This window comes from Roseateles sp. YR242 (assembly GCF_900109745.1).
Taxonomy (GTDB): domain Bacteria; phylum Pseudomonadota; class Gammaproteobacteria; order Burkholderiales; family Burkholderiaceae_C; genus Roseateles.
This window is the reverse complement of sequence record NZ_FOAV01000007.1, coordinates 1-57671: the sequence shown is the minus strand read 5'-3', so window position 1 is coordinate 57671 and position 57671 is coordinate 1. Positions and strand designations below refer to the sequence as shown.

Annotated in this window: 50 protein-coding genes, 1 pseudogene and 1 riboswitch (1 of these 52 running past the window's edge); of the genes and pseudogenes, 17 read left to right on the top strand and 34 right to left on the bottom strand. The window is 64.8% G+C overall.

Features of this window, described 5'->3' with window-relative positions:
• The 3 genes in view from mreD to BMY53_RS14600 are tightly spaced (at most 60 nt apart) and all read right to left on the bottom strand, a layout consistent with a single transcriptional unit that may run on beyond the window.
• Positions 1-125: the 5' end (the start) of a rod shape-determining protein MreD gene (gene mreD, locus BMY53_RS14610; RefSeq protein ID WP_092947220.1), read on the bottom strand. 397 nt of this gene lie to the left of the window's left edge; only the first 125 of its 522 coding nucleotides appear in the window; its start codon is at positions 123-125; its stop codon lies off the left edge, out of view.
• Positions 122-1135: a rod shape-determining protein MreC gene (gene mreC, locus BMY53_RS14605; protein ID WP_092947413.1), complete on the bottom strand. Its 1014-nt coding sequence runs from the start codon at positions 1133-1135 to the stop codon at positions 122-124. Before mreC ends, mreD begins: the two co-directional genes overlap by 4 nt.
• A 60-nt stretch (positions 1136-1195) precedes the next feature.
• Complete coding sequence (locus BMY53_RS14600) at positions 1196-2239, bottom strand: rod shape-determining protein (protein ID WP_092947219.1); 1044 nt, start codon at positions 2237-2239, stop codon at positions 1196-1198.
• 436 nt (positions 2240-2675) lie between these two features.
• On the opposite strand from BMY53_RS14600, the gene gatC reads away from it, so the two are divergent.
• From gatC to gatB, 3 genes are read left to right on the top strand one after another with little or no spacing between them, the layout of a single operon-like run.
• Complete coding sequence (gatC, locus tag BMY53_RS14595) at positions 2676-2975, top strand: Asp-tRNA(Asn)/Glu-tRNA(Gln) amidotransferase subunit GatC (protein ID WP_092947218.1); 300 nt, start codon at positions 2676-2678, stop codon at positions 2973-2975.
• A complete protein-coding gene (gene gatA, locus BMY53_RS14590; protein WP_092947217.1) occupies positions 2972-4474 on the top strand; it encodes an Asp-tRNA(Asn)/Glu-tRNA(Gln) amidotransferase subunit GatA in 1503 nt (500 codons plus the stop codon). Before gatC ends, gatA begins: the two co-directional genes overlap by 4 nt.
• 5 nt (positions 4475-4479) lie before the next feature.
• Complete coding sequence (gatB, locus tag BMY53_RS14585; protein WP_092947412.1) at positions 4480-5934, top strand: Asp-tRNA(Asn)/Glu-tRNA(Gln) amidotransferase subunit GatB; 1455 nt, start codon at positions 4480-4482, stop codon at positions 5932-5934.
• Between the two features lie 48 nt (positions 5935-5982).
• Here gatB and BMY53_RS14580 read toward each other — a convergent pair whose 3' ends face one another.
• The 3 genes from BMY53_RS14580 to BMY53_RS14570 all read right to left on the bottom strand — a co-directional run bounded on the left by BMY53_RS14580 (position 5983) and on the right by BMY53_RS14570 (position 10028).
• Complete coding sequence (locus BMY53_RS14580) at positions 5983-6702, bottom strand: hypothetical protein (RefSeq protein ID WP_092947216.1); 720 nt, start codon at positions 6700-6702, stop codon at positions 5983-5985.
• A gap of 41 nt (positions 6703-6743) precedes the next feature.
• Positions 6744-7439: an orotate phosphoribosyltransferase gene (gene pyrE, locus BMY53_RS14575; protein WP_092947215.1), complete on the bottom strand. Its 696-nt coding sequence runs from the start codon at positions 7437-7439 to the stop codon at positions 6744-6746.
• A 339-nt stretch (positions 7440-7778) separates the two neighbouring features.
• The gene (locus BMY53_RS14570) at positions 7779-10028 is read right to left on the bottom strand and encodes a TonB-dependent receptor (RefSeq protein WP_092947214.1); all 2250 of its coding nucleotides are present in this window, start codon (positions 10026-10028) and stop codon (positions 7779-7781) included.
• A gap of 402 nt (positions 10029-10430) precedes the next feature.
• On the opposite strand from BMY53_RS14570, the gene BMY53_RS14565 reads away from it, so the two are divergent.
• Positions 10431-11216 carry an exodeoxyribonuclease III gene (locus tag BMY53_RS14565; protein ID WP_092947213.1) on the top strand — a complete coding sequence of 262 codons (786 nt, stop codon included), beginning with the start codon at positions 10431-10433 and terminating at the stop codon, positions 11214-11216.
• 44 nt (positions 11217-11260) lie between these two features.
• Here BMY53_RS14565 and BMY53_RS14560 read toward each other — a convergent pair whose 3' ends face one another.
• From BMY53_RS14560 to BMY53_RS14550, 3 genes are all read right to left on the bottom strand, one after another.
• A complete protein-coding gene (locus BMY53_RS14560; protein WP_092947212.1) occupies positions 11261-12025 on the bottom strand; it encodes an aldose epimerase family protein in 765 nt (254 codons plus the stop codon).
• A gap of 123 nt (positions 12026-12148) precedes the next feature.
• Positions 12149-13282 (bottom strand): HD-GYP domain-containing protein, encoded by a 1134-nt coding sequence (locus BMY53_RS14555; protein WP_092947211.1) that lies wholly within the window; start codon positions 13280-13282, stop codon positions 12149-12151.
• Positions 13283-13432: 150 nt separating this feature from the next.
• Entirely contained in the window at positions 13433-13921 is a 489-nt protein-coding gene (locus tag BMY53_RS14550) for a Cd(II)/Pb(II)-responsive transcriptional regulator (protein WP_092947210.1), read from the bottom strand.
• Between the two features lie 55 nt (positions 13922-13976).
• Here BMY53_RS14550 and BMY53_RS14545 point away from each other — a divergent pair, with 55 nt between their 5' ends.
• Positions 13977-16295, top strand: a complete 2319-nt coding sequence (locus BMY53_RS14545) for a heavy metal translocating P-type ATPase (RefSeq protein ID WP_092947209.1) — start codon at positions 13977-13979, stop codon at positions 16293-16295.
• Between the two features lie 171 nt (positions 16296-16466).
• On the top strand, positions 16467-18011 hold the full coding sequence (locus tag BMY53_RS14540) for a peptide MFS transporter (protein WP_218151241.1): 1545 nt from the start codon (positions 16467-16469) through the stop codon (positions 18009-18011).
• Positions 18012-18065: 54 nt separating this feature from the next.
• On the opposite strand, the gene BMY53_RS25965 is transcribed toward BMY53_RS14540, so the two are convergent.
• A complete protein-coding gene (locus BMY53_RS25965) occupies positions 18066-18224 on the bottom strand; it encodes a hypothetical protein (RefSeq protein WP_177200888.1) in 159 nt (52 codons plus the stop codon).
• 155 nt (positions 18225-18379) lie between these two features.
• Positions 18380-19930, bottom strand: a complete 1551-nt coding sequence (locus tag BMY53_RS14535; protein ID WP_092947208.1) for a methyl-accepting chemotaxis protein — start codon at positions 19928-19930, stop codon at positions 18380-18382.
• A 276-nt stretch (positions 19931-20206) separates the two neighbouring features.
• Between BMY53_RS14535 and ribA the strand changes: the two genes are divergently transcribed.
• Positions 20207-20803: a GTP cyclohydrolase II gene (gene ribA, locus BMY53_RS14530; RefSeq protein ID WP_255370208.1), complete on the top strand. Its 597-nt coding sequence runs from the start codon at positions 20207-20209 to the stop codon at positions 20801-20803.
• A gap of 45 nt (positions 20804-20848) precedes the next feature.
• Positions 20849-21094: riboswitch (cobalamin riboswitch) on the top strand.
• 79 nt (positions 21095-21173) lie between these two features.
• Positions 21174-23072, top strand: a complete 1899-nt coding sequence (locus tag BMY53_RS14525; protein ID WP_092947206.1) for a TonB-dependent receptor domain-containing protein — start codon at positions 21174-21176, stop codon at positions 23070-23072.
• An 18-nt stretch (positions 23073-23090) separates the two neighbouring features.
• On the opposite strand, the gene BMY53_RS14520 is transcribed toward BMY53_RS14525, so the two are convergent.
• Positions 23091-23723 carry a response regulator gene (locus BMY53_RS14520; RefSeq protein ID WP_092947205.1) on the bottom strand — a complete coding sequence of 211 codons (633 nt, stop codon included), beginning with the start codon at positions 23721-23723 and terminating at the stop codon, positions 23091-23093.
• Positions 23720-25144, bottom strand: a complete 1425-nt coding sequence (locus BMY53_RS14515) for a sensor histidine kinase (RefSeq protein WP_092947204.1) — start codon at positions 25142-25144, stop codon at positions 23720-23722. The genes BMY53_RS14520 and BMY53_RS14515 overlap by 4 nt, the downstream gene beginning before the upstream one ends.
• 215 nt (positions 25145-25359) lie before the next feature.
• On the opposite strand from BMY53_RS14515, the gene BMY53_RS14510 reads away from it, so the two are divergent.
• Positions 25360-26325: a hypothetical protein gene (locus tag BMY53_RS14510; protein WP_218151240.1), complete on the top strand. Its 966-nt coding sequence runs from the start codon at positions 25360-25362 to the stop codon at positions 26323-26325.
• Positions 26326-26359: 34 nt separating this feature from the next.
• Here the strand turns inward: BMY53_RS14510 and BMY53_RS14505 are convergent, their stop codons facing one another.
• The 16 genes and pseudogenes from BMY53_RS14505 to BMY53_RS14430 all read right to left on the bottom strand — a co-directional run bounded on the left by BMY53_RS14505 (position 26360) and on the right by BMY53_RS14430 (position 44811).
• Positions 26360-30145, bottom strand: coding sequence for a pilus assembly protein (locus BMY53_RS14505; RefSeq protein ID WP_092947203.1), 3786 nt, complete (start codon positions 30143-30145; stop codon positions 26360-26362).
• A gap of 11 nt (positions 30146-30156) precedes the next feature.
• Positions 30157-30735: a pilus assembly PilX family protein gene (locus BMY53_RS14500; RefSeq protein ID WP_092947202.1), complete on the bottom strand. Its 579-nt coding sequence runs from the start codon at positions 30733-30735 to the stop codon at positions 30157-30159.
• A gap of 65 nt (positions 30736-30800) precedes the next feature.
• Positions 30801-32030: a PilW family protein gene (locus BMY53_RS14495; RefSeq protein ID WP_092947201.1), complete on the bottom strand. Its 1230-nt coding sequence runs from the start codon at positions 32028-32030 to the stop codon at positions 30801-30803.
• A gap of 2 nt (positions 32031-32032) precedes the next feature.
• Complete coding sequence (locus BMY53_RS14490) at positions 32033-32476, bottom strand: type IV pilus modification PilV family protein (RefSeq protein WP_092947200.1); 444 nt, start codon at positions 32474-32476, stop codon at positions 32033-32035.
• Complete coding sequence (locus BMY53_RS14485) at positions 32473-33111, bottom strand: prepilin-type N-terminal cleavage/methylation domain-containing protein (protein WP_177200887.1); 639 nt, start codon at positions 33109-33111, stop codon at positions 32473-32475. Before BMY53_RS14485 ends, BMY53_RS14490 begins: the two co-directional genes overlap by 4 nt.
• Positions 33105-33602 carry a type IV pilin protein gene (locus BMY53_RS14480; RefSeq protein ID WP_092947198.1) on the bottom strand — a complete coding sequence of 166 codons (498 nt, stop codon included), beginning with the start codon at positions 33600-33602 and terminating at the stop codon, positions 33105-33107. Before BMY53_RS14480 ends, BMY53_RS14485 begins: the two co-directional genes overlap by 7 nt.
• Positions 33603-34008: 406 nt before the next feature.
• Positions 34009-34923, bottom strand: coding sequence for an aromatic amino acid DMT transporter YddG (gene yddG, locus BMY53_RS14475; RefSeq protein WP_092947197.1), 915 nt, complete (start codon positions 34921-34923; stop codon positions 34009-34011).
• A 168-nt stretch (positions 34924-35091) separates the two neighbouring features.
• Positions 35092-36381 (bottom strand): DUF4397 domain-containing protein, encoded by a 1290-nt coding sequence (locus BMY53_RS14470; protein ID WP_177200886.1) that lies wholly within the window; start codon positions 36379-36381, stop codon positions 35092-35094.
• Between the two features lie 159 nt (positions 36382-36540).
• Positions 36541-37770 carry a serine hydrolase gene (locus BMY53_RS14465; RefSeq protein ID WP_177200885.1) on the bottom strand — a complete coding sequence of 410 codons (1230 nt, stop codon included), beginning with the start codon at positions 37768-37770 and terminating at the stop codon, positions 36541-36543.
• Positions 37771-38260: 490 nt separating this feature from the next.
• Complete coding sequence (locus tag BMY53_RS14460) at positions 38261-38764, bottom strand: YciE/YciF ferroxidase family protein (RefSeq protein ID WP_092947194.1); 504 nt, start codon at positions 38762-38764, stop codon at positions 38261-38263.
• Positions 38765-38836: 72 nt separating this feature from the next.
• Positions 38837-39955 (bottom strand): extracellular catalytic domain type 1 short-chain-length polyhydroxyalkanoate depolymerase, encoded by a 1119-nt coding sequence (locus BMY53_RS14455; protein WP_310732115.1) that lies wholly within the window; start codon positions 39953-39955, stop codon positions 38837-38839.
• A 42-nt stretch (positions 39956-39997) separates the two neighbouring features.
• The gene (locus BMY53_RS14450; RefSeq protein ID WP_092947193.1) at positions 39998-42457 is read right to left on the bottom strand and encodes a catalase; all 2460 of its coding nucleotides are present in this window, start codon (positions 42455-42457) and stop codon (positions 39998-40000) included.
• Between the two features lie 332 nt (positions 42458-42789).
• On the bottom strand, positions 42790-43293 hold the full coding sequence (locus BMY53_RS14445) for a nuclear transport factor 2 family protein (RefSeq protein WP_143074085.1): 504 nt from the start codon (positions 43291-43293) through the stop codon (positions 42790-42792).
• Positions 43294-43382: 89 nt separating this feature from the next.
• On the bottom strand, positions 43383-43826 hold the full coding sequence (locus BMY53_RS14440) for a GNAT family N-acetyltransferase (RefSeq protein WP_092947191.1): 444 nt from the start codon (positions 43824-43826) through the stop codon (positions 43383-43385).
• Positions 43827-43964: 138 nt separating this feature from the next.
• A pseudogene (locus BMY53_RS14435) lies at positions 43965-44228 on the bottom strand (IS5/IS1182 family transposase); the annotation flags it as partial.
• Positions 44229-44238: 10 nt separating this feature from the next.
• Positions 44239-44811: a hypothetical protein gene (locus BMY53_RS14430; protein ID WP_092947190.1), complete on the bottom strand. Its 573-nt coding sequence runs from the start codon at positions 44809-44811 to the stop codon at positions 44239-44241.
• Positions 44812-45317: 506 nt separating this feature from the next.
• On the opposite strand from BMY53_RS14430, the gene BMY53_RS14420 reads away from it, so the two are divergent.
• Positions 45318-46004 carry an MBL fold metallo-hydrolase gene (locus BMY53_RS14420; protein ID WP_255370207.1) on the top strand — a complete coding sequence of 229 codons (687 nt, stop codon included), beginning with the start codon at positions 45318-45320 and terminating at the stop codon, positions 46002-46004.
• A gap of 26 nt (positions 46005-46030) precedes the next feature.
• Here BMY53_RS14420 and BMY53_RS14415 read toward each other — a convergent pair whose 3' ends face one another.
• Positions 46031-47008, bottom strand: a complete 978-nt coding sequence (locus BMY53_RS14415; RefSeq protein ID WP_092947187.1) for a M48 family metallopeptidase — start codon at positions 47006-47008, stop codon at positions 46031-46033.
• A gap of 277 nt (positions 47009-47285) precedes the next feature.
• Between BMY53_RS14415 and BMY53_RS14410 the strand changes: the two genes are divergently transcribed.
• Complete coding sequence (locus tag BMY53_RS14410; RefSeq protein ID WP_092947409.1) at positions 47286-47729, top strand: flavin reductase family protein; 444 nt, start codon at positions 47286-47288, stop codon at positions 47727-47729.
• Positions 47730-47828: 99 nt separating this feature from the next.
• On the opposite strand, the gene BMY53_RS14405 is transcribed toward BMY53_RS14410, so the two are convergent.
• From BMY53_RS14405 to BMY53_RS14395, 3 genes are read right to left on the bottom strand one after another with little or no spacing between them, the layout of a single operon-like run.
• Positions 47829-49319 carry a hypothetical protein gene (locus tag BMY53_RS14405; RefSeq protein ID WP_092947186.1) on the bottom strand — a complete coding sequence of 497 codons (1491 nt, stop codon included), beginning with the start codon at positions 49317-49319 and terminating at the stop codon, positions 47829-47831.
• Entirely contained in the window at positions 49316-50239 is a 924-nt protein-coding gene (locus BMY53_RS14400; RefSeq protein WP_255370206.1) for an ABC transporter ATP-binding protein, read from the bottom strand. The genes BMY53_RS14405 and BMY53_RS14400 overlap by 4 nt, the downstream gene beginning before the upstream one ends.
• The gene (locus BMY53_RS14395; protein WP_092947185.1) at positions 50239-50637 is read right to left on the bottom strand and encodes a GntR family transcriptional regulator; all 399 of its coding nucleotides are present in this window, start codon (positions 50635-50637) and stop codon (positions 50239-50241) included. The genes BMY53_RS14400 and BMY53_RS14395 overlap by 1 nt, the downstream gene beginning before the upstream one ends.
• 927 nt (positions 50638-51564) lie before the next feature.
• Between BMY53_RS14395 and BMY53_RS14380 the strand changes: the two genes are divergently transcribed.
• The 5 genes from BMY53_RS14380 to BMY53_RS14360 all read left to right on the top strand — a co-directional run bounded on the left by BMY53_RS14380 (position 51565) and on the right by BMY53_RS14360 (position 55860).
• A complete protein-coding gene (locus BMY53_RS14380) occupies positions 51565-51810 on the top strand; it encodes a transposase domain-containing protein (RefSeq protein WP_092947182.1) in 246 nt (81 codons plus the stop codon).
• Between the two features lie 559 nt (positions 51811-52369).
• Positions 52370-52801, top strand: coding sequence for a hypothetical protein (locus tag BMY53_RS14375; RefSeq protein WP_143074084.1), 432 nt, complete (start codon positions 52370-52372; stop codon positions 52799-52801).
• A gap of 733 nt (positions 52802-53534) precedes the next feature.
• Complete coding sequence (locus BMY53_RS14370; protein WP_092947407.1) at positions 53535-54485, top strand: IS481 family transposase; 951 nt, start codon at positions 53535-53537, stop codon at positions 54483-54485.
• A gap of 670 nt (positions 54486-55155) precedes the next feature.
• The gene (locus BMY53_RS14365; RefSeq protein WP_092947180.1) at positions 55156-55479 is read left to right on the top strand and encodes a hypothetical protein; all 324 of its coding nucleotides are present in this window, start codon (positions 55156-55158) and stop codon (positions 55477-55479) included.
• Positions 55480-55590: 111 nt separating this feature from the next.
• Entirely contained in the window at positions 55591-55860 is a 270-nt protein-coding gene (locus BMY53_RS14360) for a hypothetical protein (protein WP_143074083.1), read from the top strand.
• A gap of 581 nt (positions 55861-56441) precedes the next feature.
• On the opposite strand, the gene BMY53_RS14355 is transcribed toward BMY53_RS14360, so the two are convergent.
• Entirely contained in the window at positions 56442-57317 is an 876-nt protein-coding gene (locus BMY53_RS14355; RefSeq protein WP_143074082.1) for a hypothetical protein, read from the bottom strand.
• An 86-nt stretch (positions 57318-57403) separates the two neighbouring features.
• Here BMY53_RS14355 and BMY53_RS14350 point away from each other — a divergent pair.
• Positions 57404-57671 (top strand): transposase (locus tag BMY53_RS14350; RefSeq protein WP_143074081.1); only part of this gene is annotated, 268 nt, incomplete at its 3' end.

Sequence of the window (57671 nt, the reverse complement as noted above, 5' to 3'; positions counted from 1 at the left end):
TCCGGCATCCACGGCTGACGGCCCAGCGGCACCATGTCGATCAGCAAAGCCACGACCAGGCTGAAGGTGATGAACAGGGGGTTGGCCGGCAGCAGGAGCTGGCTGGCGCCACGCGGCATGATCATCGCGATGCTCCTCGAGCGGCTGATGCGCCGGTATCGGTGGCGGCCTCGGCGGGTGATGCCGACCTTGCGGCCCGGCCGCCCTTGCCTCGGCCCGCCTTACCGGCATCCGCGGCGGCAGCGGCGCTCGCGGCCTCGGCTTCCGCCTCGGCCCGAGCCTCTTCCTGGCCTGCCAGCGGTTCGAGCACCAGCACGTGGCGGGCACTGTCCGGCCGGGCCACCGGGGCCAGGCCCACACGAGCGAAGCTGGTGTCGCCGCGGCGTTCCACCTCGGCCACCTTGGCCACTGGCAGGCCGGGCGGATAGACCCCGTCCAGGCCCGAGGTGGCCAGGTCGTCACCCGCCTTGATGTCGGCATTCGCGGCCATGAAGCGCAGCTCCATCACCCCGCGTTCACCGCCGTAGGCGACGCCGCGCTGCTGCGTGCGGGTATTCAGGACGGGAATGGTGGCCTCACGGTCGGTCAGCAGGGTCACTTCGGCGGAGAGCGGATAGACCCGCGTCACCTGGCCCAGCACGCCGGCATCGTTGACCACCGGAGCGCCCAGGCGCACGCCGCGATAGCTGCCCCGGTCGATGACGATACGGCGGGAGAAGGGGTCCGGGGCCTCGTACAGGACTTCGGCGGCCAGGCCCTTCACCGGCAGGGCCTCTCGCAGGTCAAGCAGCGACCGAAGGCGCTGGTTCTCCGCCTGCAGCTGGTTGGCCCGGCTCAGAATCACGGCCTGCTCGGCCAGCTGGCGGCGGGCCTGGTTCTCGGCTTCGGTGGCGCGCTCCATGCCACGAGAGTAATCGCCAGCCTGTTCCCAGGCATCCACCGGCACCAGCAACACGCGCTGCAGGGGGTGCAGCGCCAGCGCCAACCCGGTACGGGCGGGTACGGTCACGCCGAAGCGGGCGTCCGCCACCATGAGAAAAAGTGCCAGTGCGGCGCAAAAGGCCAGCTTCGTCAGCGCGGACGGACCTTCGCGGAACAGTGGCGGTGGATTGCGATCCAGAGTGCCCAATGGCATGGTGATCTCAACCAATGAGACTCAACGAAAACAAACAGCCTTGCGGCTGTCGCAGCAGACTCATTCCGACGTGAAGATCGAACCCAGGCGTTCCATGCGTTCCAGCGCCATGCCACAGCCGCGCACCACGCAAGTCAGCGGATCTTCTGCCACCAGCACCGGCAGGCCGGTCTCTTCGGCCAGCAGGCGGTCCAGATCACGCAGCAACGCGCCGCCACCGGTCAGCATCATGCCGCGCTCGGCGATGTCGGCGCCCAGTTCGGGCGGGGTCTGCTCCAGGGCGTTCTTCACAGCGGAGACGATCTGGTTGAGCGGGTCGGTCAGGGCTTCCAGGATTTCGTTGGAAGAGATGGTGAAGCTGCGGGGCACGCCTTCGCTCAGGTTGCGGCCCTTGACTTCCATTTCCTTGACTTCGGAGCCGGGGAAGGCGGAACCGATGTTCTTCTTGATGGACTCAGCAGTCGGCTCACCGATCAGCATGCCGTAGTTGCGGCGGATGTAGTTGATGATGGCTTCATCGAACTTGTCCCCACCCACGCGGACACTGCCCTTGTAGACCATGCCACCCAGCGAGATCACGCCCACTTCGGTCGTGCCGCCGCCAATGTCGATGACCATGGAGCCGGAGGCTTCCGACACCGGCAAGCCGGCGCCGATGGCAGCCGCCATCGGCTCCTCGATCAGGTGAACGTCCGAGGCGCCAGCACCCAGGGCGGCGTCGCGGATAGCGCGTTTTTCCACCTGGGTGGAACCGCAGGGGACGCAGATGATGATGCGGGGCGAGGGACGCAGCAGCTTCGTCTCATGCACCATCTTGATGAACTGCTTGATCATCTGCTCGGTGACCACGAAGTCGGCGATCACGCCGTCCTTCATCGGGCGGATCGCCTCGATGTTGCCGGGCACCTTGCCCAGCATGGCCTTGGCTTCGTGGCCGACGGCCTGGATGGTCTTCTTGCCGTTGGGGCCGCCTTCATGACGGATGGCGACGACGGAGGGTTCATCCAGCACCACCCCTTTGCCGCGGACATAAATCAGCGTATTGGCGGTGCCCAGGTCGATGGCGAGGTCGGTGGAGATATAGCGGCGCAGTGAGGCGAACATATTGAATGGCACTTTGCCGGACCGTTCTCACTCATCCACCTGGACCCGCCGACCGAAACACCACCGGAACACCACCGAAAGGACAGATTCGGCGACATCGGCGGCCTTCAGAGGCCATTGGGGGACATCAGGCGATTTCGTCTGTGTATGGTCCGTGCGGCTGCAATGTCGGGGACGATGGAGGACGATTCGGGGGCGGTTCGTCGATCACCGCGTGGCCAAACCAGAGCCACGCGAACGGAGTATTCGAGCGAGGCCACCATGGCAGCCCCGACTTATGGAGATAAGCGGGGATAATAACTGATCGACCCCTGGTTTGGCCTGCCGGCAAGCCCCAAACAAGCGATTGGCGATTGTTTGGTGAATGTTTCAGCACGCCGCCGGGCTTCCCTCTGAACTACGACCTGAACTCCTACCCACGAGCTCACCGACTTCCATGGCCCTGACCCACGACGACGTCAGCCGGATTGCCCATCTGGCCCGGCTGCAACTTTCGGGCGACGAGCAGGCCGCCCTGCTGCCCCAGCTCAACGGTTTCTTCTCCATCGTGGAGCAGATGCGCGCGGTAGACACCAGCGGCGTGGCCCCTCTGCACACCCCGCTGTCGGCGGTGCAGGAAGTGGCGCTGCGACTGCGGGAGGACCGCGTCACCGAAACCGACCAGCGTGCGCTCAACCAGCGCAGCGCTCCCGCCGTTGAAGACGGTCTGTTCCTGGTTCCCAAGGTCATCGAATGACGACGCCGTTGCATCTCATGGGCGTGGCCGAACTGAGCCGCGCACTCCGCCAGAAACAGGTCAGCAGCCTGGAGGTCACGCAACATCTGCTTGCGCGTGTTGCATCAACGAAGGAACTCGGCGCATTTCTTCATGTGGCCGAAGAAGGTGCCCTGGTCCGCGCCCGGGCTGCGGACACCCGCCTGGCCGCCGGCGAAGGCGAGTTGCCCGGCGGCGCCCTGATCGGCGTCCCCCTGGCGCACAAGGACATCTTTGTCACGCAGGACATGCCCACCACGGCGGGCTCACTCATGCTCAAGGGCTATTTGAGCCCCTTCGACGCCACGGTGGTGGACCGGCTCAACGCGGCCGGCACCGTCTCGCTGGGCAAGCTCAACTGCGACGAGTTCGCCATGGGTTCGGCCAACGAAAACAGCGCCTATGGCCCGGCCCTCAACCCCTGGGACCACGGCCGCGTGCCGGGCGGCTCCTCGGGCGGTTCCGCCACGGCGGTGGCGGCGCGGCTGGTGGCGGCCACCACCGGTACCGACACCGGTGGCTCCATCCGCCAACCGGCCAGCTTCACCGGCATCACGGGTATCAAGCCTACGTACGGCGTGTGCTCGCGCTACGGCATGATCGCCTTTGCCTCCAGCCTGGACCAGGCCGGGGTGCTGGCGCGCTCCGCCGAAGACTGCGCCCTGCTCCTCTCCGCCATGAGCGGCTTCGATGAACGCGACGCGACCAGCGTGCAGCGCCCGCCGCAAGATTTCACGGCCCGCCTGCATGAGCTGCGCGAGGGTGCCACCGCCGCCCAGCCGTTGAAAGGTCTGCGCATCGGCCTGCCGAAGGAGTTCTTCCCCGCCGCCTTGAGCGCGGACGTCAACCAGGCCGTCCGCGCCGGTCTGGCCGAGCTGGAGAAGCTCGGTGCCACGCTGGTGGATGTGAGCCTGCCCCGGACCGAGCTGGCCATCCCCGTCTACTACATCATTGCCCCGGCCGAAGCGAGCTCCAACCTCTCGCGCTTTGACGGCGTGAAGTTCGGCCACCGCGCGGCGAACTACGACGACCTGCTGGACATGTACAAGAAGACCCGCGCCGAAGGTTTCGGTGCCGAGGTCAAGCGCCGCATCATGATCGGCAGCTATGTGCTGTCCCACGGCTACTACGACGCCTACTACCTGCAGGCCCAGAAGCTGCGCCGCATGATTGCGGACGACTTCCAGCAAGCCCTGCAGCAGTGCGACCTGATCGCCGGCCCGGTGGCCCCCACCGTCGCCTGGAAGCAGGGCGAAGGCGCGGACGATCCGGTCAAGGCCTACCTGGCCGACATCTTCACCCTGCCGGGTTCGCTCGCCGGCCTGCCCGGCATGAGCGTGCCGGTCGGTTTTGGTGAAGGCGGCCTGCCGGTCGGTCTGCAGCTGCTGGGCAACTACTTCCAGGAAGGAACACTGCTGCATGCCGCTCATGCGCTGCAGCAAGCCACCGACTGGCATCGCCAGGCACCGGCGGGGGTGTGAACATCATGAACAAGAACAGCAAACTGGTGCGTGGCTACGAGGTCGTGATCGGCCTGGAGAACCACGTGCAGCTCTCCACCGCCTCCAAGATCTTCAGCGGTTCCTCCACCGCTTTCGGCGCGGCGCCCAACACCCAGGCCAGCGCGGTGGACCTGGCACTGCCGGGCACCTTGCCGGTGCTGAACCGTGGCGCGGTCGAACGGGCCATCCGCTTCGGCCTGGCTGTTGGCGCCAAGGTGGCGCCGCTGTCGATCTTTGCGCGCAAGAACTACTTCTATCCGGACCTGCCCAAGGGCTACCAGATCAGCCAGTACGAGATTCCGGTCGTGCAGGGCGGCGAGATCGCCTTCATGCTGGACGGTGAGAAGAAGGTCATCAAGCTCACCCGCGCCCACCTGGAAGAGGACGCCGGCAAGAGCCTGCACGAGGCCTATCACGGCCAGTCGGGCATCGATCTGAACCGAGCCGGTACACCACTGCTGGAGATCGTTTCCGAGCCAGAGATCCGCTCCGGCGCGGAAGCCGCCGAATACGCCCGGACGCTGCACGCCCTGGTGATGTGGCTGGGCATCTGTGACGGCAACATGCAGGAAGGCTCCTTCCGCTGTGATGTGAACGTGTCGGTGCGCAAGCCTGGCGAGCCGTTTGGCACGCGTCGCGAGATCAAGAACCTCAACAGCTTCCGCCATGTGGTGGACGCCGTGCACTATGAGGTGAACTGGCAGATCGACCGCATCGAGGACGGTCTGACCATCCAGCAGGCCACCGTGCTCTACAACCCGGACACCGGGGAGACCCGTGCCATGCGCACCAAGGAAGACGCGGCCGATTACCGCTACTTCCCCGACCCTGACCTGCCGCCGCTGATGATTGGTCTCGAATGGGTGGACCGGGTGCGTGCGGAGATGCCGGAGTTGCCCGCCGTCATGGCCAGCCGCTTCCAGGACACCGACGGCCTGCCCCCGTATGACGCGTTGATGATGACGCAAAGCCTGGCCACGGCCCGCTTCTATGAAGCTGCCCGTGACGGCAGTGGTGCGCCGAAGCTCGTGGCGAACTGGGTGATGGGTGAGGTGTCACGCCGGCTGAATGCGGAAGAGCGCGGGATCGATTCCGCACCGATCACGCCAGCGCTTTTGGCGGCCCTGATCAAGCGCATCCAGGACGGCACCATCTCCAACAACTCGGCCAAGCAGGTCTTCGAAGCCTTGTGGACCGGCGAAGGTTCGGACGTCGATGCCATCATCGACGCCAAGGACCTGAAGCAGTCCAACGACACCGGTGAACTGGAGCGCATCCTGGACGAGGTGCTGGCAGCCAATGCCAAGTCGGTGGAGGAATTCCGCGCCGGCAAGGAGAAGGCTTTCAACGCACTGGTCGGCCAGGCGATGAAGGCCACCAAGGGCAAGGCCAATCCGGCCGCCGTGAACGAGCTGCTGAAGAAGAAGCTGGCAGGCTAATGGCAGCCCCGGTTTGAGCGTGCTCCGGCACGCTCAAACTTCCGGAATTCAGCGGCTGGCGGGTGCGGATGCGGGCGCCGTCAGTGGCGGCTTGTCGGTCAGGCCGGGCGCAGCACCGGCCCACATGCGTTTCAGGCGGCTGAGCTCGTCGTCGAAGATCCGGTTCAGCCGGACCAGTTCCGCACGCTGATTCTCGATGGACTGGCGTTGCGCATCGGCTGCGGCGTCGTTGTTGTCCAGTTGGTGTTGCAGCTTCATGGGCAGGCGTTTGCCCTTGTAGAACTCGGTCTCTTCCACCAGCGGCTTGCGCTCGGCAGCCAGATCCTTGATCCGTTGCTCGGACAGCTGCATGGCCTTGCGGATGTCATCCAGCGCGGCCTCACGGGCACGCTGGTGAGACGGTTCGTCCTTGTAGCGCTGCAACAGGTTGCGGTCACGGCGCACCGCGTCCATCTGTGCGGCCCGTTCGGTTTCCAGCTGACGTTTGCGTGCATCGGCAACCGACTGTTCTTCAGGCGAGAGGCTGGGCGGCACCATACGCCGCACCGAGCCGTCGGAGTTCAGCAGGCGCTGCTCGCGGGCGGCGCACTCGGGAATGGGACGGTCGGACGTGAGCTTGCGGCCATCCGATGTGACACAGGTATAGATGCCGCCCGGCGACGTCTTGGTTTGCGCCCAGGCGGACGACGACAGCAGGAGGCTCACCAGAAGGAGCGACACGGCACCACCGACAGGGGCGAGGTCACCGGTCTTCGGGCTATCGGTCAATGAAAGGCGGCGGGATACCGGGGGACACAGGGCGGGACGCATCAGACTCCGTAGCGATCTCTGTAAGCGTGAACGGCAGCGGCGTGGGCTGATACGGCGGCGCTGCTGGTCGATCCGAGATACTGAAGCAAGTCAGCAAGGCCCGCAATGGCGATCACCGGCAGTTGCAATTGCTCTCGCACATACTGTACTGCCGACCAGGGCAGATCCTGCCCGTTCTCTGCCGCCTTTTCCTGTCGGTCCAGGGCGATGGACACGCCACAGGGTGTGGCGCCGGCGGCCTGGATCATGGCGATGGATTCACGCACCGAGGTACCGGCGGAGATCACGTCGTCGATGATGAGGACGCGGCCCTGCACCTTGGCGCCGACGAGTGTGCCGCCTTCGCCATGGTCCTTGGCTTCCTTGCGGTTGTAGGCGAAGGGTTTGTTGTGGCCCAGGCGGGCCAGCTCCATGGACACGGCGGCTGCGAGGGCGATGCCCTTGTAGGCCGGGCCGAAGATCATGTCGAATGCCAGGCCAGAGGCGATCAGGCGTTGGGCGTAGAACTGTGCCAGCCGTCCCAGCTTCTGGCCGTCATCGAACAGGCCTGCATTGAAGAAGTAGGGGCTCAGCCGGCCCGCCTTGGTCTTGAATTCACCGAAGCGCAACACGCCGACATCCACGGCAAAGGCAACGAAGTCCTGGGCGATGGCGTCGAGCGCAGGGGCCGAAGAAGAACCGGAGGTGGCGGACATGGCGGAATCAGGGAGTCAGGCTGGCCCAGGATTGTAGGTGGCACCGCCACAAAAAAGCCCGCCCCCGGGCGGGGGGCGGGCTTGTAGCAAGCAGTGTCTGATGAGACCGAGGGCCGATGAGCGTAGCGAGCCACCGCGGGGCCGCCCCAAGGTGGCCGGCAATTTGTCCAGAGCTTCCTGCGGGGACTCCTCTCTGCATCCAGTCGCGCCGAACGCGCGCAGCGCCGTTCAAGCGGGGCTCTGGTAGGCGCAGAGGGCCGCCGCCGGGCCGTCCCAAGGCGGCCCTTAGCCCCCTCGGGGGGCGGATGGACGGGCCCTAGGCCCGAACAGCCGGGGGCATCAGAAAATTGCTTTGAACTGCACCCCGTACGTACGCGGATCGTTGATGAAGCCTGTGCGGTTGTTGAAGTCAATGGCGCCGGTCACACGGATCTGGTTGGTGATGTTGCGCACAAACAGAGCCGCTTCATACTTGCCGTTGGCCCAGATGTAGCCACCGCGCAGACCGCCTTCGGTCAGGGCCTTGCCGGTGAACTCCTTCGACTCATACAGGAAGAAGTTGACCTTCGAACGGTAGGCCCAGTCGGTGTAGATGTAGAACTCGTTGCCGCCCGCCGTCGGGATCGAATAACGGGCGGTCAGGTTGTAGACCACCTTGGGCGCCTGCGGCAGCTGGTTGCCGTCGATCAGGTAACCGCCACTGGCGCTGGCCGGGTTCAGCACCGTGCACAGCGGGGTCACGAAGTCGGCTTCCGTGCCGCAACCGCTCACGGCGAGGCTCTTGTCCCGAATGGTGGCCTTGTTGTAGCTGCCGCCCATGGTCAGGAACAGGTTGTCGACCGGCAGCAGTTCGAGGTTGAACTCCACGCCCTCGCCAATCACCTTGCGAGCCGTCTTCACCGAGTTGCTGTTGCCAGCGGCGCCGCCCACCTCGGTCAGCTGCAGGTTCTTCGTCTCATAACGGAAGACGGTGGCGGACACGCGGGCACGGCGGTCCCACAGGTCGCTCTTCACACCCGCTTCGACCGAGGTCGTGTCTTCCGGGTTGGTACGGCTCATCGGCGCAAACGCCGAAGCCGGCAGCATGGCGGAGGCACGGAAGCCGGTGGCCACGCGGGCATAGACGTTGGTGTCCTTGGTCAGGGCGTAGGTGCCCGCCAGGTCCCAGGTCCACTTGGTGTCCTTGGTGTTGCCCGCCAGTCCGTAGGTGGTGTCGAGCGCCTGGTCAGCGGACTCGGTGTACAGGGCCTTGCTGTCCCGCGTCAGACGCAGGCCGCCGCGCAGCTTGAAGTCCTGCGTCATGTCGTAGTTGACCGAACCGAAGACGGCGTAGGCACGGTTCTTCTGGTGGCTGCGGGCGGAGTTCAAATAGGCACCGTTATCAGCGGTGTCGTAGTTGACGCTTTCGATCTCGTACTTCTCGTCAAAGAAGAACAGACCGGCCTGGTAGCGCAGCGGGCCGGCCGGGTTGTATTCCGCGCGGAACTCCTGCGAGACCTGGCGATGACCGTGCAGGGCATCGGACGTTTCGCTCTGGTAGGGGATGGTGAGGTTGGCGTTGGTGCTGCCGTCCACATCGCCACGCGAGAAGGGCTGCACCGTCTCGATCGCGGTGATCGAGTGCAGCACCACGTCGTTGAACGACCATTGCAGACGGGCATTGGCGCCGGTCGCATGCAGCTTCTGCTCATTGCGGCCATTGATCGACATCTTCTCCGGGTCGAAGCCGTCCACCAGGTCGTTGGTGCCCTTCTTGATGATGTCGCCACGGAACAGGCGCGGGCTGCCTTCCAGTTCACGGTTGTGCACGTTGAACAGGGCCGAGAACTGGCGGTGCGGCTGGAACAGCACCTGGGCCCGCACGGCGCGGTCGTCGTAACCTTCCGTCTTGCCGGTCGGGCCGGCGCTGGTGTTGTCCACCCAGTCACCACGGTGCTGCACCTGGGCCGAGATGCGGGCGGCCCAGTCGCCGGTCAGCGGCAGGTTGGCGGCGCCTTCAGCATTGATGGTGCCAAAGCGGCCGTAGGAGACATTGACGTAGCCTTCCAGCTTCTGCGAAGGCTTGACCGACTCGAACTTCACCACGCCCGCGGGCGTGTTGCGGCCGTACAGCGAGCCCTGGGGGCCAGCGGCCACTTCCACGGCGCGCAGGTCGAAGGCGGGGAAGCCCTTCAGGATCGGGTTCTCCTGCACCACGTCGTCATAGATCAGCGAGACCGGTTGCGAAGCGTTCAGGCGGAAATCGGTGTTGCCGTAACCGCGGATGTAGAAGCGCGGGAAGGCACGGCCAAACGAGGACTCGATGTTCAGGCTGGGCACGCGGCCGGACAGGAAACGGATGTCCTGACCGCTGGAGTTCAGCACGTCCAGCTTTTCGCCAGAGATGGTGCTCACCGCATTGGGCACGTCCTTGATGTTTTCCACGCGGCGCTCGGCCGTGATGGTGACCGTTTCGAGCTGGCTCTTCTCAGCCTTGGGGGCTGCCTCCTGGGCAAAGGCAGGCCAGGCCAGGACGGCCAGCGACACAGCAGCAGCGGCCTCGCGCAGGACGGGGCGTGCCAGGATGCGCTGGGTGGCGATTCGACTCATCGGTGAACTCCGGGGGAAACAGAAGAAAAGGGCAAAAATCAATAAAACTTGGTTGGCAGACTGCACACAAAGGGGCGATCACCAACTGGAATGCGGCGAATCTAACAAGTCCGTCATCAAACCGACACCACAAGCACCACGGCGGTGCATGGACTGTTGCCGAAACACTGCACTTGGGTCGCCGGGAACGACACATTCCCCAGGTCGGCGCACCTGGCGTACCCGGATGGGGCGACGCACCGGACGATCCCGTACGCCATGCGGCCCGGTTGTGCGAGCGAGCGGACGGCATCAGCGCGCCACCGGCCGCGACTCGGGTGCACAGCGAGCACTGCTGACAGCCACGTGTCTGCGGGTTTGCGATACTGCCGCCGCCTTTTCGATCACCACTCCCTTCCGCCCATGCGCTTTATCACCCTCAATCTCAACGGCATTCGCTCCGCCGCCGCCAAGGGCGTCTTCGACTGGCTCCCCCCGCAGCAGGCGGACGTGGTGGGCGTGCAGGAACTCAAGGCCCAGGCGGACATCGTGGAATCGCAGTTCGCGGGCTACGACAAGCTCTCCGGCCATTTCCACTACGCGCAGAAGAAGGGCTATTCCGGCGTGGGTCTCTACACGCGGGAGGCCCCCAGCGACGTGATCGTCGGCTTCGGCAGCGCCGAGTTCGACCACGAAGGCCGCTGGATCGAAAAGCGGTTTGACAAGCCCGGGCGCAAACTGAGCCTGATCAGCTGCTACTTCCCCAGCGGCTCCAGTGGCGAGGAGCGCCAACTGGCCAAGTTCCGCTTCCTGGAGGCGATGTATCCCTACCTCATGGCCCTGCGCGCGGAGCGCGAGTTCATCCTGGTGGCGGATGTGAACATCGCCCACAAGGAAATCGACCTGCGCAACTGGAAGAGCAACCAGAAGAACAGCGGTTTCCTGCCCGAGGAACGCAATTGGATGACCCGGTTGCTGGAGGTGGAGACCGGCCTGGTGGATGTGTTCAGGCTGCTCAACGACAAGCCCGACCAATACACCTGGTGGAGCAATCGCGGCCAGGCCTGGGCCAAGAACGTGGGCTGGCGCCTGGATTACCACCTGGCCACGCCCGGCCTGGCCCACCTGGCCAAGCGCGAAGCCATCTACCTGGACCAGCGCTTCAGCGACCATGCGCCGCTGACGATCGACTACGAGCTGGACATCTGAAGGCGCGACCGGCGGCACGCCTGCGTCGGCGCGCCCCGCCGCGATCAGTCGTCCGGTGCCAGCAGGTCCAACACCATGGACACCGCCCATTCCTCACCGGGGGCGAGCGACCAACCCGGCCCGGCCTCGGTCAAGGCCGTGAGCGTCATCCACGGGCGCTCCGGGTGGCGCTGCAGCGTAAGGGCCGGCAGCGAACCGGCCAGACGAAGCTTGATCTGGCGCCCGTCCGCCATGGACAGGGTGGCCTGACCGGGCCAACGGTCCAGCGCAACACCAGCGCCGCGCGCCGGGCGGGGAAAGCCCGCCATCGACGGGTCCAGCGTCACATGGCTGCTGAAGGCGTCCGGCACCTGCAGGCGCAGCCCCAGACGCAGCGCCAGCGGCTGACGCCCCAGGTTGCGCAGGGCAACGGCCATTTCCAACCGCCCCCGTCCGAGACGAAACACCTGGTGGGCCTGATAGCCGCCACCTGCGCCCGCCGGGTCGCGGTACCCATGGATCAGCGTCACACAGCGCGGCGACAGCTCCGTCAGCTGCCATGCCCCGTCCAGCGCCGCCAGCTGGGGATCCCGGGTGGCCGGCGTGCCTGCCGGTGACTGGAGATCCGAGACCTGTTGTGCCGGAACGCGCGGATCAGCCAGCCACAGGCCCGCACCGCCCACCACCACATCGGCATGCCGTTCGGTCTGCTTGATCCAGTTAAATCGGCGGCCAGACTCCAGCGAAGTCAGTGCCCGCAACCGGCCGCCCAAGTCGGGCGCCACCAGCGCGCGCCAGCCATCCACTTGCAATTCAATGTCGCGTTCCACCTCACACGCCCTCCGGTTCGAGGAGTGAAAGTATTGGTCGTTTTATTAAATCGGCCTTTGACCAGAACGGGTGTCTGCGCACGAAAGCGCCCTAGAAAGCGCTTGGACAGGCTCCGATGTTGTTCAAACGCCGGTGATCAGCGAAGCCACGCGCTCATCCGACAACCTGATCGGGGCGGCATTGGCCGGCAGCAAGGCCACCACGGCGTGTTCGTCGCGGCTGCTGTCGCGCGTCACCGGGAGGTGGCGGGGCTCACCCGCGGCATTGGTCAGGGCGGACACCACCGGGCGGTGCGCCTTGTCGCCATTGCGGATCACCAGGGCCACCTCGCCGCTGGCCAGGCGCACCAGGCTGCCGGGCGGGAAGATGCCAAAAGCCTTGATCAGCGCTGCGGCCAGCGGGCTCTGCGCCGCCATCTGGTGCAGCTCGCGGCCGGCCTGCTGTGCACTCATCGCCGGGCGGTTAGCTCGGGCGCTCAGGCGGGCGGTGTAGATGTCGGCATAACGCAGCATCTCGGCCAGTTCACCCACATCGGTCAGGCCATGCGGGTAGCCCGATCCATCGGGCACCTCGTGGTGATGCAGCACCGCATCCAGCCAGTCCGGGTCAGTCACGCCGGCGGATTCCAGCATTTCCACGCTACGGATGGGATGCTCGTGAATCGCTTCGCGTTGCATGGGTGTCAACGGAGACACCTGGCTGGACAGGCGGGCCTGCAGGTCCAGCATGCCCAGATTCATGGTGATGGCGGCCTGGAAGGCACGTTTCTGGTCGTCCGGCGACCAGCCCAGGTAGCGGGCAGCGGCATGGCAGGCCGTGGCCGCATGCATGGAGTGGCTCACGCCGTAGTGCCCGCCCGCGTTGTCGGGCTGGCGCACGATGTGCGCCAGCGCCATGTCCGGCGAACAGTGGATCAGCGAGAGCATCAGGTCGGTGGCGCTGTCCAGCGCTTCAACCAGCCGCTCGGCCGGTGCCGACAGCGCCTTGCGGACATCCTGCAGCCCACGGTCCCATTCACCCGGCAGCCGGGCCAGGCGTTCCGACGGGCTTTCGTGGCGGGCCGGTTTCATGGCCTCGGCCAGTTCACTCACCTCGACCAGGGCACCGCGCTGCAGCAGGGAATCCAGTTGCGCGAGGTCGGCAATCACCTGCCCCTTCGCCAGCAGCAGCATGCGCTCCGCATCCCGCACGCTGAAGGGCAGCGGCTGGCCGAGAACAATACGATTTCTGACGGAGGAGAGAGAACAGACACGCATGAGTAGCGTCGATGGTGGAGGCGCTCGACCCGCGAACGCATCGCGGCTCAGGACTCTACATCGGCAACTGACCCAGGATCTGTACGTCGACCGTTCGCACACCGCGCGCAGCGCGAGGCTGCGAAGGACGTCACGGATAGGGAAGTGTCTCTATGTGGCGAGCTTCATACCACGGCCGAGGCGGGACTCTGCACCACCGACGGCGGCCGTCCCTGCGCCATGGCAGGCACAGGCTTCGCCATGCGCCGCCGCCACCAGTTCCTCCAGCACGCGGCAGGGATGGGTGTCGTGGTCCGCATCACATCGGTTCTGCAGGGCCACCAGTTGCGCCTCCAGCGCCTGCATGCTCTTGAGGCGGGCCCTCACCTTGCCGAGTTGCGAGGCCACCAGGTGATCGACCTGCACCAGTTCTTCGGGGTCCCGGCTGTTCAGGCTTCTCAACAATTGCGACACATCGGCGAGCGACATGTCCAACGCGCGGCAATGACGGATGAAGGCCAGACGCTCCAGATGGTCGTGGCTGTAGTCCCGGTAGCCGTTGTCGCTGCGGGCAGGGGGTGGTAGCAACCCGCTCTTTTCATAAAAGCGGATGGTCTCGATATCGACGCCGGTGGACCGGCTCAGTTCGCCAATACGCATGAGCTCAGCATAGCTGCTTGACCCTGGAGTGACTACAGCGTGTGCAATAGCCCCCATGGCACAGCATGAGCACACCCACGGCCCGCAGGTCGAGGATCACACCCACCCGCACGATCACAGTCACGGTCATGACCACGGTCACCACCATCACGCCCACGAAGGTGGCGCCTGCTGTGGCGGCCCGGCCCCTGCGGCAGTGGCACCGTCCGCACCGGCGGCCCCCACCGAGCCGGAACTTGCTGGTACCAACCACCACCGCTACTTCATCGCCGGCATGGATTGCCCCACCGAGGAGGGCCTGCTGCGGCGACGCCTGCAGCGCCAGGAGGGCGTGGTGGCCCTGCAGTTTGACCTGATCAACCGCATCCTGGACATCCATCACCGCCTGCCCGATGACGCCGCGTTGCGCGCCGCCATCGCGGACACCGGCATGCGCCCTGAACCCATGGCCCGGAGCGCACCGCCGCCCGCTGCGCAACCAGCCATCAGCACCTCCCTGCGCTGGCGCATGGCCGCCGCCGGCCTGGCGGCCGTCGCCGCCGAGGCGTTGGCCTTTGCAGGCTGGAACGAGTCCGGTCCCCTGGTCATCGCGCTGGCCTTGGCCACCATGCTGCTGGGCGGCCTGCCCACCTTGCGCAAGGGCTGGATCGCGTTGCGCAGCTTCACGCTCAATATCCATCTGCTGATGAGCCTGGCGGTGATCGGCGCGGTGGCGCTGGGCCAGTGGCCCGAAGCGGCCATGGTGGTCTGGTTGTTCGGCTTGTCCGAGATGATCGAGAGCCTGAGCCTGTCGCGTGCCCGGGATGCCATTCGTGCGCTGGCGCAGTTGGCACCAGAAACTGCCTGGCTGCAGACCCCGGACGGCCAGTTCGCACGGCAACCGGTGGAACAGGTGTCCCAGGGCGCGGTGCTGCGAGTGCCCCCGGGCGAGCGGGTGCCCCTGGACGGCACAGTGACGCAAGGCCGTTCCAGCCTGAATGAAGCTGCGCTGACCGGCGAAGCCATGCCCGTGGACAAGGCCCCGGGCGACCCACTGCTCGCCGGCAGCGTCAATGGTGATGGCCTGCTGCTCATGCAGGTCACCTCCACCAAGGGGCACACCTTGCTGGACCGCATGGCGCAAGCCGTGCAACAGGCCCAGTCCCAGCGGGCCCCCAGCCAGGCCTTCATTGACCGCTTTGCCGCGGTGTACACCCCGGCTGTGGTGCTGCTCGCACTGGCGTTGGCCGTGCTGCCGCCCCTGTTGGGGTGGGGCGGCTGGCATGAGTGGCTGTACAAGGGCCTGGTGCTGCTGGTCATTGCCTGCCCTTGTGCGCTGGTCATCTCCACGCCGGTCACCATCGTCAGCGGCCTGGCGGCCGCCGCGCGGCGCGGCATCCTCATCAAGGGGGGGCTTTACCTGGAACGCGTGCGTCAGCTCCGCACCCTGGCGCTGGACAAGACGGGCACCCTCACCGAGGGCCGGCCGAACCTGGTGACGGTGCAATCGCTCGATCCCTCCCTGCACGCGGACGATGCCCTGCATCTGGCCGCCAGCCTGGATGCGGGTAGCGCTCACCCTCTGGCCCAGGCCATCGTGGCGGCGCAGGCCGAGCGGCCGGGGCGCGCACTGGCCGCGGTGGCCCATTTGCAGAATCACCCCGGCCTGGGCGTCATCGGGCAGCTCGATCAACACCGATATGCGCTGGGCAACGAGCGCCTGGCCGAGCAGCAGGGGGCGATGAACGAGCCGGCCCGCGCCGCAGCCGCTGCCTTGCAGGCCCAGGGACACACCCTCGTCTGGCTGATGCGAGACCACACCGTGCTGGCCCTGCTGGCGCTGGCAGACACGCCCCGTCCGGCCGCTGCCGCCACGCTGGCCGCGCTGAAGGCCCGGGGGTTGTCCCTGGTGATGCTCAGCGGCGACCACCGCGCCAGCGCCCAGGCCATGGCTGCCCGTCTGGGCCTGCCTGAGGCGGCCGTGCACGCGCCCTTGCTGCCGCAGGACAAACTCGACGCGGTGGCCTCGCTGTCGGCCCAGGGGCCGGTGGGCATGGTGGGCGACGGCGTGAACGACGCCCCGGCCATGGCCCGCGCCGACATCGCCATCGCCATGGGGGCCGCCGGTAGCGCCACCGCCTTGGAAACCGCCGACATCGCGCTGATGCGGGATGACCTGACGCAACTGCCGGCACTGCTGGATCTCTCCAGGCGGACCGCCCGCGTGCTGACACAGAACATCGTGGTGGCACTCGGCCTGAAGGTGGTGGTGGCCGCACTCACCCTGGCCGGGCTGGGCTCACTCTGGCTGGCGGTGCTGGCCGATGCAGGCGCCAGCCTGCTGGTGGTGCTCAACGGCTTGCGCCTGTTGCGCGAGGAGCGCCCGGCCTCCTGATTTCCTCATCCCTGACCTTTAGCACCTAGGGCCACCCCTAATATCAGCAGACCTGTTCGGCGCGGCTTTTCTCGGACAATAGCGCGCCTGCCGCTGGCGGCCCCAGTGATCGAAAAGATCGCCTGAGGGTCCCAGCGGCACCGTTCTTCTTGATCCTTCACGGAGCGACGTTTGAACAAAATTCAAACCCCCGGCCTGCCGCATACCATCCTCGGCCAACCGGATAGCCTGTTCGTCTTGTTCTTCACAGAAATGTGGGAGCGGTTCTCTTATTACGGCATGCGTGCGCTGCTGGTGCTCTACCTCATCTCCGAGGTGGCCAAGGGCGGCTGGGGCTGGACCCGTGAGGAAGCGACCAGCCTGTATGGCTGGTACACGATGCTGGTGTACCTGACGCCCATTCTGGGTGGCTACCTGGCCGACCGCATCCTGGGCACACGCCGCGCGGTGGTGCTGGGCGGTTTCATCATTGCGGCGGGCCACATCTCGCTGTTCTTCGACACCCGGGTCAGTTTCTTCCTGGGTCTGGGCCTGGTGATCCTGGGCACGGGCCTGTTCAAGCCCAACATCTCGGCCATCGTTGGCCAGCTGTATGGCAAGGACAACGAAGGCGCACGTGACGGTGGCTACACGCTGTTCTACATGGGCGTGAACGCAGGTGCCTTCTTCGGTATCTCGCTGTGCGGCTACATCGGCGAGAAGATTTCCTGGCACTTCGGTTTCGGCCTGGCCGCTGTCTTCATGCTGCTGGGGGCGCTGCAGTTCTACCTGGGCCAGGGCATCTTTGGCGACATCGGTGCACCGCCGGACAAGAACACCAAGACGGCCGCCGCTGCGGCGGCAGCCACGGACGACACGCCGGCCAACGTGGTGCGCGACCGCCTGATCGCCATCTGCGTGTTCTCGTTCTTCACCATCTTCTTCTGGTTTGCCTTCGAGCAGGCCGGTGGTTCGATGACCATCTTCGCGGCGGATTACACCGACCGCACGTTGGTGGGCACCAGTGGCACGATCTTCAAGATCGCCAACTCGCTGATGACGCTGATCCCGGTGGCCATCCTGAGTGCGCTGCTGATCCAGCTGATGCGCGGCACCGGCAAGCGGTACCTGACGTCCAACCTGCTGTTGGTGCTGGCCCTGGGCCTGATCTGGGCATTGGCGCTGTGGATGCTGGGCCGTGAGTTCGGCTTTGACCAGTCGGAGATCCCGGCCACCTGGTTTGGCGTGTTGAACTCCTTCTTCCTGGTGATCCTGGCGCCGATGTTTTCCAAGATGTGGGCGCGTTACTGGAACCCGAGTGGCCCGGTGAAGTTCGGCCTGGGTCTGGTGCTGCTGGGGCTGGGTTTTGCGGCGCTGTCGTACGGTGCGTCCGGTATTCCGCAGGGCGCCAAGACGGCGCAGATCAGCATGGTCTACCTGACGCTGGCGTACCTGCTGCACACCATGGGTGAGCTGTGCCTGTCGCCGGTGGGCCTGTCCTACATCTCCAAGCTGGCACCTGCACGCCTGCTGGGCCTGATGTTCGGCGTCTGGTTCGTGAATGCTGCCGTCGCCAACTGGCTGGCCGGCTTCAGCGGTGCATACATCGACAAGATCTCCGAGACCTACTCGATGTCGATCTTCTTCCTGATCTTCACGCTGATCCCCATCGGGGCCGGGCTGCTGCTGATGCTGCTGAATCCGTGGATGAAGAAGCTGATGCACGGCGTGCGCTGAGGCTGCACCTCGTCGAACCAAAAACCCGGCCTTCAAGCCGGGTTTTTTATTGGATCAACGCTTGCGCGTTGCCAGGGTTCGTTGCTCAAGAATGGCGGTCTCAATGGTCTTTTGCATGTCGCGCACACCGGGCTGCCTAAAAACTAGGTAGCCAGCCACGCCGATAACAAGGGCCGCAGCAAGCGTTTGAAGAGCAAACCGTTTGAACTTCATAAGCGTGTACCAAGCCTGTCCAAGACCTATAGGGAGTCGGACAACGCTTTGTGCCTGGCTCACCGGTGCGCTCAGTCACTCGACCTCTCAATACGGTTCGCAGTTCAAAAGGCTTATCAGCAGCACGAGTCTTGTCGATGTGTCTGCATGCCGGATCACCCCGCCAGCCTGAACCTTCCCACCACCTGCGCCAGCCGTGCCGCCTGGTCCTTCAAGGACTCGGCGGCGGCGGCGGATTGCTCCACGAGGGCGGCGTTCTGCTGGGTCATGCCGTCGAGATGCGTGACGGCGGCGTTGACCTCGGTCAGGCTCTGCGTCTGGCTGCCAACGCTGCCAGCGATCTCGGCAATCAGCTGGCTCACCCGGTCCACCGCCTGGACCAGTTGGGTCATGGTGTCGCCGGTGTTGCCCACAATGCGCGAGCCGTTCTCCACCTGCTCCACCGAGGTGGTGATCAGTGACTTGATCTCCCGCGCGGCCTGCGCGCTGCGCTGCGCCAAGGTGCGCACCTCGGCAGCCACCACCGCAAAGCCCCGCCCCTGCTCGCCCGCCCGTGCAGCCTCCACCGCCGCATTCAGCGCGAGGATGTTGGTCTGGAAAGCGATGCTGTCGATCACGCCGATGATGTCGGCAATGCGCCGGGAGGACTGCTGGATGCCTTCCATCGTGTCCACCACCTGGCCCACCATGCTGCCGCCCTGCTGGGCCACACCAGCGGCCTCCCGCGCCAGGCTGCTGGCTTCCTGCGCCGATGTGGCGCTCTGGCGCGCGGCATCGGTCAGCTGATGCATCGCCGCCGAGGTCTGCTCCAGATTCGAGGCCGTCTGCTCGGTGCGCGCGGAAAGATCCGTGCTGCCCACCGCCACCTCCCGGCTGGCCTCGGCAATCTGGTGCGCACTGTCCCGCACGGCAGACACCGAGCGATGCAAGGCCTCGCGCATCCGGCCCAACGCTCGCAGCAGGTCACCCAGCTCGTCGCTGCGCGTGGGAATCACCACATCGGTCAGGTCACCGTCGGCGATGCGATCCGCCGTCTGCGAAGCCTGCTGCAAAGGTTGCGTCAGAGAGCGGGTCAGCAACCAGCCAATCACCGCACCCAAGGCAATCGCCACGGCCACCATGGACCAGATGGCCCAGATCACCGACTGATAGCTCTCTTGGGCATGCTGATGCGCCAGTTTCGCGCCCTCATCGTTGATCTGGATCAATTGCCCCAGCGACTCGGTCGTGGCGCGGAACGCGGTCCGGGATTCGCTGCGCTGCAGCGCCATGGCCTGATCGTGCTGGTTGTCCGTGATCAGCGCCACCAGACGGTTCTGCACCCCCCGGTAGGCCTCGATCCGCCGCTTGAGCTCATCGAACAGCTCGCGCTCACGCGGGCTGTCCACGTTCAGGTCGTAGGCCTTGACCAGATCCGGCAGCTTCCCCCATTGGGTACTGAGCCGGTTGGCCTCGTCCTGCAAGGCCTTGGCATCACCCCCCAGCAGCATCTGCAGCTCGGCCCGGCGCATCTGGTTGAGCAACTCATTGATGCTGGCCAGTTGCTGGGTGCTGGGCAGCCAGTTCGTCGCCAGATCCTCGACCTTGCTCTCCACCGTGCTCACGCGACTGACGGAGAACACGCCCATCGCCAACATCAGCAGAAGCAGCAGGCCAAAGCCCAGGCCCAGACGCAAACCTACCCGCAGATCGGAAAGCAGCCGCATATCGGTCTCCCGGAGGACGAAGCATCAAGCTACCACAGGGCTGGGAACCCGACATCCCGGGGACCCCGCAACGCGCCTGAACGAGGGGCAAGCCGTGCGCCAACCGGGTGAACACCCGGGCGACGCCACGCCCCAACCAGGGCGACAAGCACCCCCTTGACGGCAGGTGTAGGCTGAACGGAGTTAAATTCTCGGGTTTCCCCGGCTTTTTGCCGCCGTGACCGTTGTGATTGGGTGTTGAAGATGGCTGTTGTGAATCACTGTGAAAAGATCCCCTTGGCGTCCCAAGGTGCGCAGGAGTGGGAAGTGGTGCATCTGCCGTCCCCCATGGGTGATTTCCAGGCACGCGCCTTCCGCAGCCCCACCTCCGGCTCGGAGCACCTGGTCCTCTCCGTCGGCCCGCTGAAGGCTCGCGGGGGCTTGTTGCGCCTGCACAGCGAATGCCTGACCGGCGACGTCTTTCAATCCCTGCGCTGTGACTGCGGCCCACAACTGCATGCGGCGCTGGACCTGATCTCCAAGGAAGAAGGCGGCGTGGTCATCTACATGCGCGGCCATGAAGGCCGGGGCATTGGTCTGGTGGAAAAGCTGCGCGCCTATGCGCTGCAGGAAGCCGGCGTGGACACCATCGACGCCAACCTGCAGCTCGGCCATGCCGAAGACGCCCGGGACTATGCGGACGCCATCGACATCCTCTGCATGCTGGGCATCAGCAGCGTCAAGCTCATCACCAACAACCCGCAGAAGGTGGATGCGTTGGTGAAGGGCGGCATCGAGGTCGAAGCCCTGGTGCCCATCCGCATTCCGTCGAATCCGCACAACGAGCGCTACCTCGAGACCAAGCGCAAGCGCATGGGCCACTACCTGGAGTAAGGGGCCCCGGTGGCGCGCACGCCACATCGGCCGTGCACCCATCTCGATATCATTCCCGGCGTTGGTGCTCGCGCCCAGCCGTCCGGCTGGCGCAGTTCAACGGGAATCAGGAAGGGCGAAGCCGCCCCAACCTGAGCTGCCCCCGCAACGGTAAGCGGAGGGCGTCGTGCCGGGCCCCATGCCCGGCATCACGCCGCTTGCGTCCATGGCCACTGGCGTAGACCGCTGGGAAGGCCACGCGAGCGCCCTCTTCCGCCAGCCCGGATACCGGCCAACAGGCGACCTCGCCGCGCCCCCGCGCGCGAGGCCATGTTCGCATCCGACCGCGGGGAAGCGGTCACCTTGCGTTTTGCTGTCCCCCCTCTGCCCCATGAAATCTCCCATCCTGCGCGCCGTCCCGCGCGCCGTTGCCCTGTCCCTGCTGCTGCCCGCCGCGATCTCGCCGGTGTTTGCCCAGGCCACCAATACCGCGACCACCGCCTTGCAACCGGTCATCGTCGTCGGCACCCGTGAAGCGCAGCCGCTGAAGGACAGCGCCGCTGACGTGGTGCTGATCGACGCCGACAGCCTGCGCGACAGCGGTGCCGATTCCGTCGAAGACGTGCTGCGCCGCTACGCCGGCCTGCAGATCACCCGCGCCGGCGGCCCTGGCCAGAGCTCGGGTTACCTGCTGCGTGGCGCCGGCACCAGCAGCACCGTCGTGATGATCGACGGTGTGCGGGTCGGTTCGGCCACCCTGGGCCAGGCGGCCTTCGAAGCGATGAGCCTGGGCGACATCGACCACATCGAAGTCCTGCGCGGCCCCGCCTCCGGCCTGTACGGCGCGGACGCCGTGGGTGGCGTGATCCAGATCTTCACGAAGAAGGGCCAGGGCCCGCTGAATATCACGGCCAACGTCGCCGTCGGCGACTACCGCTCGCGGGAAGGCAACATCGGCATCAGCGGTGCCCAGGGCGGTTTCGACTACGCCGCCAGCCTCGGCCGCGAGACCTCGCGCGGTGTCTCCGCCGTACGCCCCAACGACCAGTACGGCAACTACAACCCGGACGACGACGGCTTCCGCCGCACCGTCGCCACCGCACGTCTGGGCTTCACCCCGGTGCAAGGCCATCGCATCGGTATCAGCGCCACCCAGAGCAAGCTCAACAACCAGTACGACAGCAGTGAATACCTGGCGCCGGACTACCTGCCCGACAACACGCCGGATTTCCGCAACCATCTGAAGACGCGTCAGATCTCGGCTGACTACCGCGGCGTCGTCAACACCCTGTGGACCACCTCGCTGCAGGTGGCCCGCAACACGGACGACTCGCGCAGCGGCGGCACCGAGTTGGCCCGCTTCAAGACAGACCGCGATCAGTTCACCTGGCAGAACGCCCTGCAACTCGCCCCGGGCCAGCAGCTCGTGCTGGGTTATGAACGCGTGGGCGAGACGGTGCAGGCCGACGGTTATGGCGACGTGCCCAAGCGCACCAACAACGGCTACTTCGCCGGCTACACCGGTGGCTTCGGCCCTGCGTCGCTGGAGGCGAGCCTGCGCAGCGACGACAACTCCGCCTACGGCACCCACACCACTGGCGGCCTGGGTGTCAGCTACGCGCTGAGTTCCACGCTGAAGCTGCGCGCCCTGGCCGGCACCAGCTTCCGCGCACCGACCTTCAACGACCTCTACTACCCTTACTACGGCGTGAGAACCATCAAGCCCGAGCAAGGTCGCAGCGTGGAGCTTGGCCTGAACTGGCAGTCCGGTTCCAGCCAGGCGTCGGCCACGGTCTATCGCAACAAGGTCCGCAACCTGATCGGTTATGACCCCGACAGCACGGGCACCACCTGCCCGGACGGCTACGGTGGCTGCGCCAACAACACCTCCCGCGCCCTGCTCAAGGGCGTGAGCCTGTTGGGCGGCCACCGCTTCGGCGACCTGAGCCTGCACGCCACCGTCGACTTCCTGGACGCCCGCGACTCACTGTCCGGCGCCCGCCTGGCGCGCCGCGCCGCCCATCAGGAAAGCGTGTCGGCCGACTATTCGCCGGGTGTGTGGAGTGTGGGGGCGACGCTGACCGACGTCGGCGCCCGTCCGGACACCACGGAGCCGCTGGGCGGCTACGCCTTGCTGGACCTGCGCGCCAGCTGGCGCTTCCTGCCGCAGTGGCGCCTGGAGACCAAGCTGCTCAACGCCGCCGACCGCGACGTGCAGCCGGTGCGTGACTACCAGGGCCTTGGCCGCCAGTTCTGGGTGGGCCTGCGCTACGACATGAAGGGCTTCTGAGGCCTCAGGCCTGCGGTGTCAGGGGCGGCGGCTGGCCACCAGCGCCGCCTCGACACGGCTGCGGACCTGCAGCTTCTGCAGGATGTTGGTGACGTAGTGCTTGATGGTCTTCTCGGCCAGATGCAGTTCGTCGCCAATCTCCCGGTTGGTCTTGCCCTGCCCGATGAGGGAGAGGATGGTCTGCTCCCGCTCGGTCAGTTCCTGCAACGGGTCCGGCGCCTTGCGCTGCGTGAGCGAGACCAGCATCTCCGCAGCAATGGTCGGCGACACATACACCTCGCCCGCCACGGCGGCACGCAGTACCTGGGTCAGCTCCCGGGCGGAGACGCCCTTGAGCACATAACCCCGCGCGCCCGCCTTGAGCGCGGCGAGCAGCTTGTCCTTGTCCTCCGACGACGTCAGCATCACGATGGCCGTGGCCGGGCAGGCCATGGCAATTCGCTCCGCCGTCACGATCCCGTTCCAGCCCGGCATGCTGATGTCCAGCAGGACCACGTTGGGCAACAGGGACTGGGCCAGTGCCAGGGCTTGCTCGCCGCTGGACGTTTCCCCGACCACCCGGAACCCCGGGTCCATGGTCAGCGAATGCACCACGCCCTGGCGGAACAACGGGTGGTCATCCACCACCAGCACCTCAATCATCTCGCTCATCGTCCAGGCTCCGATCCAGGTCGTGTCGGGGTGTCCAGCTCCGCATCGGCCATGGGCAGGCTGACGCGGACGGTGGTGCCGCGTCCACGTTCACTGTGGATCTCGAATCCGCCGCCCAGCGACTCCACCCGCTGACGCATGCCATTGAGGCCGAGACGGCTCCCAGCCAACGCGGCGGCCACATCAAAGCCCGGCCCCGCATCGGTGACCTCCACCACGACGCGCTGCGTGTCCGCCTTCAGGTCCACACGGCACTCACTGCCCGGTGCGTGCCGCCAGGCGTTGGCCAGCGACTCCTGCAGCAGCCGGTAAAGCGTCGTCTTGATGCGTGCGTGCGCGAGCAGGCCAGGAAGCACGTCCGTCGTCAGTGCCACCTGCTGGCGGGTCTTGCCGACGAAGTCCCTCACCACGCGCTGGGCCACCTCCGCCAGCGAGAGCGGCTCGATATCCGGCAATTCGAGGTTGGCGGCAATCGCGCGCAGATCGTTCATCGCGGCTTCCACGGCATGACTGATGCGCTCGACGTCGTCGTCCGACGCACCGGGCCGCCCCACGATCCGGTCGTGCAGGTTGCGCAGTTGCATGAGGGCAAAGCCCAGGTCCTGACAGGGTCCGTCGTGCACATTCGCCGAGATGCGCTGCAGCAGGGCCTCGTGGACAACGACCGCCTCCCGCGCAGCGCTGCGTACCCGTCCATGCAGCTGAAGATTTTGCTGGTTGAGCTCCGTCAACCGGACCACCTGGGCACTGAGCGCGCTGCGTTGTGCCGCGATGGTGCGGCTGCCGCGGCGCACCAGAACAAACAACAGCAGATAGGTGGCCAGCATGGCCCCTGCCACCACGCCCCAGCTGCGGCGCTGGGCGGCACCGGCCTCGCGGTCCACCTCGTCGGGCAACTGGTAGAACTCGGCAACGGCGCCGATGTGGCCACGGTCGGAGGTATGGATCGGTGTGTAGGTCTCGATCATGCGCTCCAGTGGCTGGCCATGGTCGGTCTGGTCGCGGCCCCGCCGCACGCTGACCTCGGAGAAGATGCTGCCCGACACGGCAGCCTCCAGGCCTTCGTCGATATCGAGCTTCTGGCCCACGCCCTGGCCGTCGCTGGAGAACAGCACCATCCCGTCCGGCCGCCAGATGCGCAGCGAGACGATGCGGCGTGCCCACTCCGCATCGGTCGTCATCTCGAAGAGCGCACGCTGCTCAGCGTCAGTCAAGTGGCCGGTCTCGTCCACATGCTGCAGCTGCGGCGCGATGAAGCCGTCCACATACAACGCCGTGTCGGCGCCGATGCGGTGCACCACGCTCTCATGCACCTGGCGCCCCACCCACCAGCCCAGCAGGACGGTGGTGGCCAGCAGGATGGGAAAACTGACCAGAAGAAACTGTTGGGAAAGCGACAGCCGCGCACGCGCCGGGTTCATCGGCGGCACTGTAACAGCGTGCTTCGCCAGGCTCCAGGGACCAAAGTCCCGATCGATCGCGACTTCCGGCCGACCCAAGTCCCGACCTGCGCCCCTGATGCCGCGGCGTGTCCATTCCTACGATGCAGCAGGCGATGGGGTGAACCCATCGACCAGACCTCGACAACACCTCGACACCATGTCGACAACACGTCACTCAGGAAGGACGCTTCACCATGTCGCATCTCTCGCACTCCACCTCCTCCCGCGCCACACGCACGCTGCTGCTGGGCCTGGCCCTCGCGCTCACCGGCGGCATGGCGGCCGCGGCCTCCTCCAAGGGCTGTGACGGCGGCGGCTTCCGGGTCCTCGGCCTGAGCGGCAAGACCAGCACCACGGTGCCGGCGGCCCAGGTGGGCACCAGCTTCCTGGTGCAGGGCAAGTATGTGCAGTTCGAGGTCGATGCCGCCACCTTCGGCATCCGCAACTACGTCCTGACCGGTGCGGCCAACCCGCTGGACATGACCGGCGGCGTGCCCACGCCCATCTTTGCGGCCAAGACGCCGGACCATCGCGGCGCCACGCTGACCAGCGGTGTCGATGTGGACCTGAAGGACACCGACATCGAGCTGATCCGCGAAGGTGCCCAGGTCACGATGAAGCTGCAGGCCAAGGACTGCGCCAACGGCGGTGTGTTCCAGATGGAAGTCGCCCGCGCCGATGGCACGGCCACGGTCTTCACTCACACGCTGGCAACGCACCCGAGCAACCCCGCCCTGAGCGCGTTCTACTTCGACAACCGCAAGTTCCGTGACCGTGAAGGCGATGCGGTGCCTTACAAGGACACCACCGTGGTCGTGACCCCGCGCATCAACTTCGGCAATGACTATTCATCCCGTCTGGTGGGCCGCGACAGCCCGCAAGTGGCCACCCGCCTGACGGACGCCGCATGCGTGAACCAGATCGTCAAGCGTGACGGCACGCTCGCCACGGTAGCCCATTGCGGGCTGACCTCGCGCTGGGAAGTCTCCAGCGGGGGTCGCATGGGCATGGTGTTCGGTGAGGACGCCACCGAGGTGGCGCCGCCCGCCACCATCTGCACCCACAAGTGCCAGGCGCAGAACCAGGTCAAGGGCCAATCGACCGTGCTGGGTTCGCCGTTCCCGGTCGCACCTGCGGATCGGCTCGCGCCGCGCCTGTAAGGCGGCCGGGCTTCACCGCCCGAGCGTCAAAGCCTCATTCGTGCAGCGGGATTTCCCGCCAGTTGATCACCTTCTTGTCGCCGGTCGTGGAGCTGCCCACGCTGGCGGCAGTGTCGCCGTCCTGGGTGGTGCTGGTGCTGGTCGTGGTGGCCGGCTTGCCGGACACCACCCGCTTCACCACGCCGTCGGTCTCCACGTACCGGGTGGAGGTCACCACGAAGTTGTAGAGCGTCTTGGTCACCGCCCCGGTGGAAAGGTCGATGTCAAAGGTGGTGGACACCCCGGACGAACTGCAGGCATCGGTCGAGCTCGGTCGGATGGCCGAGTAGCTCATGTAGTTGCCATAACCATCGCCCGGGTAGACCACGCGGTAGCCGGCCGTGCTGGTGGCGTTGTAGAGGTCGATCAGGTAGCCCACCTTGCTGGATGGCAGTGACGCGGCCGTGGTGCTGATGTCCTGCAGGTCGGAGCGAGTGCTGTTGTTGATGATCGGCCAGGTCACGCCCGAGGGCAGGTCGGTCGTGGTGGCATAACGGGTCTCGTAGCCGTCACGGATCACCACGATGCGGTTGAGTGCGGTGGTGGTCAAGTCCGAGGTGCTCAGCAACTGGCCGGTGCCCACGCCGATCCAGCGGCGGCCGCTGGCATCGATGTTGGGCGTCGGCTCCGAGGTGATGGGCAGCGGCGTCCCCGACGAGTTGGTCACCTTGGCGATCTTCACCGGTGATGGATAAGTACCGCTGGCCGCCGTCAGGTCCAGGCGCCACAGGTTGCCGTTCATGTCACCGGCATAGACCGATTCGATGGTGCCATCGGTGGTGTCGCGGTAATAGGTGGAGAGGTAGGCCAGGTTGGCCGGGCTGGCGGCGGTACCGTTGTCGATGGTGTCGGTCGTGCCGCTGCTGGGCAGGGCCACCTTCTGCAGCAGGGCACCCGTGCGGGCGTTCAGGATGTAGAACGCCCCCTTGCCCGACGAGTTGTTCATGCCGGAACCGAAGATCACCACCCAGCCATATTGCGTGGTCTTGGTGATGACGGGGGTGCCGAAGGTGAAGCCCATGTCGGAGTCGGTGTACTCCCACAGCACCCGGGTGGCCGCGCTGGCCTCCGAACCCACGGTATTGGCCGTCGTCAGGTCCAGCGCATAAACGCTGCGTCCGCCCTTGCCCAGCCCGCCCACGGCGATGCTGTGCCACTCGTTGGTGCTGAGGCTGGAGCCGACCGTTTTCTTGAAGTCCACCTCCCCCACGGCCGGCTTGGCATCCACCAGGTAGTGATGGGTGAAGTCCGGGTTGCCGACCGAGGCCAGGCCGTCCACGCTCGGCGTGTTGTTGGGCCCGGCAAAGGCGGCATTCGGGATGAAGGCAAACAGCTCCTTGCCGGCCGCCGTGCCGCTCAACGAGCCGTTGATGACGTGCACCAGGCCATTGTTGTCCCCCGCGACGAGGATGTTGGGGCGGCTGGCGTAGGTCTTGTAGTGGGCGGTGTAGCCGGCGTTGCTGGCTTCCGCCAGGTAGGTGCCAGGCGCGCCCGGCGCACCCAGGACGGCTACCCCGCTGTCCACGATGTCGCCCACCATGGCCGTGCTGGTGCGGGTGCGGTAGAGCCGGGTGCTGGTGGAGGCGGTCGCTCCCTGCTCCTGGCTCTGGTCGCCACGCAGCCAGTTGAGATAGTTGGCGGCGTCACTGGTGGTGGTCCAGCTCGGGTTCAGGTTGGTCAGCTGGGTGCTGGTCAGGCTGCCGGAGCGGAACGGCACACCGGCGGCGGTGGTCGGGTTGTAGGTGACGATGTAGCGCGCGGTGTCCCAACCCGTTCCGGCCGTCCCCATCTGGGCGGCCAGCTGGGCGCTGAACTTCCACATCTGCGTGTAGGTCACCGGGGTGGCCACGCTGTTGACGGTGTAGGCAATGACATCGCCCGTCCAGCCGCTGGAGTCGTACGAGCTGGCGTAGGACGCGCTGCCGCTGTCCACCGTGTCCGATGCGGTGTCGAAGGACGAGCTGTAGGCCGCGATATCGGTGGCGATGCTGGCGAAGGCGCTGGAGAGGCTGCTCACCATCGTGTCCGCCTTCGAGGCGGTGTAGTAGGTGTCCGGCCGCAGTTGCGAACCCACCACGTCGGTGGTGCCGCCGGTGTGCCAGGACGTCGCGGGGATGTCCGTGGTGGTGCCCAGCGCGTCCCAGCCCGACGGCACCGTGAAGCCACCGTACTTGGTGGCCAGGTAGAACTGGTTGTTGGACTCGTAGCTCTGGTACTCCATCACATCCAGCCAGTAGGTCTTGATGGTCTGTGTGCCTTCGAGGTCGCTGCGCAGATCCTGCGTGTTGGCGTAGTACGCCATGCCAGCGATCAGCGCCCCGTTGTAGTTGCAGCAGCCGTTGTAGGGCGAAGTGGTGCCCAGGGAAGAGCCCAGGCCGTGCAGCACCCCGACCTTGTTGGTCCAGGTCACCGCGTTCAGCGCGGTGTCGGCGGTCACGGCGGACGGCTTGGTGGGCTCCGCACTGCCGGTGGCGCCCGGCACGTTGCGGTCGGCGTGGGTGTTGACGTCACCGATGCCCAGAATGAAGTTCTTCTGGCAGGAATACAGGATGGGGTCGGTCCAGGTGGTGATCACCGGGAAGCCGTCGGCATAGGTGGTCTTGCTGGCGGTGCTGGCCGAGGTGGCTGCCGACCACTCCGACACATTGCCGAGGTTGCGGTAGTAGCGCAGTGCCGCGTAATACAGCTCGCTCACCGGGTCATAGCTCTTGTAGGAGCCGGGGGTGATCTCGCCGAACTTGTTGACGTAGTTCATCACCCCGCTGTTGCTGATGGTGATGCCGTAGTACGTGGATGTGGCGCTGGCGTCGGTGGTGTCCGGGTTGCTCACCATGACACCGGTGGTGGCGTTCCACTCGGCCGCCGTGTTGGTGATGGCGTCCGAGCCCGGCACGGGCTGGGTGGGGCCCACATACTTCATGCGAGCCCGCAGCACACCGCCGTCCCGGGTCAGCGTGGCGTCATTGAGGTAGCCGAATGCGGAGAAGCGGATCTTCTGCGCGTACTTCTGGATGAGGCCTTCCGGCTTGTAGTAGCCGGAATCGTATTTCACGCAGTTGCTTTCCAGGTCGCCCGAACCCGAGGTGGTGTCGCACACCTTGACCCGCACGCTCACCTGGTAGACGGTGCCGGCGGCCACGCTGGTGGTGGAGCCATAGGCCGTGGCGGTGGACACGTTGTTGTTGTTGCCGGTGCTGGTGAACCACAGCTTGTTGCCCAGCCCCTGGATGCGCAGCTTGAGCGTGCTCCAGGACAGGGGCGTGGCGCCGGCAATCAAGGTCGAGCCCGACATGGTGCGGTCCGGAAACTCGCTGGTCGTGCCCTGGCCCGTGGCGTAGGCCTTTTCAATGATGGTGCTGCTGGTGGTGTCCGTCGTGCGGTAGCCCCCGGTCAATGCCCAGCGGTAGGGGTCGATGGTCTGCATCGTCGCCCAGTTGAGGAAGTTGCCGCTCCACTTGGCGCTGCAAACATGGCTGGTGGCATTGCCGGCCGGCTGGAAGTAGCGGCTGGTCTCGGTGGCGTTGTAGCTGTAGGTGTAGCACTTGGCCGGATCGAAGTAGCCGATGTAGGTGGACGACGCCGAGTAGGTCGTGTCGATGTGGGCGTTGCTGACGGCGGTCGGGTATTCCACCGACAGCGTCAATGCGACGTTGCCGGGCACCGCGACGGACGAGAACACCGGCTGGTTGCCCAGGGTGGTCTGGGCCACGGCGGCGCCGCCGGACAGGGCCAGGGCCAGGGCGGCCGCACCGAGGCGGATCGGGAAGGAATAGCGTTGCATCTTGATTCGCCTCAATTGCTGAAGGTCGCCTGATAGAACGACTGCGCGTCGCGGGGACCATCAACGCGCACGGTGACCCGGTAGACCGGCTTGGATTCCTCCGTCAGCCCCCCGACCTTCTTGCCGCCCTGCGTGAGGGAGGAGGAGGTCAGGCAGGTATCGGAGGACATTTCGCCGGCGCTCTGGCACAGGCGGTCCACCACGTAATACAGCTTCAGGTTCAAGGGCACGGCGGCAGCCGCAGAGGTGCTGCTGGCGGTGGCCGTGCTGGTGCTCAGGTCGATGACGTTGCTGGCCACCCCATACCCCCCGACCGTCGAGGGCGCCGTGCCCAGCAAGGCGGTCGGGATGCTTTCCACCGAGGTCGGCAGCATGGCGGCGCTGTAGTTCAGGGCCGTCTGGCTGGCGGTGAGGTCGGCCGACGAGGTGTTGAGGGCGCTCATCGCGGCACGGATGGCACGCTCGGCCTGGTTGGCCATGTCGCGCTTGAAGCCCAGGTTGCCGGCATTGACGAGCGAGGCATTCATGGACCGCATGGCCGCGACGGCGCCAATCATCATGATCGCCAGCGTGATCAGCGCAATCACCATGATGACGCCACGTTCTCGATGGGGCGGGGAGGGTTGCATGGTCGCGGTAGGGAAAAGGGTGGGCATCAGAGCGGCGTGGTGCGGCCGCTATTGGCCAAGGCATTGCGGATGGGCACGGTGACCTCCACCACCGTGTGGCGGCGATAGCGGTCTGCCACGGTGTAGGTGGCCTGCAGATTGGTGGCGAGGCCGCTGAACAGGGTCAGCGAAGCCGGCGCGACGGTGGTCTTTTCGATGGTGTCCGAGCGCAGCACCAGATCGATCTTCACCGCCAGCACGCGCATGAGCAGGGCCTGCGACGTGGCGGCATTGAGGGTGCCGACGTTGTAGCTGGTGTCGTCCGGCGTCACCCAGGCGTCCACGATGCCGTCGGCGGTGGCACTGGTGTCCACGCCATAGCGCACCTTCATGTCCATCACCCCTTCGGCGACGGGAATGCCCTGGTCCAGGCTGGTGCCGGCGTTGCCGAAGCGAAGCAGGTCATATCGCACCAGCTGGTTGCTGGCATTCACGCCGAGCAGTAGGAACTTCGGCCGGTTGCCGTTGCTGGCATTGCCCATGCTCATGGCATGCGCATAGGCACCGGTGGAGCGGTCATTGAGCGCCTGACCGTTGATGACGGAGGCGTAGAAGGTGCCCGCCAGGTCGACTTGCTGGTTGTTGGCGGTGTAGGCCGAACTCACCTGCTCCAGCATGCAGGGGCGTGACGACTCGCTGACCAGCAGCAGGTCGTTGGCCAGCAAGCCAGTGGCGGCCGTGAGCCGCAGGGTGTTGGTCTGGACGCTGTTGACCCGGATCTGCGTGGCCACCTCGCCCACACCGGCCGTTCCGGACATGAGCTGGATCACGTCCGACTTCGCGGTATTCGGGCCCACGGCCGGGAAGACCATCAGCGGCACCATGCGCAGCGTGGTGGGCACGCTTGCGAAAGGCGCGGGGAAGGCTTGCAGTGACGGCAGGATCTGCGCGCCGTCACGCGAGGCGGTCAGCTCGCAGCCAAACACCTCGGCATAGGCGGTGCTGAACCCCGAGCCGGCGTTGCGCACCTGGCGGTCCAGGTCGTAGCTGAGGTAGGCGGCGGTGGACGACATGTCCGAGGAGGAGGCGCCTTCGCGCTTGGCCGTCTCGAACTTGCCCATGACCAGGCCCATTGCGACGATCATGCCCAGCGCAATGACGATGGAGACCATCAGTTCGATGAGCGAGAAACCACGCGCAGGGGTGGTGCGCGGGGTGAAGGGAAAGCGCCGCACCCGGGAGGGGCCGGCAGACATCAGGCGGCGGAGCAGCGTCATGATCAGTTGTTGAGGCGCACGTCGGTGAAGTACTGGCGTGAGGTCCGTTGGTTGGCGGGGGTCGGGCCCGGGGGTGTCCAGGTGATGGTGATGCGGGCGACATTGCCGGTCCCCACCGACACCGTGCCGGCGCCGTTGGCCAGGCCCATGCCGGTGGCGTCCGCCAGGCGGGTGTTCCAGGCGGTCAGCGTGGCGCTGGGCAAGGTCACCGTGCCCTGCAGCCACATCTCCGTGGCCAGCTCGTTGGCCAGGGACGCTGCGCGCTGGGCGTCATCGGTGGCCAGCGTGGCTTGTGAGGCGCGCGCCATCAGGGTCATCAGCCCAAGCAGGCCCAGGGTCATCACGAGGATGGCGCACAAGACCTCGATCAACGTCATGCCACGAGCGCGGTGCGGCTGCACGCCCCGCAGGGGAACGTGGACCAGGGGGCGGAGCAGGGTTTTCATGTCGTGGAGGCGAGGTTGGCGGTGGGGCAGCCGTCCGGCACCGCGTCGGACAGCGCCCGCGTGGATTCACAGGTCCGCACGGAACCACCCAGCGAGACCCAGACCTGCAGCTTCTTCAGGTCGGCCGTGCTGGTCGTGGAGCTGAAGGCATAGATGACCTGGGAGCCGTTGCCGATGGTGCAGGCCGCCCCCACGCCGGTGGTGCTGGCGTCCAGCGCCATGGGCCGGCCATGGCCACCAAAACACAGCGCCGTCGGGCCGGCGACCGCGATGGTGGGGGCGTTCTCGGTCAGGCTGCCGCAGTAGGTGGCGCTGGCCGCATCGGTGGAGACGCGGGGCAGCAGCTTGATCACCCAGCGGGTGCCGGTGGCCACGGCGGTCTCGCTACCGGTGCAGGTGGTGGCGCTGGTGCGGAAGAACACCACCTGGCGGAAGGTACGGACGGCCTCCGACTGCGCCTGCTTGACGGCCACCTGCAGGCTGGTGGCCGTGGTGCGCAGCTGCGCGTTGGCGGACCAGGCGCGCAGGCCCGGCATGGCCAGCGCCATGGACAACGCGATGATGGCCACCACGACCATCAGCTCGACCAGCGTCAGGCCGCGTGCGCGCTGGCTCCCGGGATGAATGCTCAGCATGCGTCGCCCTTGCGCGTGACCCATTTGGTGGAGCAACTGGTCCAGCCGGACTTGATCAGCGCGGCGGAGAAGATGGTGGCCTTGTTCTCCGCCTGGTCCACCGTATAGACGACGCTGGTCACCGGCGAGCTGGCAATGCCGGTAGCGGTGAGCGTGTAGGTGCTCGCGGCGGTCGTGCAGGTGATGTTGAACTTGCCCACCGTCGTGCCGGCAGCCGTGCACGGCGGCGACGCAGTGGTGCCAACCGCCTGGTAGGTGCGGAAGTCCTGGTAATAGCGCTCCATGTCGGCGCGCGTGTTGGTCAGGCCGGTAATGGCGTCGGTGATGGCGCCCCGGACGACATAGTCCTTGTACGCGGGCAACGCCACCGCGAGCAGCACGCCAATGATGGCGACCACCACCATCAACTCGATCAGCGTGAAACCATTTGTTTTGTTTCTGATCGGATAACTGGGATGGGTTTCAGGTACGTATTTCCGGCTGTGCTGCATGAATAACTCCGTTCACCAAAATTCTGGGGGGAGTATTCATGCGGTGTTGGCCGCTTATCGATGCCGGGGGCGAGTTGTGATATTCCGCACAGTATTCCAGCAGAGGCTGTTGGTAAATGCTGGCGACACATATTGTCCAGCGGATATGTATTTGCTGGCGGTCTAAGCAATGTGTGCTGTCTGAATATATCGAGCGTCGATGTTTCGGGCGTGTTGGAATTGTGTTGATCTCAACAATATATCGAATTGTTGAGCGGGATGAAGGGCACGTCCGGACTATGAAGAAGCTTCGCTCAGGTAATACGAGTGGTTAAATCCCTGTGATCTGGTTAGCCGGCACGATCACGTTTTGGCACCTTCTCAACCCCCGACAACATACCCCGTGGGGCGAATATCGGAGCGAACGTCAAAAGGTGTGCGAATCAGGCACCTGGGACGCCCGGTCCCGCGTGGCGAGCCAGCACAGTACAGAGCCACCGCACACCATGCACGCCCCCTGCCAGAAGCTCATCGAGAGCGGCGTTCGCAGCACGGCAGCCGCCAGCGCGGCCGACATGACGGGGATGAAGTAGGACGCGCCCGCGAGCACGGTCACGTTGCCGTGCAGGATGCCGACATTCCAGGCCGCATAACCAAAACCCATGGCGCCGGCAGCCAAGGCCAGCATCGCGATGGCCTGCGGACTGAGGTCCATGGGGGCGTGGTCGGTCCATGCGAATTTGATCCAGAGGCTGGCCGCCGTGAGCATGAAGAACAGCGTCACGCCGTTCTTTCCGTTGGCGATGCGCGCGGTCACGGTGCAATAGGCCGCCCAGATCAAGGCGCCGATGAAGGCCAGGCCGTAGCTCAATGGATTGCTCTGCACGTTGGCCAGCATCTGGGCCCCGTTCAGACCCTGGTCACCCCCCAGTACCCAGCACACGCCGAGGATGCCCAGCAGGAAGCCGGGCACGATCAGCACACTGGTGCGCTGCCGGTTGAACACGATGGCGGCTGTGAGGGTAAAGGTGGGCCACAGGTAGTTCACCATGCCCACTTCGATGGCCTGCCGCGCGCTGCTGGCGTAACCGAGCGATAGTGACAGGCAGAGCTCATATGCCACAAAAAGTGCCCCACCGATCCACAGATAGCGGCGCGGCAACTGCGAGACGCGGGTGGGGCCGATGGTCAGCACCAGCAGGGCCGAAGCCACGGTGTAGATCAGCGCAGCGCCACCGGTGGCGCCGAAGCTTTCGCTCACCCCACGGATCAGGCCAACGATCGAGCTCCACAGGGCGATGGCGGTCAGGCCGATGAGGGTGGCTCGCTGGGTTCGGGACATGGTGCGGGGGCAGACAGGATCGCACCGACTCGACGTGCTGCGGGTGGCTGCTGCTGGTGAACGAGGAGAACCCGCGATTATCGATGCCTGTCCTGGCCAGCGCTGAAGGGGCAGAGCTTCCCTCGGGCCCCTTCAGTCATCGGACGCCGGGTCCACCCCGGCCGCCGCTTACCGCTCCTTGACGAGCGAAGCGCCCACCGTGGTGGCGCTGGTTCCGTCACCCAGCAGGAAGACGGTATAGACGCCCTGTGCGGTGATGGTGGTGTCGGACTGGCTGAACAGCGGCGTCGAGGAGGACGACGAGTTCACCGTCACCAGCGAGTCCGTGGTGGCGGTCATCTGGACGGGCGTGGAGACACTGCCGGGCGTGACGCCAGTGGCCTTCACCGAGTAGTCCACATACAGGGTCATCGCCGATGTGTTGCCGGTCAGACCATTCAGAAGACGGATCTTTGCAGTCGTGGAGGTGGTGGGGAGCTTGTTGTCATCGCTGAGCAACGTGACCGTCGGCGACGCTGCATCGCCGTAGACCAGCAGCGTGTAGTCATTGCCCGCCACCAGGGTGGGCGCACTCACTGTGACCGATGTGCCGTTGACCGTCAGGGTGACGGCAGGTGTCCCGGCCGTGACCTTCACATAGCTGCCGATGGCCGGCGAGGAAGAGGCCGTCAGCAACGGCGTACCGCCGGCCGAGGCGCTGAGGCCGGCGCTGGTCAGGCCGGACACCAGGCGGACCCGGGCGTTGGTATTGGCGTAGTTCGTCAACGTGCCCTTCTGCACCAGCTGCATGCCGTTCACCAGCAGGCCGCCGTTGGAGCCGGTCAGGATGAGGGTGGACACGCCCTTGTCCGGCAGGGTGATCGAGGGGATTTCCAGCCGGACGTCGGAGGTGTCGCCAGCCGCCGTCACCACCAGCCGGAAGCTGCCCGACTTGATGGACAGGTAGCCGGAGCCCGAGCCGCTCGCCACGGTGCTGGCCAAGGTGGCGGCATTGTCCAGGCTCGTTTCCGTGGTGCCGGTTTCGTAGATGTCCAACGAGCCTGCATCGGGTGCCAGGTTCAGGATTTGCAGCTTGGTCTTGCCGCTGTCGGGCGTATCTTCGGCCTCAGTCACAAGCGTGGTCTTCACCGAGCCGCTCACGCCATAGGCGATCAAGGTGTATTTGCTGCTGGTGCTCAGCGTCGGTGTGCTGGAGACCAGCGTGGCACCGCTGGTGGAGTTCTGGACTTCCAGCAGCGAATCATCCGGGTCCACACCCTCGTAGTCACCCACCGTGGCGTAGGCCAGCCCACTGGTGACCACGGTCTCATCATCACCCACGGCCAGGTCCAGCGAGGTGCTGCCAATGCTGGCATTGAGCAGCCGAACCTTGGCCGTGTCATCACTCCCGCCACACCCCGTCACCAGCGCCACCGAGGCCGCCAGACTCAGGCCCAACGCCAAGCTCTTCAATCGCATGTTCCAACTCCATATAAGGACCTGGACATTGGATGAGGCCGGTGTTGCCGGGTTTCGTGCGGGGGATGGCGTGAATGTCCGTCCGGTGTCGGTTTGGAAACTTTGTGCGCGCATGCCGATCTCCCCAAGGCGGGGGCCGGAGGCGCGCTTCCACAGATATCAGGGCTCGCGCGACGCGCGTGTGTCCCGCCCGCCCTGCCTGACCGTCAGTGCCGGCGCCGGCCCCGTACCAGGATCGAAGATGATCTCCAGCGGTGTGACCTTGGCAAAGAATTCCCGCGGAGATTTCGGGAACAGCTCAAACGCTTGTTGACCCGTGGCCTGCGAGAACAAGCGGTTACCTTGCGCCATCATGCGAATCTTCATCGTTGGCGACAGCAGGTAGACACCTTCCAGCGGGGCGAGCTGTTCCGGCGTCAGCGTGACCACCGCTTGGCGGGTCAGCGCCATGTCCAATACTGGCGCCTTGGGTTCCACCAGATGCAGGGCGAGGTCGGCGATGGTGACAGGCGCGTTCGACAGCAGCGCCGCGGCGCTGCCCTTTGTTGGATCCAGCCACAGGTCGGCGATGAAGCCATAGGTCTCGCCGCCGTGGTGGAACGCCGGGCGCCCCGACAGGACGCCGAGTTGCCAGGCCAGACCCGTGCGGGCGCCCACCCCTTCACCCTCCGCATGCTCGCGCAGGCAGAGCTGGAAAGCGTCCTTCAGCGGATGGTCGAACTGGCCCAAGGCCGCCTGCGCGTAGCGCGCCAGCCCGCGCGTGCTGCCGACCAGCGCACCGGCGCCCGCCATGGCCGGACGGAAGTTCCAGTGGGACACCCGTTGCCCGGCCTTGTTGTGCCCATCCAGAAACCGGCGACCCGGTGGCGCGGTCAGGAAGATCTGATCCACCAGCCCCAGAGGTTTGAGCACCCGCGTGGTGAGCAGCGTCGGGTAGTCGGTCTTCTGCAGGAAACCGAGTGCCTGACCCAGCAGCCCGAAACCGAGGTTGGAGTAGCTGGACGCCAGGTCACGCGGTTTGACAGCCTTCCATTCCTTCAGGAAGGCGGCCATTTGCGGCCAGCCGTAGTGGGCGTAGGGGTCCTGCCCGTCAATGCCATCGTCGATATTGGACGGCATGCGCGGCAGCCCGGAGCGGTGCGTGGCCAGGTCGATCCAGCGCAGTGGCCGGTCCTGGCTGTCCCTGAGCTTGAGGCCATCAGGCAGCACGGCCTCGACGGGTGCGTCCAGCCTGGTCAGGCCACGCGTGACGGCATCGGCGAGCAACAGCGCGGTAAAGGTCTTGGTGATGGAGCCCAGCTCAAACAGCGTCTGGTCGTCAGGCAGCTTGCCTCGTGCGCTCGCGCTGCTGTAGGTGGCGGCGCCATCGCGAACTTGCATGGCTGCCATGGCGACCCCCTCATATTTGAGGCGGGTGGCGAGCAGCGGGCCGTCGGGGCCCGTTTGCTGCGGATCGGGAACGGCAGCAGTCGCTGACGCAGCGCTGGCGGCTGTACTCGCTGAAGGAGTGGCACCGGGCGGAGTGGCCGCATTAGCCGCATTGGCCGATGCTTGCGCAAACGCGCTCCATGGCGTCGACAGGCTGGCGGCCGCGAGCGCCGCCGAAACGCGCAAGCCTGCGCGCCGGGTGAGATCAGTCATCTGAAGAGCTCCCTGCAGGCCCATCTTCGATTGCTGCGTATCAGCATTTACAGTGGGCGCCTTGTCGGCGGAGTGTACGACTCGGTGCTCTGCAGGCGTTTCAGCGGACTTACAGCTGGTCTTGGGAACCTCTGCATAACTCCCGCGAGGGGTTTTATGCAGAGGTTCCCTTGAGTCCCCTCAGGGGCGAGAGGCGGAGCTGCGCAGGTGGATCATCCCGGCAGTCCGTCCAACAAAGCTACTCGGCGGCGGCGTCCTGATTGACGGCAGCCACGGCCAGCTCGGTCATCAACTCGTCGGCATCGTACAAATCATCGACGGCCTCTTCAAGCTGCCGGCCATCGTCGTCAAGCCCGAGGGCCTTGGCAAACGCCGCAACTGTGCCGAAGCCTGTGATCCCGTAATGGGTCATGCGCTGGTATTGCGCAATGATCTGCGCGTCCAACACCGGGCCCTGCTCGGGCGGTTCTTCAATGACATGCTTCAGGGCCTCGCTCACCAGCCCCTCCATGCCCTTGCAGTGCTCCTTGGACACTTCCTCGTCCTGGTTGGCGATCAGCGCTTTCAACAGGGCGGTGTGGTCCGCAATGCCGGCCTGGGCTTCCTGCAGCAATTGTGTGAGCTTGGCGTTGGTGGCCTGTGGGCTGATCTTCTTGAGTGCCCTGGCCATCTGGTCATTGGCGGACCAGAGGTCCTTCAGTTCACTGATATAGAGGTCGGAAAGGTTTGAGATTTTGGCCATGATGGCGCTCCGGAAATGGGGTGCGAAAGGACGCGAACGAGCAGGAGGAGAGACGACGGCCATTAGCCGACGCTACGCTCCGCCAGCACTCGGATGCGCGGAGAAGAAGCAAATCATCTGGCTGGCCGCGTCGGGGCCTTGCCAGTCGGCATGAGAACCACGCTGGTCGCCGCCGGACCAGGCATGACCGGCGCCTTCGATGAGCCACAGCTCGGCGAGCGATCGTCCATCCGGTGCCGCGCAGATCTTGCGCGTGTAGGCCCGACCACCTTCGCGGCCGTGTTCAACACGCTGCGTGCATTCGAGGCCTGCCGTCGCATCGGCAAACACCTGCTCGCCGTTGACTGGGTGGACCGTCATGTCACGGGTCCCATGGAAGACGATGGTGGGCACCGGTCGCCGTGGGGTCCTCGAGGCTTGTCCCAACGGTGACATCGTCTCGCCGGACCTCATCATCGCAAGCGCCTCGGATGCATTCGCGACAACGCCAGCCGGAAGCCCGGAATGAACGCCAACGGATGCAAACAGCTCGGGATAGGTCTGCCCCAGCACGGCAGCCATCGCCCCGCCGGCAGACAGGCCCGCCACGTGGACACGCCGCGCGTCGACCTGGTGGGTGGCCATGACGTGCTGTGTCAGCGCGCTCAGCAGGGCCGGCTCACCGCGCCCGCGCTCCTGGTGGCTGGTCTTGAACCAGTTCCAGCAGCCGTGGGGATTGGACTTCGTGGACTGCTCCGGGTAGAGCACCAGCCAGCCATTGCGCTTCGCCACTTCGTTCATGCGGGTGCCGGCGGCGAAGTCGTCAGGATCCTGCGTGCAGCCATGAAGCATCAGCAGCAAGGGCCGAGCCACCGACGGATCACCTGGCGGGATGTAGAGCTTGTAGTCGATCGATACCCGGCCACGCGCATAAGTGGCGTCAAGGAATCGTTCTTCCTCCAGCACCACGTCTTGAACGTCCGCAACCTCCGCCTCAGCAGGCCACGGGCGCAAGCCGTGGGCTACACCGATCTCCGCCACGTGGTCCTCGACCACCCGGGCTTCAACATCAATGACATCGCTCTGGGCAGCATCCGGGGCCGGCGCTCCAGACAGCGCGCTTTGAATGGAGGCGGTGGCCCCGAGCAGATCGCCACCGCGCGTCTGCTGGGCAGCCCGCGACATCAATCGTTGAAAGTCAGGATTCATCATGGTGCTTCCGTGGGCTGGATTCGGTGAGGGCCGGGCTGGCGATCAGACCTTCGGCGGGTCGGTTTCCCGCTCGAAGTGCCGGTGGGACGCCAAGCCTTGAATGAGGGCTTGCGCACCCGTGGCGGCAGAATCCGCAGTGATGAGCCCAGGCGCTTGCGTGTCGGGCTCCAGGGCCGGGCCCAAACCTGCGGCCCGCAGCAGCGAGATACCCGTTCCCAGGGCCAGGATGGGCTTGCAGTGCCTGAACTGGTCGCGAATGAATTCGTAGACGTGGGCATCGCGGGCGAGTGCGTGGATCGCGTCCTCGCCGTCGGGCACCACCAGCGCGTCGAACAGGAAACCGGGTTCGTTCTCCAGCGACACATCCGCCTCCAGCGTCACACCGTCAGCGGTCTGCACCGGACCGATGCGAGGCGCTGCAAAACGCGGGACAGCGCCTTGTGCGAACAAGGCGGCGTGCACGTCCGTCACACTCTGACCATTCACACCATCAGCGATGAGGATGACCACCTTGCGGCCCGCAATCGAACCGTCTCCCGGACGGGCGAACAGCGACAGCGCGGGGGACACATGGACCTCCGGTTCCGGCGCCTGGTCAATCGCCAGGGGCATGGCCGGCGGCAGGGGCATGTTGAGCCCATCCGCAATCTTGGCCGCCAATTCCTCCGAGGCGTTTCGCAGCGACGCCAGCATGCGCTCGCGAATGGCCGGTACCGTCACCTTGCTCAGTTCGAAACGGAAGGCGGCCGCGATGTGGGCCTGTTCCGGTGGCGACTGGCTGTCAAAGAACAAGCGGGCCTGGTTGTAATGCTCGGCAAACAGCTCAGGCTTGGCGCGTACCTTGGCCTGCTCGTCCGAACCCAGCTGCCGCGCCGCGACCGACTTGAAGCCTTGTGCGGCCCCGGCCTGGAACGGACATCCGCCCGCCAGGGAGTTGGGCTCATAGGAGACGCGTCCACGCGGAATGGCCTGGCGATGGGCACCGTCGCGCTGGTTGTTGTGCACCTGGGCCACGGGCGCGTTGATCGGGATCTCGTGGAAGTTCGGGCCACCAAGCCGGGTGATCTGAGTATCCACGTAGGAGTGGATGCGGCCCGCCAGCAAGGGGTCATTGCTGAAGTCGATACCGGGAATGACGTGGGCCGTGCAGAAGGCCACCTGTTCCGTCTCGGCAAAGAAATTGTCGGGGTTGCGGTCCAGCACCATTCGGCCGACCGGTCGCACCGGGATCAGTTCCTCGGGAATGAGCTTGGTCGCGTCCAGGATGTCGAAGCTGAACTTGTCCGCCTGCTCCTCGGTGAAGACCTGCACACCGAGCTCATAGGTCGGATACGCGCCGGATTCGATGCGCTCCCAGAGATCGCGGCGGTGGTAATCCGGATCGGCGCCGGAGATCTTCACGGCCTCATCCCAGACCAGCGAATGGGTGCCGGCCTTGGGCGTCCAGTGGAACTTCACGAACACGCTCTCATCGGCGTCGTTCACTAACCGGAAGGTGTGGACGCCGAAGCCTTGCATGGTGGCATACGAGCGCGGGATGCCCCGGTCGCTCATCACCCACATCAGCATGTGGGTGGATTCCGGCATCAGGGAGACGAAGTCCCAGAACGTATCGTGCGCGCTGGCCGCCTGCGGCATCTGATGATGCGGCTCGGGCTTCACGGCGTGGACCAGGTCCGGGAACTTCATCGCGTCCTGGATGAAGAACACCGGGATGTTGTTGCCGACCAAGTCCCAGTTGCCTTCGTCGGTATAGAACTTGACGGCAAACCCACGCACATCGCGCGCGGTGTCCTTGCTACCGCGTTCCCCCTGCACGGTGGAGAAGCGCACAAACACGGGTGTCCGCTTGCCGGCTTCACTGAAGGGTGCGGCCTTGGTGAGATCGGTCAGGGCGTCGTAGCACTCGAAGTAGCCGTGAGCCGCCGAGCCGCGCGCATGCACGATGCGCTCAGGAATGCGTTCATGGTCGAAGTGGGTGATCTTCTCGCGGAGGATGAAGTCCTCCAGTAGCACGGGACCACGCGGTCCGGCCTTCAGCGAGTTCTGGTTGTCGGCGATGCGAACGCCCTGATTGGTCGTCAGCGCCTGGCCGGACGAATCGACACGGACGCGATCCAGCGACGCAATGGTGGCGTTGCGGCCTTCGGGAGCCTGCGTGCCGACTTTGTCGTTGGTTTGAGTCTCAGACAGCGTACTCCCCAGCGGGAGCCGAGAGGGCGCGGCGGCCGTTGCGCCAGGCTCCGGCGACAGGCCATTCTCGAAGCCGTGCTCACCTGCCTTGTTGGCATTGAACGGAAATGCCGCCGCAAGTTCACCGGTTTCGATGGACTTCTTCAATGCGATGTCACCGCCATCGTCCGGCGGTGGCGAGGAAGGACCGCTATCGGTATTCCGAGCAGCGGCCTTTGGGCCGCTACCGGTCGGTGGATTGCTGGCAGCCGTTCCCTTGCGGGATGGGGGCGCGGGTTGGCTGAGCGATTTGGGCTTGTGGGTTCTCATGGTGTAGCTCTCTGCAAGAATGAGGCCGATGCCGCCGCAGCCACCACGACATGTGGGTCCTGCTTGGCGTCATATTGATTCGGTGGCTAATCCCTGACAGCTACAGCAATCGAGATCCCTGGCGGAATCGGTAATCCACACCGGTATTGAGGAATCGCAGGAAGAACTTTCCGATGAGGCGATTCAACGGCACTTAACCGCACTTCAACGCACGACCACCCACCGGTGAGAGTGATCAGCACCGGTTCTTCCAGATGGGCGGAGGCGGCGGAGTTCTCGCCCCGGCTTGGGGTATGACCTCCTGCTGCGCAGGCCTGATCGGCCGGTTGGGATCAGGGCAGCTTTCCGAGATTGAGAAGCCAGAGTTGCCAATGACCGTCCGTTTTTTTCAAGGTCGTACTGATGATCATCTCTGACGCATTGCCATCGCGACTGACCTTGGTCTTCTCCGCCGCAACCGCGACGTTGCAATCCAGCGCTACAAGCCCATGGCCCCCGACCAGGTTGAACTGATAACCTGCCGCCATCACCTTCGTGGCCAAGAAGTCATGAATCTGACCCGGTGTGCCAACAGCGTTGGCCAATGGCTCGGCGCCGTTCACATCCGGGCCGACCAGAACGGCCCTCTGATCCAGCAGCGCCATGGTGGCATCGAGATTGCCCTGGTTGAGCGCTGTCCACAACTGACGACGGATATTCGCTACCTGCTTCACGTCATCCGAGCTCTGGACACAGGCAGCGTCATGCGGCACTGCCGCCATGGGCGGACTGGGCGGTGCGGCGCACCCGGCAAGCGCAACGCCTGCTGCCAAAGCAATGAGTGGATGGGGATGCAAGATGTTTCTCCGATTCGTTGAAGGTTCATGACCTCGAACAACAATGCCGTTGACCAGCCCGGGGCCGCCGCCGGGCTGATTGCCTACGTTCAGGGGGCGCGGCGCCGCATCTCAGCGGCATAGTCCACGAAACCTAATGACTGATACAACGGCCGACCGTCGGTCGTTGCACCCAGGTTGAATTCGCGGACGCCGAGCGCTTCGCAGCGCGACATGAGATCGCTCAACAAAGAGCGGGCGATGCCCTTGCGGCGAAATGGCTCCTCGGTAAAGACATTCACGACCCGTCCCATCTGGCCCGACGGATTGGATCGGGTAGGTCCCCAGTCCAGGAGCACGATGCCGGCTCCAGCAATGACGACATCCTCCACCACCGCGAACAGACCAAGATAGCGCCCAGCCTCAAGGCGCGGCTGTACCCAAGTGGCGTAGTCGGAACAGCGATGTCTGTCCTCAGGCCGGTAACAGCCGTGGGCAGCCACAAGGGCGGCATCGGCGGGGCGCGCAGGGCGTTCTGACCAAAAATCAGTCATGGATCAAAGCGTTGTCTGTAGGTGATTGTCGATCCGACAAGGAGAATGGCATCCGGAGCAAACCCACGTCGCCACTCCATTTGAGGAAGAGCAGGCGGATTTCTTTGAGTTGTAGGGACTTTGAATCTGCTGCAGGTCTTGAACGAACTCTGTAGCGTCGTATCCCTTGTCCGCCCCCAGCGTGATCATGGCCTGCGGGTTGCTCTGGCGAGCGTCGCTCACCATGCTCAGCGCGGCTTGCCGCTCGGCATGACCATCGGCCGGGGTGACTCGGGCATTCACGATCAAGCCATGGCGGTTGTCCATCAACGTGTGACCCATGAAGCGCAACTCGCTCGCCGTCTTGCCCTTGCGACACAGCCGGCTGTCGGGATCGCTCGTGGACTCGTGTGTGTCGTTGCTGGCGTGGCAGTCAGGGTCTGATGAGCTTCGTCCAAATGAGATATAGCTCCGCAAGGCCGCGCCCGCCTTCCTTTTTACTAGCGAGGCCGTAAACAAGTGTCACCGTCATTCGGACAGGATTGAAGGGGACTGGCCCGAAACCGGCAAGAACGGGCTGGCCATAGTCAACAAACTTCCTGTTGCCAAAGGGCTGGTCCCAGCGGAGGAGCGGATTATTCTTGAGGAAGACCTGACTGAGGTACATGCCGACATCCATCGCCAGCGAGAAGGTGCGACTCGTAAGCTCCTCCCCCGAAATCCCGATTGCAAATTCGGAACGAGATTCGATCTCTGCGACCTCTTCGGCGGTGCGAGGCTGCACCTCAACCTGCAACGCGAACCACTCCCCTAGAGCATCCAAGGATGCAGGCGAGCCATCCGACTGCCAATCAGCGAACTGAGGGAGTTGCTGCACCTCCCTTGTCAACTCTTCATATCGCTGGGGTATCACACTTTGGAACCAAGCAAAGTAGTCCTTCAGTTCCTTCTTGGACATCTCCTTGAATTTGAGCGTGAACGGCGGTTTTATCTGTTCGTAAGTCATAGGTCAGTGAATGACGACTTTGATGTCATTGTTCTCCAGCGCCTCTCGCAGCGGGCCTGAGGGTCCCCCTCGACCTGTCACGGGGCTCTGGAAAAAGCGCCAGGACGCTCCTTGGATTTGCTTGGTTTGCATGAGCTCTACGTCTTTTACGATCTGGATCCTGATGTCGCTCGTCAACGTCGTGTAACCCACCTTCGACTCATGCGCGATACCGTTCACCAGTTGGTCCACAAACCGCTTACCCTGACTGGCCATGAAGAAACTCTGAGGTTCCCCACCGAGGGCGTTGAGTGCGTTTCCCCCCACCTTGCCTGGCGCACCGATTCCTTTCCCAAAAACCCCCCTCCCGGAGGGAAACCTTCCCTCAGGCTTTGAACTTCGGCTCCAAATCCGGCGGAGGCAAGGATAGCTCTTCCAAGCGCGGTCCCTCCAAGCCATCCAGCCGCTGGAACAGCGATTAGCGGACCAACGGTCCCCGCAGCACAAGTACCTTCGCGCCCCACGTTATGCAGAGGTTCCTTAATTCCGAACTTCACACCACCACCATGCCGCTCCGCTACCAAACCATTCCCGTCACCCCCTTCCAGCAGAACTGCTCCATCGTCTGGTGTGACGCCACCATGGAGGCAGCCGTCATCGACCCGGGCGGTGAGGTCCCTCGGCTCAAGGCGGCCGTGCAGGCCCTGGGTGTGACCATGAAAGCCATCTGGCTCACGCATGCGCACATCGACCATGCGGGAGGCGCCGGCCAGTGGGCGCGGGAAGACAGCCTGCCCATCGTGGGCCCGCAGGAAGGGGACCAGTTCTGGATCAGCTCACTGCCTCAGCAATCGGCCATGTTCGGCTTCCCGGCCGCAGAGATGTTCACACCCACGCGATGGTTGGCGGATGGCGACCAGGTTCGCATCGGTCAGGAAACCTTGGCGGTGCGCCACTGCCCCGGCCATACACCGGGCCACGTGGTGTTCCACTCCGCCAGCGCCCAACGCTGCTTTGTGGGTGACGTGCTGTTTGCCGGCAGCATCGGCCGCACGGATTTCCCCGGCGGGCACCATGACACGCTGATCCGCTCCATCACGGAGCGGTTGTGGCCCATGGGGGACGACACGGTCTTCATCCCCGGCCACGGCCCGGAAAGCAGCTTCGGCGAAGAGAAGCGCAGCAACCCGTTCGTCGGCGGCCGCTGGGGCTAAGACACGGCCAGCTACGGCGCTGACAGCTACTTCTTCTGCGCTGCCGCTGGCGGTGGCGCAAACCGCTGCGGGGGCTTCTCCGCCCGCTGATACAGCCCCTGCACCTTGGGCAAGGACCGGCGGATGTCGTCGATCCGCGTGGGGCCGGAAGGGTGTGTGGAGATGAACTGCGGCGGCGCCCCCTTGGACGCCTGTGCCATCTTTTCCCAGAGCGTGATGCCCGCCGCCGGGTCGTAACCCGCCCGCGCCGCCAGCTCCATACCCACCAGATCCGCCTCGGATTCGTCCTCGCGGCTGAACCGTAGCTTGAGCAACTGACCGCCCACGCCCACCACCGTGCGACCGAGGTCACCCAGGCCGAAGAGGGACGACACCAAGTCCGCACCGATGTTGGTGGCGGCGGACTTGCCCATCCGCTCCCGCGCATGTTCTCGCAAGGCATGGGCGATCTCGTGCCCCATGACCATCGCGACCTCGTCGTCGGTCAGTTGCAGCTTGCGCAGGATGCCGTCGTAGAAGGCGATCTTGCCGCCGGGCATGCAGAAGGCGTTGATCTCGGCAGTCGCCAGTACGTTCACCTCCCACTTCCACTGCTCGGCACGCCGGTTCCAGGTGCCGGTCAAGGGAATGATCCGCTGTGCGATGAAGCGCAGGCGCTGCACCTGGGGGTCGTTCGGCGGGGCCAGCACGCGCTTCTGCTGGGCCTCTTTCATCATGGTGGCGTACTGGGTCTGGCCGGCGGCCTCCACCTGCTCGGCGGAGACCAGCTTGGTGGCCCAGCTTTCCTTGCCCACATCCACGCCGTCCCGTGCCCAAACTGGCGTGAGGGCCAGGCCACCCGCGGCACCCAGCAGACGGGTGAACAGCCGGCGGGTCGTCGGGGTGGAAGAGACGGCAGAAGTTGAAGCAGGGGTGCGCGGGTCACCGCAGCTGCAGTAACCAAAACCGTGGGACGGTGCGCAAGCGAGCGACGGCGTGCCGTCCGGGCCGAAATCATCATCCATGACGCCATTCTAAAGACGCGACCTGGGGGGCAGAACGCAGCTGTAGCCTGCGCGATAGACAGTATTTGCGAACAGTGCCCCTGGGAGGACGACGGGCCAGGGGCGTGCCCGACGACCCATCGGTAATAAGGCATTCAGCACGGGGAATTCAGGGGAAGCGACAATACGCTCAATCATGTCCCAGTCGCCTTCCCCCTCCCCCATCGTGGTGGCCAACGGCCCCGCCCCGGTCTGCCCGTCGCCGCTGGACCCTCAGCAGTTCCGTGCAGCCCTCGGCATGTTTGCCACTGGCGTCACCATCGTGACCGCCCGGGCCGAGGACGGCACCCTGGTGGGTCTGACGGCCAATTCCTTCAATTCGGTCTCCCTCTCCCCGCCGCTGGTGCTGTGGAGTCTGGCGCGCCGGGCGGGCTCCATGCCGGTGTTCAGCCGGGGATCGCACTACGCCATCAATATCCTGGCAGCGGACCAGAAGGACCTCGCCCAACGCTTCGCCACCCGAGACATCGACCGTTTTGCCGGTGTGGCATGGCGCGAAGGCTGCGGAGGGGCACCCGTTCTGGAAGGCTGCGCAGCGGTATTCGAATGCGCCAACCGCAGCCAGTACGAGGAAGGCGACCACGTCATCTTCGTGGGCGAAGTGGAGGCCAGTTCCCGGATGGAACAAGCCCAGCCGCTGATCTTCCACGGCGGCAAGTACTACACCGAGTTGCCGATCTGAGGTCCGGGGCACTCCCCGTAACCGCGGCCCCGAGCTCATGGGGTTCGGTGGTGTTCCGGGAGTCGCTCAACATCTGACGCGACCAGGCGCTGGCTCGACTCAGGACCAGCGCCCCACCGGCCAGAAGCTGGCACTCCGCGTCACCACCGGCCAGCGCCAGACCGCCAGCACAGCAGTGAGGCATACCGACAGCGCCAGCACGCGAACATGCGTGAGGTGCAATGGCCCGGACAACATGCTCAGAAGCACCATGCCGCCCATGACGGCCAGCATGTACAACACCGTCGCCGAGTTGTTGGGCTGACGTTGGACCGACCAGTCGCGCCACTGCACCACGCCCAGCGGAAGGGTGAGCGCGGCATAGTTGAAGGCCCAGCCGATGAGGAAGGAGGGGCCGCCATGGTCCTTGGCAGTGAACTGGGTCAGCGCCTCAAGCGCCAGCACCGCTGCCATGCCCGTGGCCCAACACAGCACATACTGCGTCAACTGCCGCCGTGCGAGCTGACGGTTCAGCGCCGCGCCGCGCGGGAGCCCGGGAAGCAACAGCAGCAGCCCCTGCTCGCGACGACGCTTGAACAGGATGGTGGCCGCCGACAAGGATGGATTCACCAGCATGCCGATGACGCCAAACGCCAGGCCTTGCGCCGCGCTGCGCATGCCCTCATTCACGCGGCCACCCAGCACCACGAGTGTGACGGCGATCGCGAGGAAGATCATGCCCAGCACCAACGCAGAAGACCCCACCACCAATGACCAGTGCGAGTGGGGATTCGCGCCCAGCTCCGCACGTGCCACCACAGACCTTGCGGTCGGCCGACCCGAGCGGATCAGATGCTCCTGCCAGAGTGTCCGAAGCCAGGAGAACGCGCGGACGGACACGATGGCGAATCCGCCCGACAGCGCGGTCACGGAACGTCCATTCCCCACCTGGTTGCGCGTCAGACGCTGCATCAGCTGAGCACGTCGCCAGCTTCGCTCGTGGGCCGGTCCGCCCGCCTGGAACAGCCGCCAGATCACCATGGCCATCATCACCAGGACAAAGGCGGCCATGGAGACGGGCTGTTCTTCATAGATGTGCACAGCACGTAGCCACATCCATGCCCGGGCATCACTCGGCACCCACCAGGCGGCCGTTGCCGGGACCACCCAGACGGCCACCCACAGCCAAGGCCATCGGGTGGCCATCGCCAGCGCTGTGAATGCCACGCCAGCCGCAATGGTCCATGCCGGCCCGGGGAGGCCTGTGAGCGCCAGCACGGCGCCACACGATGCCGAGACGCCAAGAAACACAACCACGGCCACTTCGCGCAGCTGCTTCAACTGGCCTGGCACCAGCCGCGCCGCCACCGGATGGTTCTGCGCCAGCAGTGCAAAGAAGGCCACCCACCACAAGCCGCCCATCGCCAGTGCGCTGGCGGGGCCTGCGGCGGCCGTCAGCGACTCGCGGCCGCCAAAGAATGCGACCAGCACCAGCAGCAGCACGAGGAGGAACAACAGGAGGCCGCCCATGAGCCGCGTGGCACGCAGGACAACGCGGAAGATCTGTGCATGACCGCCGGACGGTTTTGCCTCGGTCAGGACGGCGCTCATTGCGTCAGTTCCACAAACAGGTCTTCCAACCCGAGCGCTTCGCAGCGCAGGCCGGCATCACCTTGCGGAACCTGATCGGCGGGAAAGCGCACCAGCCAACGCACAGCGCCCTTGCCTTCACGCTGGGTCAGCACACGGCCGTTGTGGCGTTTCGCGGTGTCTCGAACGCGTGGATCGTCCCCGATCAGCAGCCGCACCTCTTCCGCCAACGCATCCTGCGGCGCCTGCAAGGCAATCTTGCCGCCACTGAGGAAGGCGATGTTGAAGGCCACCCGCTCCAGGTCCGACAGGATGTGGGTGGAGAACAGCACGGTGGTGCCCCGGTCCAGTACCTGTTCCACCAGCTCACGCAGGAAGTCGCGTCGGCCTAGCGGGTCCAGGCTGGCCACGGGCTCGTCCAGCACCAGCAGGTCTGGCTCATGCGCCAGGGCACGAATGATGGAGAGCCGCTGCTGCTGCCCCTGGGAGAGCTTGGCGATGCTGCGGTTGCGCGGGATCTCCCATCGCGACATCAACCCATCCACCTTGGCCTCGTTCCAGCGCGGATAGAAGCTGCGGAAGTACCGCAGCAACTGGTCGGCAGTGAACTCCTCGAAGAGATCGGATTGCTGCGGCACGTAGCCCAGACGAGCCCTCAAGGCGTCGCTCGGCGTCAGGGCAGGCTCACCGAAGAGTTGCACCTGGCCGAACTCCGGTTCGCGCAGCCCGAGCACGGTTTCCAGCAATGTGGTCTTGCCGGCGCCATTGCGGCCGAGCAGGCCGACCACCTGGCCGGGCTGCAGCGTCCAGTCCAGGCCATTCAGCACCGGCCCATGGCCCTTGAAGTGCAGGCGTACGCCCATGGCGCGCACGGGGGGTTGGCCCACGGTGGTCTGGCTGGCCGCCGGGTCGGCGGCGTCGAGGCTCAATGTCTGCGTCATCATGCGTCTCCCTGGTCCTGCAACAGGCTCTTGAACAGTGCCAGCACCTGGTCTTGCGGCAACTCCAGCTGCCGCGCCTCGGCGGCGGCCTTTTCCAGCACGGGGCGCAACAGCTCCACGCGGGAGCGGGTCCGCATGGCTTTCTGGTGCTGCGCTGCCACCACCATGGGTAGCCCACGCCGGCGCTCCAGCAAGCCTTCCGCTTCCATCAGGCCAAAGGCCTTGGAAATGGTCATCGGGTGCACAGCCAATGCCTGCGCCAGCTCCCGAACAGATGGGATTTCCTGACCGGCCACCAATTGCCCGCTCGCCACGCGGCGGCGGAGCTGCTCCACCAGTTGGCGGTAGATGGGTTCGGCGGAGCCGGGGTTGATGGTGAAGAAGAGGTCGTTGTCCATGTGGCCTGCGTGTACTAGTACAGTAGTACACCAGGGGGGATTTGGTCAAGTGTGGTTTTACGTCGGTCGATTCGACGACGCCCGTCTGATTTGAGGCAGGTGTCGAAAACCATTCAGTTCTGAACTTTGTTCACTCAGTTCTGAACTTTTCGGATGGGGTGTCGAAATGTCGAAAACCATTCATCTCTGAACTTTGTTCGTTCATCTCTGAACTTTTTTGGATTGGGGGAGGGCGGGCCCAGTCGGCGCGGTGGGGCGAGGTGAGCGCCGCCGCGAATCTTTTGCAGCGAAAGTCGCGCCCTCATGGGCGCGTCTGGGAGACGCCGGAAGGCGGCTTGGGATGCTGGCCTTCGGGTACGCCCGAAAACCGCCTGGAGGGCCATTTGCGGCCCTTGGACTGGCATCGCGTGCTCAACGCCAGCTGGACCAGGCCGGCGCCGAGGTAGGGCTGCAGCTGCTGGCCAGCGAGGTCAAGCGCCATTGCGGCCACGGCAGGGCGCTTGCCGGTCAGCCGAGGTCGCCGACTTGCGTGATCCGCGCGTGGGCGGCGCGAGACTATCAATGTCAGCTGGACCAGGCCGGCGCCGAGGTGTACCTGCAGCTGCTGGTCAACGGCCCCCAGCTAGGTCGCAGGGCCTGGGCCCAGCCCGCGCAGATCTACGCGTCTGGCGGGCCGCTGAACCGACCGCATCACCCTCGACCAGGCCGATGCCTGGCAAAGTCCACCGCGCGCCGTCTGGAGTGCTCCAGCTCATCGACGCCGGCACGGTGTTCGCCGTTCAGTTGCCGTCGCAGAGCCGCCTGACGCTTAGGCACGCCTGCAGCTGCAGGCCAGCGAGGTCCAGCGCGATCACGTCCACGAGCTGGGCCATCGACTACACGATCAACTATTGCGCAGCGCTGACGCTGCACCTCTAAGATGGCGCAGTGCCCATCGACAACAACCACCTGGAGAGGCAGATCAAGCCGTGGGCGATGGGGCGAAAGGCCGGGATGTCCGTGGGCAGCGAGTTGGCCGGTCAGCGCGCGGCCGTGATGATGAGCCTAGTGCAGTCGGCGCGCATGTGCGGCCACGAACCATGGGCCTACCTACGCAATGTGCTCCAGCGGCGTCCCACGCAACTCAACACGCGGATCGAGGAGCTGCTGCCGCACCGCTGGCATCCTGCCTGACGTTCAACTCTCGCACGCGTTCAAGGTGGGACGGCTGGAGGCTTACGCCTCTCCCGCAGCCAGGTCGGAAGAAAGACTCTTACGAACTGCCGCCAACCACTTTTGATTTAAGGGCCATGAGCTTGGCGACGAGGCCGGACGAGTGAACTCATCCGCCGGCACCATATCCACAATTTTGGGGATGTAACGCACCGGGCACTGAAGCGTCAAAAGCCCAAAGCCATCGCACCGAACAACTCGCTCTCTTGCGCCTGGTACACCCGTCGCTCGAGGGGAGGAAAGCCTCAAAACCATAACGCCGCGGACCGCCCGTTGTACCGAACTGGGGGACTGATTGGCTCCTGCGCATGTGACTCGTGTGGGCTCCTGTAAAACCTAGCACGTTGACGGGGGCTGAAGCGCCTTCCATGATGAGCCAGCCATGTCGCCCCTGCCAAAGCCACTTTCGCGGTCTGTCGGGGCACTGGTAGCGCGTGAGCGCAAACGTGGGGCGGGACAAGCGACCTCGCAAGTACTGGCCCCGAAGTGACCTCGTCTGTAACCTCAAGGGAGAGAAATCATGGGCCAGCGATCGTCAGATCCAAACGCACCTCTGAACTACACAATCGCCCCGGCAGTGGGCACCGACCTCATCAACTATGGCATGTTCAACTTCAGTGTCTCGCCGCTGAAGTCGACCGACAAGATCACAGGCATCCAGTACATCGTTTCGCTCCAAGGTCAACAGACCGGGCAGTTCATGTCGTTCGTTTTTGTTGGTGACCTAGAGCCAGGACAGGGCCTGACCAGCTCCATTCTGTTCTCAGGCTACGAGGCGGCGCTGCTCAACGATAACGGCGTACCGATCATTGCGCAGATCGCGGTTGCGGTGAACGGTAACGCGTACACCTCGCCTGCGCAGGTGTACACGGAGAGCCTGTGGCCAGGCGGACCCAACTACGACCTGCACGCCCCCATTGGTCAATACCGTACACAGAAATTGGAGGCCTGATCCAGACTTGCTTCGCTCTCGCGAGCGGAGCAAGGGGAGGGCGGCTCGGCTCGGCAAGTCCATGTGATCCGCGAAGTTGGCCGGTCTCATAGGTGGAGAGCAACCTCCCTGAATTCAGGGCCTGTATGCCAAGGCTGGACAGCCAAACGACCGTTGGGCTAGCGAAGATTGGTCCGAGCTGGCTCAAGAACGTAGGCGTCGAAATCGAGCGCCGCTTGCCCGCCTTCGCCAAAGTAGCGGTTGAGTGATACCGCAGCCTCCGCTCTGTATGCATTCCAGGACTTATTTCCGCGGGTGGTGTCTGCGACAGCGAGGAAGAGACCGATGTGCTTCAAGCCAATGCAGCGGTACCTGCGAGACGCTGACCGGGTACGCGGCATCCTGGTGAAGATTCCAGAGCCTGGAAAGACTGGACAGTCCGTTCCGAAAGTTGAGGCTTGCTGCGTCGAGGTGACGGTCAGTTAGGTCACTTGGCCAGAGCCCTGTGTGCTTGTTCCTCAATGTAGAGGATGACAACGCCCTTGCCCGGTGCAGCAGCTCGACTTGGCGCAGCTGGACCGTGCCGGCGTCGAGGTACGCCTGCAGCTGCTGGCCAGCGAGGTCCAGCGCTGTCGCGGGCACGGGCTGGCCCCTCTAGCTGTGAAGCTTCAATAGGTTGTATCGGGTGTTCACCCGGGCTGAATTTGAGAGACTGGAAATCGCCAAACCCCCAGTCACTCAGGAGAGCAGCCGGATGAACACCCATAAGCATGCCCGACTCACTTTCGCGCGTCGACTCCAAATGGTCCAGCAGCTCACCTTTGAAGGGTTCTCCTTCAGCCAGGCCGCGGCAGAGCATGGCGTGACTGCGGCGACGGCCCGCAAATGGCTGGCCCGCTATCTCGCCGGCGGCGAGTCCGGCCTGGAGGACGCCTCGTCGAGGCCAACCAGGTCACCCCGCTCGATCTCGCCCGCCAAGGCCTTGTTGATCGTTGAGCTACGGCGCCGGCATCTTCTGCAAGCCCGCATCGCTCGAGCCGTGGGCGTCTCCGAGTCGACCGTCAGCCGCGTGCTGGCGCGCGCGGGCCTGTCCAAGCTCAGCGACCTCAAGCCGGTCGAGCCGGTGCAGCGCTACGAGCACGAGGCGCCAGGAGACCTGCTGCACATCGACACGAAGAAGCTGGGGCGCATCGAACGCCCGGGGCATCGCGTCACCGGTGATCGCCGTGACAGTGTGAACGGGGCCGGATGGGAGACGTTGTTCGTGGCGGTGGACGACCACGCACGCATCGCCTTCACGGAGATGCAGCCCGATGAGAAGGCACCACAGGCAGTTCAGTTCCTGCGCGATGCTGCGGCCTATTACGCGTCACTGGGCGTGCAGCTCAGGGGCCTGCTGACCGACAACGGCTCGGCCTTCAGGTCCCGCGACTTCGCGGCTGCCTGCAAGGATCTGGGCATCCAGCATCGGTTCACCAGGGCTTACCGCCCGCAGACCAACGGCAAGGCTGAGCGCTTCATCCAGTCCGCGTTGAGGGAGTGGGCCTATGGTTGGACGTACCAGAACTCCCGCCACCGCACTGCAGCCTTGGCCAGCTGGATGCACCATTACAACTGGCATCGCCCGCACAGCGGCATCGGTAACGTCGCACCAATAACCAGGCTTAAGGCTTCAGGACATAACGTCTTGACGCTTCACATCTAGCGCCACGTACGATAAAGCGCGGCGAGGCCGTGGCGGCAATGGCTGGTCGGCAGGTCAGGCGTAAAAGTTCAGAGATGTAGCAACGAAAACCGTAAAAGTTCAGAGATGAACGAGCACGGGGTTCGAAGATCAATGAGCACGAATCCGCTAAGTGGTGATCTGCAGCTGCTGCGAGCGGTCGTCAGTTCAGAGATGAGTGGTTCTCGGCACGAAAACCATTCATCTCTGAACTTTGTTCGTTCATCCCTGAACTTTTTTGACACGAAAGGACGCGGGGTGGGCGGGCAGGGCGCCGCCGCGCGCGCTCCGCCGCCAGTCTTTTGCAGCAGAAGTTGCGCCCTCACGGGTGCATCTGGGAGACGCCGGGAGGCGGGAGGGTGCACAGGTCTTCCGGCGGGCCCGAAAGTCGCCTGCAAGGCCATTTGCGACCTGCGGCGGCGGCTGCGAGAGCACAGCTGCATCTGCTTAGCTGGTCGGCGGCGGCGGGTCAGGGCTTGGGCGCAGCCGGCGTAGATCTATGCGCCTGGCGAGCCGCTGAGGCGGCCGCAGCTCCCGCGGCTAGGCCGAGGCCTGCAAGTTCAACCGCGCGCCGCCTTGTGCGCTCCAGCTCATCGACGTTGGCACGGTGCCCTGCTGTGCGGGCTCGCCCCGACCGCAGTAGGATGAGGGCATGGAAGAAGATTCGAGCACCGTTGATTGGGTCAAGCTAGGCTCAGTTCTTGAGGCTGCTGGGGTTTCACATCAGGCAGCCATCGAGCTCTTGAGCCGAGGCGGCACTGTCGATGACCTCGTCGCGGCGGCACTTGGCGACGGTGCTCCGATGGATGGCGGGCTTCAATTACTTAAGGACGCCCAGCGCCAGGATGCAGAAGACGTGGCATCGGGAAACCGTTCGGCGCGGAGCCTGTGGGTAATCCAAAAAGGCGACCTTGAGGGGTTCTGCTTCACGCCTAATCCGAACTCCGACCTTGATCTGCCCGGCGAGGGGTGGTGAACCGCTGCCCGCGACTCCCAAGTCGCGCCAGACCTACACCATCGCCGACAAGACGAAACACAAGCGCTGAAGTGCGGCGGGGCCTCGCCGCGCCGTGCTCAATACGGCAAATTGAAAGCCCGGCACTTGCCGGGCTTTTTTTCGTTCAGCGATGCGTTCAGGTCGCAGATAGCAACAAGAAGCGGATCGGATGTGGCACACCCTGCGGTCGGCACGTCGATCGGCGGTAACGTACTCGCCGTCCTGGGGCTCGAAGCCGGGAAAGAAGTCGGCCTGCTGCCAACGCGAGCCACGGTGTTCATGGACTTCATTGCCGATGTGTTCTCGCGGACGCCTGCCTTTGGCGGCACCGCCAAGCCGGTCGGCAACATTCCAGATTGACTCTGCCATCTGCGAATGGTCTTGCCTCCATTGCGTGACACCGCGTCGACGCAGAGGCGGTGCGCCGCAAAGCTCGAGCGGGACATGCCCGCTGGACGAAACCCGAACAAGACCGGGCGGCCTCACTGAACGGCAGGTCAAGTGATCAAACCGGTCGGTCGGCGTCCAACCCGCACAGTGCCAGCACGACGGGAATTCGCTGAACACCGGTCACGCGCCCCCCAAGCGCTGACCGACCGGGATCGCCGGAGGCTGTGTAAGAACTTTTCTCCATTGCACACCGGCTAAAAGTCGACCTCTCAGATCGGCTCAGGATCGACGATCGCACCGGAGCTAATGCTGTCAAGACCCAGGCAACAGCGCGCGCGTCGAGTTTTCACACAACCTCGCTGCAAAGCCGCCGCATGAGGCAGGGCGACCGCACCGGGCTGGTTTCGGCCGCTCGCTGCCGACCTGACGGGCGACATGTATCGACCCGTTGCGGTCCTTCCAATTCGTGCTCAACCCGCTCCGGAGCGGAAGTTCCACGGGCGGCGGCCGGCAACGGCAGTCAGCTTCAGCAGGCGACTAGTCGCGCGCCATTAAAACGGCACGTCGAATTCAAACGGTCCGGAATAGCGGTAGACACCCTTAAGCGCGGCCTCTATGACTCCCTGAATGTCCTTTGATTCGTTCAGCCATTGAACTACTTCTTCGTCTACCCAATACGACACTTCAAGAACATTCCTCTTGGAGTTCCATGATAGAAACGGTTCTTCATCGAAGTTCTTTAGATTTTTGAATTGAGCTTCGACTCGCCACTTCACCTTATGTTTAATTTGCGCATTAAACGCCTTGCTTAGTGACCGAATTCTATCGTGGTCTTTAATTATGTCTTCGTAGAATGCCGTTTGTTGGCCTCCAAACCACTTCACGTTGGCGGAATGCAGTTTTCCGTAGTCATCCAGTGCTGACCGGAACGCCTTAGAAGTAATGAATCTGATGCGCGAGAAGCTCTCCCTTTTTGATACTATGTAGCGAGCGATGTACTGCTCAGAGTCAATCTTTGTAGTTGAAATGCCGGAGCCGTTGGGTGCGAACATTAGCCGATACATATCCGCGCCGACGACTGAGATCAGGTTGAATTGATAAACTGCCTTCGTCTTCTTGCGACCAGGCAAGGAAGACAACTCATAAGCCTGCGCTTTGACCAGTGAGGTCATAGCGGCAAAGATGGCCTTGTCATTTCTAGGCGCACCGCTGGACTTGTTCATTTCTTGAAAGGCAAAGACGTCTACTTCCGGATCGGCCACTGCAGCGGCGACTCCGGCCGCGCGGACGCCTTCGTGATATGACTTTGGTTTTCCCGGCCGGGCAAGTTGGTAATTGATCCCCGGCTCATTTGACCAAGCGTGCAGGGGCCAATAATCCGTATTGGGGTCTTTCAAAACTGTATCTCGCGCGAGCAAGGCCCACACGTTCTCCTCACTCTTTTTGCAGCTAATAATGAGGACTGAATCGCCCCGGATTTTGAGGAGGCTCAACACTCTGAGAGGATTGAGCCATGAGCAAGTCGAACAAGTTCTCACCCGAGGTGCGTGAGCGTGCCGTGAGGATGGTGCAGGAGCACCGAGGGGAATACCCGTCGCTGTGGGCGGCCATTGAGTCCATCGCGCCCAAGATTGGCTGCGTACCGCAGACGCTGAACGAATGGGTCAAGCGCGCGGAGGTGGACGCTGGCGTGCGTGAGGGCGTGACGAGCAGCGAGGCCCAGCGCGTGAAGGACCTTGAACGCGAGGTGCGGGAGCTGCGCAAGGCCAACGAGATCTTGA

Coding starts and splice junctions, on each gene's coding strand:
- mreC (WP_092947413.1), bottom strand. CDS start 1,135: ATGCCATTGGGCACTCTGGATCGCAATCCACCGCCACTGTTCCGCGAA.
- BMY53_RS14600 (WP_092947219.1), bottom strand. CDS start 2,239: ATGTTCGCCTCACTGCGCCGCTATATCTCCACCGACCTCGCCATCGAC.
- gatC (WP_092947218.1), top strand. CDS start 2,676: ATGGCCCTGACCCACGACGACGTCAGCCGGATTGCCCATCTGGCCCGG.
- gatA (WP_092947217.1), top strand. CDS start 2,972: ATGACGACGCCGTTGCATCTCATGGGCGTGGCCGAACTGAGCCGCGCA.
- gatB (WP_092947412.1), top strand. CDS start 4,480: ATGAACAAGAACAGCAAACTGGTGCGTGGCTACGAGGTCGTGATCGGC.
- pyrE (WP_092947215.1), bottom strand. CDS start 7,439: ATGTCCGCCACCTCCGGTTCTTCTTCGGCCCCTGCGCTCGACGCCATC.
- BMY53_RS14570 (WP_092947214.1), bottom strand. CDS start 10,028: ATGAGTCGAATCGCCACCCAGCGCATCCTGGCACGCCCCGTCCTGCGC.
- BMY53_RS14565 (WP_092947213.1), top strand. CDS start 10,431: ATGCGCTTTATCACCCTCAATCTCAACGGCATTCGCTCCGCCGCCGCC.
- BMY53_RS14555 (WP_092947211.1), bottom strand. CDS start 13,282: ATGCGTGTCTGTTCTCTCTCCTCCGTCAGAAATCGTATTGTTCTCGGC.
- BMY53_RS14550 (WP_092947210.1), bottom strand. CDS start 13,921: ATGCGTATTGGCGAACTGAGCCGGTCCACCGGCGTCGATATCGAGACC.
- BMY53_RS14545 (WP_092947209.1), top strand. CDS start 13,977: ATGGCACAGCATGAGCACACCCACGGCCCGCAGGTCGAGGATCACACC.
- BMY53_RS25965 (WP_177200888.1), bottom strand. CDS start 18,224: ATGAAGTTCAAACGGTTTGCTCTTCAAACGCTTGCTGCGGCCCTTGTT.
- BMY53_RS14535 (WP_092947208.1), bottom strand. CDS start 19,930: ATGCGGCTGCTTTCCGATCTGCGGGTAGGTTTGCGTCTGGGCCTGGGC.
- BMY53_RS14525 (WP_092947206.1), top strand. CDS start 21,174: ATGAAATCTCCCATCCTGCGCGCCGTCCCGCGCGCCGTTGCCCTGTCC.
- BMY53_RS14520 (WP_092947205.1), bottom strand. CDS start 23,723: ATGAGCGAGATGATTGAGGTGCTGGTGGTGGATGACCACCCGTTGTTC.
- BMY53_RS14515 (WP_092947204.1), bottom strand. CDS start 25,144: ATGAACCCGGCGCGTGCGCGGCTGTCGCTTTCCCAACAGTTTCTTCTG.
- BMY53_RS14510 (WP_218151240.1), top strand. CDS start 25,360: ATGTCGCATCTCTCGCACTCCACCTCCTCCCGCGCCACACGCACGCTG.
- BMY53_RS14505 (WP_092947203.1), bottom strand. CDS start 30,145: ATGCAACGCTATTCCTTCCCGATCCGCCTCGGTGCGGCCGCCCTGGCC.
- BMY53_RS14500 (WP_092947202.1), bottom strand. CDS start 30,735: ATGGTGATTGCGCTGATCACGCTGGCGATCATGATGATTGGCGCCGTC.
- BMY53_RS14495 (WP_092947201.1), bottom strand. CDS start 32,030: ATGACGCTGCTCCGCCGCCTGATGTCTGCCGGCCCCTCCCGGGTGCGG.
- BMY53_RS14490 (WP_092947200.1), bottom strand. CDS start 32,476: ATGAAAACCCTGCTCCGCCCCCTGGTCCACGTTCCCCTGCGGGGCGTG.
- BMY53_RS14485 (WP_177200887.1), bottom strand. CDS start 33,111: ATGCTGAGCATTCATCCCGGGAGCCAGCGCGCACGCGGCCTGACGCTG.
- BMY53_RS14480 (WP_092947198.1), bottom strand. CDS start 33,602: ATGCAGCACAGCCGGAAATACGTACCTGAAACCCATCCCAGTTATCCG.
- yddG (WP_092947197.1), bottom strand. CDS start 34,923: ATGTCCCGAACCCAGCGAGCCACCCTCATCGGCCTGACCGCCATCGCC.
- BMY53_RS14470 (WP_177200886.1), bottom strand. CDS start 36,381: ATGCGATTGAAGAGCTTGGCGTTGGGCCTGAGTCTGGCGGCCTCGGTG.
- BMY53_RS14465 (WP_177200885.1), bottom strand. CDS start 37,770: ATGGCAGCCATGCAAGTTCGCGATGGCGCCGCCACCTACAGCAGCGCG.
- BMY53_RS14460 (WP_092947194.1), bottom strand. CDS start 38,764: ATGGCCAAAATCTCAAACCTTTCCGACCTCTATATCAGTGAACTGAAG.
- BMY53_RS14455 (WP_310732115.1), bottom strand. CDS start 39,955: ATGATGAATCCTGACTTTCAACGATTGATGTCGCGGGCTGCCCAGCAG.
- BMY53_RS14450 (WP_092947193.1), bottom strand. CDS start 42,457: ATGAGAACCCACAAGCCCAAATCGCTCAGCCAACCCGCGCCCCCATCC.
- BMY53_RS14440 (WP_092947191.1), bottom strand. CDS start 43,826: ATGACTGATTTTTGGTCAGAACGCCCTGCGCGCCCCGCCGATGCCGCC.
- BMY53_RS14430 (WP_092947190.1), bottom strand. CDS start 44,811: ATGACTTACGAACAGATAAAACCGCCGTTCACGCTCAAATTCAAGGAG.
- BMY53_RS14420 (WP_255370207.1), top strand. CDS start 45,318: ATGCAGAGGTTCCTTAATTCCGAACTTCACACCACCACCATGCCGCTC.
- BMY53_RS14415 (WP_092947187.1), bottom strand. CDS start 47,008: ATGGATGATGATTTCGGCCCGGACGGCACGCCGTCGCTCGCTTGCGCA.
- BMY53_RS14410 (WP_092947409.1), top strand. CDS start 47,286: ATGTTTGCCACTGGCGTCACCATCGTGACCGCCCGGGCCGAGGACGGC.
- BMY53_RS14405 (WP_092947186.1), bottom strand. CDS start 49,319: ATGAGCGCCGTCCTGACCGAGGCAAAACCGTCCGGCGGTCATGCACAG.
- BMY53_RS14400 (WP_255370206.1), bottom strand. CDS start 50,239: ATGACGCAGACATTGAGCCTCGACGCCGCCGACCCGGCGGCCAGCCAG.
- BMY53_RS14395 (WP_092947185.1), bottom strand. CDS start 50,637: ATGGACAACGACCTCTTCTTCACCATCAACCCCGGCTCCGCCGAACCC.
- BMY53_RS14375 (WP_143074084.1), top strand. CDS start 52,370: ATGGGCCAGCGATCGTCAGATCCAAACGCACCTCTGAACTACACAATC.
- BMY53_RS14370 (WP_092947407.1), top strand. CDS start 53,535: ATGAACACCCATAAGCATGCCCGACTCACTTTCGCGCGTCGACTCCAA.
- BMY53_RS14365 (WP_092947180.1), top strand. CDS start 55,156: ATGGAAGAAGATTCGAGCACCGTTGATTGGGTCAAGCTAGGCTCAGTT.